Here is a 55,389-nt window from a genome sequence, read left to right as displayed (position 1 = left end):
ACAAGCAGATTCCCGAACAGATCGGCTCCGGCCCTTTCAAGTTCGTGCAGGGCGAATTCCAGCCCGGCGTGAAGGCGGTCTACGTCAAGAACGCCGATTACGTGCCGCGCAAGGAGCCGGCGAGCTGGACCGCCGGTGGCAAGGTGGTGAAGGTCGACCGCGTCGAATGGATCACCATGCCGGACGCGCAGACCGCTGTGAACGCGCTGCAATCGGGCGACATCGACTTCATGGAAGTGCCGCCGTGGGACCTGCTGCCGGTTCTTGAAGGCAATTCGGACCTCAGGGTCGAAGTGCTGAACAAGTTCGGCTACCAGACGCTCGGCCGCATGAACTTCCTCTATCCGCCCTTCGACAATCCGAAGATCCGTCGCGCGGCGCTGCTGGCGATGAACCAGAAGGACGTGCTCGACGCTCTTGTCGGCAATCCCAAATACTACAAGATCTGCGGCGCCTTCTTCATCTGCGACACGCCATTCGCGACCGACGTCGGCTCCGAATCGCTGGTCAAGGGCAACGGCATGGCGGAAGCCAAGAAGCAGCTCGCCGAATCCGGCTATGACGGCACGCCCGTCGTGGTCATGGTGCCCGGCGACGTCGTGACGCTGAAGGCGCAGCCGACGGTCGCGGTCCAGTTGCTCCGCGAGGCCGGCTTCAAAGTCGACGCGCAGGCGACCGACTGGCAGACGGTGGTGAGCCGCCGCGCCAGCCAGAAGCCTCCGAAGGAGGGCGGCTGGAACATGTTCTTCACCAACTGGGTCAGCGCCGACGTCTCCAACCCGATCGCCAATCTCTCGATCGGCGGCCAGGGCAAGAAGGGCTGGTTCGGCTGGGCGGAAGATCCCAAGATCGAGCAGCTCAAGGACGCCTTCGTCCACGCTGCCTCGCTCGACGATCAGAAGAAGATCGCGGCGGAGATCCAGAAGGAAGCCTATGACCAGGTGATCTACATCCCGCTCGGCCAGTATCTGGCGCCGAGCGCGTGGCGGAAGTCGCTCACCGGCGTGCTCGACGGCCCGGCCACGCCGATCTTCTGGAACATCGACAAGACGGAGTAAGGGAAAGGCGCCTCCTGCCCTTTCGTCTCGATCAGGACACGGCGCCGCTGCCACCAGCGGCGCCGTCGTCGTTTGCGGTCCCGGTTCGGCTGAAACGGCGGGAAATTTTTAACTCTTCCAATTTCTAGTTGTTGCTATTTGTTTCTATCCTGAAATAAATGTGCCGTCTTCGCGCATCACTTTCCGTCCCTCCATTTGGTTCACGTGCCAATCGATTTTGCATTCCAGGCGATGGCCGAACGGTCGGATCGCTCGCCGGCACCGTGGCGCCGGCCTTTCCTGCGCTGGCTCGACGCCGTCGAGACGGGCTGGGCCGTGCCGCTTCTTTTGGTCTGTTTCGTCGCGATCTGGACGCTCTATCTGGTCATCGCCTATGCCGGCGGCGGCCTGCATCCCGACACGCTCGAAGCCTGGACGCTGGGGCGAAATTTCGCGTGGGGCTATCACAAGCATCCGCCGCTGATGGGCTGGGTGGCCGCGGCCTGGACTTCCGTCTTTCCGCCGAGCGACTGGTCGCTGCAACTGATGGCGATGGCGAATGCGGGGCTTGCGCTGTTTTTCGTCGACCTCGTCTCGCGGCAGTTCGTGACCGGGCACAAGCGCATCCTGGTGCTGCTGCTGCTGATGCTGACACCGGCCTATCAATTCCACGCCCAGCGCTTCAACGCCAATTCGGTGCTGCTCGCGACTTGGCCGCTGGCGACCTGGTGTTTCCTGCGTGCGTTCGAGACCCGCACGGTGCTCTGGGCCGTTGCCGCAGGGTGCACGACGGCACTGGCGATGGTCGGCAAATACTATTCCATCTTCCTCGTCACGAGCTTTGCATTCGCAGCTCTGGCTCATCCAGCGCGACGCGCTTACTTCACCTCCGCCTCGCCCTGGATATCGATCGTCTCCGGGCTCGCTGTCCTGTCGCCGCACATCTACTGGCTCGCAACGACCGGCGCCTCGACTTTCACCTATGCGATGACCCACGCCAATCGCGATGCCGTGACTTCGCTCGCCGACAACGTGAATTTCCTGCTGGGGCTGGTGGCGGCCATGAGCGTGTCGGCGGTGCTCTGGGTGTTCATCGCGGGCAGGCGGCTGAGACAATTTCCGGCCGACTTCGCCGCGATGAGCCCGGGCTTGCGCCTTCTCTTCTACATCGCAATCGGCACGATCGTGCTGCCGGTGCTGACGTCGCTGGCGATGGGCACGGATCTGCCGTCACTGTGGGCGCTGCAGGGCCTGTTCCTGTTTGCCGTGCTCGTGGTCTGCGGCGCGCGTTACCCGATTGAACGGTTCTACACCGTCAACCTTACGCTCACGACGGCCGGTGTCGCGCTGGCAGCCGTCCTGGTCGCTGCGCCGATCCACGCCGTCTACCGCAACACGCATGGCTACGAAGAGGGCCGGAACTTGTACGCGCAGGCGGCGAACGAGTTGACCCGTCAATGTCGCGAATTGACCAGCGCGCCGCTCAGCGCCGTGAGTGGCGACGAATCGCTGGCCCTGGCGGTGGCGTTTTACAGCCCGGACCACCCGTACTACGCGGAGGCCTACGCGCATCAGCGCACTTGGGGTCTATCACGCAAGACCACCCGGCAACGCGGCTGGGCCGCGCTCTGTTTTCGTGACCAGGCCAATTGCGCCGCCGACATGGACTCGATCTCGGCGCGTACCGGGCCCTCCGTCAAGCGCGAGTTCACCGTGCAGGCCACGCTGTGGGGCAACCCCGGTGTCAGGCGGGACGTGGTCGTGCTGATGGTGCCGCCGATGGACGGTGGCACCCGGCCGCAAAGCGCCGCCGATGATTTCAGTGCCAGCAGGCGCGGGGCAGACTAGAGTGCGCGCTCAGCAGTGACTGTCGCGCACCTGCTCGAGTCCTTCGCTCGCGAAGGGCGGGGTGAAAACGGCCTGCTCGGTGCCCGACCCCGAACGCTCGGCTTTCGTTCGTTCAGAGGTGTCGTGGTCTTCGTTGCGTTCAAGTTCCATTGAGCCGACCTTTCGAATTGCTGCAGGACAACATCGAGCGCGCGGGGAAGTTCCGCGCGCCGTTGGCCGGTGAAACATCCGTCCCTTTTCCACTCCTTTGCTTGCAAACGCCGCGCGGCGCGCGGCTCAGGCGCCCTGGTCCTGACCGGCTGCGCTCCTGCGATGCGGCCTGAACAGCCGTCCCTTCTCGACGATCAGCACGATCGCGAGCGAAAACAGCGTCGACAGGAAGAAGCCGGTCGAGAACGGCAGCAGCGTGCCGTCAAAACTCTGGCCGATGACCATTCCGACGACGATGCCGATCAAGGTCGTGATCGAGCCGTAGAGCGAGGACGCGGTGCCGGCGATATGGCCCTGCGGCTCCATCGCGAGCGCCGTGAAGTTGGCGACCATCATGCCGAACGAGAACATCATCAGCGCCGACAGCGCCATGAACAGCCACAGCGGCAATGCATCGAGGCTCACCGCGAGCAGCATCACGCCCGCGACCGCCGCATAGAGCGTCAGGGCGCCGTGCGAGATCACGCGCATGCCGAGGCTGCCGACGAGCCGCGCGTTGAGGAAGGCGGCAATCGCGGTGCCGGCCGCAATCGCGGCGAAGGCGAGGGGGAAATAGTGGCCGAGGTGATAGATGCCGGTGAAGACCTGCTGGGCCGAGAAGACGAAGGCGAACAGCGCGCCGATGACGCTGCCCGCGGCGGTCGCGTAGCCGATGGTCTGGCGGTTGGTGACGGTCTGGCGGAACGCGGCGAGCACTTCGCTTGGTGCGAGCGACCTGCGCTCGGAGGCGGGCAGGGTTTCCGGCAGCCGCAGCACGCTCCAGGCCAGCGCCAGCAATCCGTAGAGCATCAGTACGACGAAGATGCCGCGCCACTCGGTCACCAGCAGCACCGCCTGTCCGAATGACGGCGCGATCACGGGCACGGCGATGAACACCATCATGGCGTGCGACATCACGCTCGCCATGCGGCGGCCGACATAGCAGTCGCGCACGATCGAGGTCGCGATCACGCGCGTCGCCGAGGTGCCGAGCCCTTGCAGCGCGCGGGCCAGCAGCAGCGTCTCGAAGGAGGGCGCGGCGACCGCCAGCACGCTCGCCACCGCATAGACGGCCATGCCGCCGAGCAGCACCGGCCGCCGGCCGAAACGGTCGGACAACGGCCCCGTGACGAACTGGCCGACGCCAAAGCCGATCAGGAAGGTCGACAGCACGAGCTGCAGATGGTTGGCGACGGGAATATGGAAGGCCGCCCCGATGTTGGGCAGCGCCGGCAGCATCATGTCCATCGCAAGCGGATTCAGCGCCATGATGGACGCGATCACGATGACGAATTCGGGAAAACCCATCGGACGGTGTCCCGAGGACACCCAACTGTCGGCATTGACGTCGGACAAGGAAGCTTACCTCTGATTTCAGAGGTGGTTGTATTGAGAATGCTGCGCTGCACAACCCATGTTTCGGGATGGGTGGTAGGCAGGTGGACAACAAATGGTGAGCAGGCGCCAGCCATCGCATCTGCCCAGGCAATCAGCGTTGCGCGCCCTCCACGAGGCTCCGCGCCATCTGTCCCGCTGCCTCCACGTAATCGAGGTCGCGGTGGATCAGCATCACGGTCGTCGCGCCGTCGAGCAGGATCACGATCTGGCGCGCCAGGGCCGCGGCGCCGGGGATGTCCTCGCTGCGCAATTCCGTCTCGAGCCAGGCCTCGAAACGCTTCTTGTGCGCCGCGCCGGCCTTCACCGCCGGGTGGGCAGGCGTGTTGGCGAGTTCGGCAATGGTGCGCAGGAAGCCGCAGCCGCGCCATCGCGGCGTATCCACTGATCTGCCGAGCTTGATGAAGAGGCCGCGAACCTTGTCCGCCGCGCTTCCGTCGGTTTCCGCGAACCAGCGCCTGTAGAGGTCCAGCGTCGGCTGGTCCCGGGCCGCGATGGTGGCGGCGACGAGCTCGTCCTTGCTGGTGAAGTGATAATAGAGCGTCTTCTTGGTGACGCCGGCCTTCTCGGCGACCGCATCCATGCTCACCGCCTTGATGCCCTGGCCATAGAACAGCCGGGTCGCTGCAACGACGATCTGCTCCCGCGTCTTGTCACCGTCCCTGGGCATGGCGGTCAAAGTATACTGTCTAGTGAGTATACACAACGGCGCCGTTGTGGCTGATTGCCGGCGCCGCCGCGGCGGCTTGTTCGATCTAGAAGGAGCCTCCCACATGTCCGAATTGATTCTGTCGGAAACCCGGGGCGCCATCGCGCTCGTCACCCTGAACCGCCCGAACAAGCTCAATGCGCTGAGCTACGCGCTGATCGATCGGCTGATGGCGATCCTCGACCGCATCGAGGACGACGCGGGAATTCGTGCCGTCGTGCTGACGGGGGCGGGCGAGCGCGCCTTCTCCGCAGGGGCCGACATCGCAGAATTCTCCGAGAGCATCAAGGACGGGCCGGATGCGGCGGTGAAGGCGTTCGTCCGGCGCGGGCAGGGGATGACCGCGCGCATGGAAGCGTTTCCAAAGCCGATCATCGCCGCCGTCAACGGCCTCGCTTTCGGTGGCGGCTGCGAGATCACCGAAGCGGTGCATCTCGCCGTCGCCAGCGACCGAGCGATGTTCGCCAAGCCCGAGATCAACATCGGCATCACGCCGACATTCGGCGGCACGCAGCGCCTGCCACGGCTCGCGGGCCGGAAGACCGCGCTGGAGTACCTGCTGACCGGCGATCCGTTTCCGCCGCAACGCGCCTACGAGATGGGATTGGTCAACCGCATCGTGCCGCATCACCTGCTTCTCGAGACCGCCTTCGAGATGGCAGACCGCATCACGCGGCATTCGCGCCTTGCGGTCGCCCGGGTCATCACGGCCGTCACGCGAGGCCTGAATACGTCGATCGCCGAGGGCCTCGCCATCGAGGGTGAGCAGTTTGCGCGCATGGCGGCGACATCCGACACCCGCGAAGCGCTCGACGCCTGGTTGGCCGCCCGTTCCGCGAGGTAGCGCCGCCAAACGGCGATCGCGCTGGCCGTCCGGCCTCGCCGTGGAAACCTGGGATTCACCATGCCCGCCTAAAGCTGGGCGTCCGGCGGAGCCTGTTCGCCGGGCAGGATGAATCGGAAACGCATCCTCTTCATTGTGGCGGCTCGCTGATGAGGCGCGGCGTCGGCTGCGCCAAGCCAAACCAGGACAGGCAAGGTCTCCGAAGGTGTCTGATGTCTCCGGTGCAGCACGATGGTTCGGACCGTCGGCCGATCTCGGCGCGCCGCGCGCGCCGCCGCACGCGACCTGGCTTGCCTGCCTGATCGCGCTGGTCGCGCTTCTTGTGCTCGGCAATCTCGCCAACGACACCACGCTCGATGTGAAATACGGCTGGGATGTCCGCGTGAATTGCGCGGCGGTCGATGCCCATGTCGACGGGCTCGATCCCTATTTCGTCCGGAACCTGAAGGGCACCAGGCTCTCCTACCCCTATCTGCCGGTGACGCTGGACGCCTTCCGTCCGCTCTGCGCGCGCGGTTTTCTCGTCGGTCACTACAGGAGCGTCTATCTCGTCCTCGCCGTGCTCTGCGGCCTGCTGCTGCCGGGCCTGCGCGGAACGCGCGCGAGCCCGCGCGACGTTGCGCTCAGGGTTCTCTGTGCGCTCGGTGCGTTCGTCGGCTTCGAATGGGTGGCAGCCTCCGGGAATTTTGCGGTTCTGAGCGGCATGCTCACCGCGGTCGCGCTGGCGCTGCTGCTTCGTCCCGGTGCGCCTGACGTGCGCGATGATCAGGGCTTCGTCGCGCGCCTCGCGGGTGCTGCACTGCTCGGTCTCGTCATGTCGTTCAAGCTGGTGTTCTGTCCCGTGCTTGCGGCGCTCTATTTCCTGCCGCTGCCGCGCCGCCGGAAATTCATTCTGATTGCGGTCGCGGGCTTCAGCTTTGCATTGCCGATTCTGATCTCGATGCTGTTTTATCCGGACCTGTTTTCGAGCTGGCTGCTTGCGATCAAGGGACAGATTCCCAACCAGCACTCGGTCTATCTCGAGGAAACCAACCCGTCGCTGCTCCTGCTGGCGCGGAGCGTGATGGACAAGGTCGGGCTCGCCGACAGCCAGCCGGTCGTGTTCGCGACCTATGGGCTTGCTGCCCTCGCACTCCTGCTGGCACCGTTTGCCGTGTCGCTATTGCGCGCGATCGGGAAGGCTGGAGACGAATCGTTCCTGACGCGGCTCGATCGCTGGCTGATGGATCATCCGCATGCGGCCATGCGCGTCACCGTGCTCGCAATGTACGCCTTCTATCTCTGCTCGCCGCGGCTCAAGGAGTACGCCTTCTTCGAGCTGGCGCTCTACGCCGCCGTCCTCATCGTCGACCTTCCGGCGGCAATGCTCGCGGCCATGCTGACCGTCGCCATCGCCATTCCAACGCTGGCCTCGATCACGGGGAATGCGTTCGTCGACAGCTTTGGCCAGATCGCGGTCGCGATTCTCTGCTTCTGGATCCTGCTGTTGGACTTTTGCGCAGTGCCGAAGCGGCTCGCGCAGGAGGGCTCGCGTCCATGACCGGTCGCGTCGCAGCCTCTTCCACTGAGGCGGGGGCAGGGCCGCACGCGGCCGAGGCGCGGGAAACGGTCTGGCTGACCCGCTTCATCGCGGCCGTGGCGCTTCTCGTCGCCGTGGGCCTTGCGATCGATCTCGGCGCCACTAAAAATTTCGGCTGGGACGCGCGCGTGAACTGTGCCGCGGTGGACGCCCATCTCGCGGGCCTCGATCCCTATTTCGTCAAGAACCTGAAGGACACAGACCTCTCCTATCCCTATCTGCCGGTCACGCTGGACGCCTTCCGGCCGCTCTGCGCCGGCGGGTTTCTCGTCGCGCACTACAGGAGCATCTATCTCGTCCTCGCCGTGCTCTGTGCGCTTCTGCTGCCCGGCCTCGGCAACGGCCGTCCGGGCCCGCATGACATCGCGCTCAGAGTGGCTTTCGCGTTCGGCGGTTTCCTCGGCTTCGAATGGATCATGGCGACCGGCAATTTTGCCGTGCTGAGTGGCCTGCTCACGGCGACAGCGCTGGCGCTGCTGTTGCGCTCGGCGCGGTCCGAAGGAGAGGGCGCGTTCCTGCCGTTGCTTGCAGGCGCAGCCGTGCTCGGCCTCATCACCTCGTTCAAGCTGGTGTTCTTCCCGGTCCTGGCCGCGCTTTATTTCCTGCCGCAGCCGCGGCATCGCAAGCTGATCCTGATCGCGGTGGCAGCCGCCATGTTCGTCCTGCCGATCCTGATCTCGGCGACGCTTTACGCAAGCCTGTTTCCGAGCTGGCTCAGCGCGATCTCGGGCCATATCCCCGATCAGCATGCGCCGGGGAACGAGGTCAATCCGTCGCTGCTGTTCCTGGCGCTCACGCTCGCCGACCATTTCGCGCTCGCCGGCAGCAAGCCGGTCGTCGCCGTGCTCTATGCGTTCGCCGCCGTCACATTCGTGCTCGCGCCGCTCGCCGTATCGGTGTGGCGCATGGTCCGCGCCGAGAACCCGTCCGCAAAGGGCTCCCCACTGGCGATGCTCGACCGCTGGCTGATCGATCATCCGGGCATGGCGAAGCGCATCACCGTGCTCGCGATATACGCGCTCTATCTCTGCGCGCCCCGGCTGAAGGAGTATGCCTTCTTCGAGCTGGCGCTCTATGCCGCCGTCCTCGTCGTCGACCTTCCCGCAGCCGCGCTCGCGGCCGTGCTGACGGTCGCCATCGTCGCACCGACGTTGGCCTCGATCTTCGGCAATGCCTTCATGGGCGGCTTCGGCCAGCTCGCAACTGCGCTCGTCTGCTTCTGGATCCTGCTGCCGCGGCGGTCGGAGCCGTCAGGTCTCGTGGTGCGGGCAGCCGGGGTCGAACCGGCACAGCGCTTGCGCACCGAGGGATTTTAAGTCCCTTGCGTCTACCAATTCCGCCATGCCCGCTTGATCCAACGAGATCAAACACTTAAGTCCCTGTCCGGCCGTCTGGAATTGGCGTATCGCATGGCCGGGTGGGTGGTTCTTCCTTAAGCGAGGTGGCCGCGCAAGGCAAAGCCTCAATCCGGACATCTGTTGTTGCTTTAGGCATTCTCAATCCAAGGGGACTATTCATCCGGCATGTCTGCTTCGCTCCCAAATCGCCTGCGCGCCTGCGTCGCGCTCGCCGCGCTGCTTGCGGCCGGCCTCGCGCTGTCCGGCTGCGCCGGCATGAGCGACACGGTCTCTCCGGCCTTCGCCGACCCCGGCAAATACGAACTGTACGACTGCAAGCAGCTCCAGACCGAACGCACCTCGCTCGCCAAGCGCACTGCGGAATTGCAGCGCCTGATGGACAAGGCGGAGACCGGCGCCGGCGGCACGGTCGTAGCCGAGCTCGCCTATCGCAACGACTACGTCGCCGCGCGCGGCCAGTCGCATTTTGCGGAGGAGGCCTGGCAACGCAGCAAGTGCCGGGAAACGCCGCCGGACGCCACGCCGACCCCGTCTGGTCCGCAGCGGCCCGTCATCAAGCCCGCTCCGAACCGCAATAGCGCGGTTCGCTGAGACGCGGCGGCGCGCGCCATCCTCAGGGACGCCAGCCGTAGATCCAGTCCTGCCGCGCCAGCATGCGCTCCGGCCCGAGCGCGCGGATCGCAAGATCGCGCGCGATCGCGAGCGGGCCGGTGAAATGATAGATCCGGCCCTGCTGCCGCGCGGTCCGTTGCACCTTCTGGACGCGGGCCTGGCGCGCCCGCCCGTAACTCTTCAGCGCCGCGGCGACGCCGGCCGCGCTCTCGGTGGTATCGCCAGTCAAATGCCGGGCGAGCACGGCGGCATCCTCGATCGCCATGCCGGCGCCCTGGGCCGCGAACGGCAGCATCGCGTGCACGGCGTCGCCGAGCAGCGCAATCGGGCCTTTGCTCCAGCCGCAGCCCTCGGGCACGCCGAACAGCGCCCATTTGCGCCAGCTATCGACCGCGCCGAGCATCATCCGCGCAGACGACGGCCAGCGTGACCCGGCGAAGGCATCCATCACCTCGAGCGGATCGCCGGGCGTGCTCCAGCCCGGCCTGTTCCACGTTCCCGGCAGCACGGCGACCACGTTGATCTGACGTCCGCCGGCGATCGGATAGGCGACGAGGTGGGCATTCGGGCCCATCCAAAGCTGAACCCGGCGCGCGCTGTACTCCCTGGGGAGCTGCGTCGCCTCGAAGGTGCCGCGCCAGGCGATCAGCCCGGAGAAGCGCGGCTGGACCTCGGGAAACAGCTGCTTGCGCACCGTCGACCAGACGCCGTCGGCCCCGATCAGCGCGCTCGCCAGATCGCTGCGGCGGATCGTGCCGCTGCGATGGACGATGGTCAGTCCTTTGGCGTGGGGCGCCACGTCCTCGAAGGTCGCGCCCAGCTTCAGCTCGATATCCGGATGCTCGGAGACCGCTCCGGCGAGGGCCGATTGCAGATCGGCACGGTGCACCACCCAATAGGGGGCGCCGGCGCGCGCCGAGGCAACTTCGCCAAGCGGCATACGCAGCAATTCGCCGCCGGCGCGCGCGCTCATGACGCAGACCGCCTCCGGGGTCACGGCGCGCGGCTTCAGGCGATCCTCAAGGCCGAGTTCGACCAGCACGCGGCTCGCATTGGGTGAGAGCTGCAGGCCGGCGCCGACTTCTTCGAGCCGCTCGGTCTTTTCCAGCACGACAACGCGGAAGCCCCTGGCCGCGAGCGCAAGCGCTGCGGTCAATCCTCCGATTCCGGCTCCGGCAATGACAATTGTTCGGGAAAGGGCCACCCTGACCGATGAGACCGGTCAGGCCACCCTGTCCTTCAGGACGCATTCCGGCGGGCGGGCCTCGCCGGCCTTCAGGTCGGTCGCGAGGCGGTACAGCGTCGAGCAATACGGGCAGATGATCTCGTTGTCGTTGCCGAGGTCGAGGAAGACGTGCGGATGATCGAACGGAGGGTTGGCGCCCACGCACATGAACTCTTGCGAGCCGATCTCGATGACGGGGACGCCGGCATCGTTATGGAAGTGCGGGACGACATGGTCGGACATCGTAGTTCATCCTGGAGTGGCAACGGTCGCGGACACAATCACTGGTGACGCAGCGTCTTTGAACGCGGCGGACCATACTGGGGGGTGCAGATGATTGCTAGTCCAGCGGAACCGAATGTTCGCAACTACCCCATGCTCATTTGCTCATGCAAATTCGACACAATCTTGTCGCCCCGGAGAAGCCCTTCTTTCGTCGGGGACGTTGTGTCGCAAATCTGGCATACTATTTCTGTGGACGGGCACAATTCCGACGAAAGACGAACGATCAGGCGAGCGATCAGGCTGTGCGCATGAGGTGGCTACGAATCGGCACTGCTTTGACCGGCATCGCGGCGTGCGGCTTCGTGCTCGCGCAGGTGGCGCCGCATGCCCGCGAGGCCGGCGCGATTCTGGCCGCCCAGGACGATCCGGCCGTGCTGTCCGAACTCAAGCTCAACGAGCTTCTGCGGCAGAACGACCGCCTGGTGCAGGACAACATCGAAGCCGCGCTCGCAGCCGGCGACGCCGATCTTGCCAATAGCTTCGTCGAGCTGGCGCGGGACCGCAACATCGCGCTCTCCGACGACGTCCTGAACCGGGTGAGCGACGCGGTCAGGGACGAGAGTTCCACCACGCATTTCGCAAAACGGTTTGCAACCGGCCTCGTCACCGGCAGCGCCGAGGATGTCGCGAGCCTGTCGGGGACGGTGGCCGGCGATCTCCTCGTGATCGGCGACATCAGGGACGTCGTGCGCGAGGGCAAGCATCTCGCCATGGGCGAGGAGACCGATCGTCTCGTGCTCGGGCTCGCCGCCGCGGGCCTTGCCGTGACGGCCGCGACCTACGTGTCTGTCGGCGGAGTGGCGCCGGTGCGCGCCGGGCTGACGCTGGTCAAGGATGCCCGCAAGGTGGGGCGGCTCGGCGAAGGGCTCGCCGCATGGGCCGGCCGGTCCGCGCGCGAAGTCGTCGACACGCCGATGCTCCAGAACGCTGTCGCTTCCGGCTCGGTGCTGCGGCCGGGCGAGACCGTGAGCGCGATCAAGGCCGCGTTCCGCGCCGAGAAGGCCGGGGCGCTGGTCCGGCTTGGCAAGGACGTCACGCGCGTTGCCGAAAAGACCGGCGCGCGCGGCGCCATGGACAGCTTGCGCATCGCCGAAGGCCCGAAGGATGTGGCGCGCGCGGCGCGCCTTGCGGAAGCGCAAGGCGGCAAGACGCGCGCGATCATGAAGCTGCTCGGCCGCGGCGCACTGCTGCTCGCCGGCGGCGCGTTCGATCTCGCACTCTGGCTGTTCGGCGCGGCAATGACGTTGTTTGGGCTGTTGTCCTCGATCAAGGCGACGACGGAGCGTCTGACCCAGGCCTGGTGCGATCGCAGGCGGACGCGGAGGTTGCGCCAGGCGCAGGCCGCCGCTGAGACAGCTCTAGCGAGCACGGCCCTCAAGGCCTAAGATCAACTTTATCCCCCACAAGACGCGGAATATGCGATGCCGAGCTTCCACAACGGCGCAGTCGAAATTGCCTATCTCGACGAAGGCGAGGGCGATCCGATCTTCCTGCTGCACGGCTTTGCCTCGAGCAAGAACGTGAATTGGGTCTATCCGACCTGGGTCTCCGAGCTGCGCAAGAACGGCCGCCGCGTGATCGCGCTCGACAATCGCGGCCATGGCGAAAGCGCAAAGCTCTACGAACCCGCGCAATATTCGATACCGGCCATGGCCGGCGACGTGCTCGCGCTGATGGACCATCTCGCCATCCCGCAGGCCGACATCATGGGCTACTCGATGGGCGGGCGGATGACGGCCTGGCTCGGGCTCAACGAGCCGCAGCGGCTGCGTTCGGCGATCCTCGGCGGCATCGGCATCGGCGGCCTGATCGAGGGCACCGGGCCCGGCGAGAACGTGGCCAAGGCGCTGGAGGCGGCCTCGCTTGACGACGTCACCGACCCTGTGGGGCGTACCTTCCGCGCCTTCGCCGATCAGACCCGCTCCGACCGGCGGGCGCTCGCTGCCTGCCTGCGCGGCACTCGCGAGCTCATGACCAGGGACGAAGCCGCGCGGATCGATGTGCCCGTGCTGATCGCGGTCGGCAGCAATGACGAGGTCGCGGGCTCGGCCAGCGCGCTCGGCGCGATCATCGCCGGCGCGGAAGTGCTCGACATTCCGAACCGCGATCACATGCGCGCGGTCGGCGACAAGGTCTACAAGACCGGCGTGCTCGATTTCCTCTCACGCCGCGGCTGAGGTGTCGTCCGCCGGCTCGTCGTCGCCGAAATGGCGCGACAGCGCCATCAGCACCACGAAGGTCGCAAGCCACACCATCCGCGCGCCGTAGCGGTCGTGCGGGCCCGAGATCACGCCGCAGATGAACGCGTTGCCGAGCAGGGCCAGCGTCACGGTCGCGCCCAGCAACGTCAGGTCGTCGAGCCGGCGGTTCGCCAGTGCGTGCGCGAGCAGGCCGAGCAGCGCCAGCATCGAGAGCAGCGCGACCGGCACGTGCAGCCAGTTGACGTATTCGAAGTCGACGCCCCAATGCTGCTGGCGCGCGGCGCGCATCGGCGCAATCTGCGCCGGGATGTAGCGCTCGATGATGCCGTAGGTGTGGGGAATCCAGCCATTGGTGCCTTCGCCGGTCGCCACGTGCAGCATTTGCTGGCCCAGCGCTCTCAGGGCTGCGCCGGCCTGCCAGGCCGGATAGTCGGCGAGCGAATGCACGACGATGTAGCTCATCTCGTCGTTCATCCCTTCGAACCGGCCGAGCGTGTTGAACATGCTCTTGCCCCACAGGAACTCGTCGGCGGTCGCCGGCAGCTCATTGCGATAGGGACAGAGCCTGAAGCTTTCATGCGGGCAGTGGTCGCCCAGATAGCGCGCGACGATGCCGTCCTGCATCATGCGGCCGAAGGCGACGCCATAGCCGCCGGGCGTCCAGGCCCAATTGCCCGACAGCGCATGGTTGACCGACACCAGCATCAGGCCGCCCGCGACGAGCGTGAGGCTTGCCTGCGCCAGTCCCGCGAGCGGAAGGCGGCGCCCAAGCAACGGCCGCGCCAGCCAGCCGATGGCGCAGAGCCCGAGCAGCACGCCGAGCGTGGCGCTGTGGGTCGCGGCGGCAAAGGCGGTGAATCCGAACAGGAAAAGTCTTTCCAGGCCCGAAATCCGGCTTCTTCCGACGATCAGAAGGAACAGCGACAGCACCGACAGCCCGGCGAAGATGTCGGTGAGCAGCATGCTGGCAAGCCAGGGCAGGGCGGTCGACAGAATCAGGAGCAGGCTGATCGCGACGAAACGGAACGTCTGCATCAGGCCGAGCACGCGCAGCGTCAGCTGCAACAGCCACAGCGCCGCCAGCGACTGGGCGGCGAGGTTGATCCAGAAGCCAAAGCTCTCGCCGGAGTGCAGATAGAGTCCGAACACGGTGGAGCGGCTGGGGACGAGATAGCCCTCGTACCAGCGCGCGAGATAGCCGCCAGTATCCCATTGGAGCAGGGGATAGCCGTTCCAGAACGCCGGCGCGATCATGAGGAGGGGCAGCGCCACCGCGGCCAGCCGGAGCCAAAACGACCCCGCGGCGCGGGCGCGCAATATGTCGGTGGTGATGCTCAAGGACTCTCCCCGGTCGGACGGACCATGCCCGCAATAACCGTTGAGGCGGAATTCACCAATAGTTTGACGCGGCCCGGCTTGAATTTGGCGAAACTCTGACCACTTTGAGCCAACCTTGCCGCCTGGGGCGTCAGAATAAAGTATTGTGATTCAATACTTTGGTAGGCTTTTGCAGGTCAAGGCACTGTTCACTCTCAGGCAAGCCCGTCAGGACTTTGTCGCCTAAGCTGTGCTATAGACCCGTCAACACGAGCCAATTCGAAAGAGCAGATCCCATGGCAGTGCATCAGGTCAATCCGGGAGGAAAGCTCGCATCCCTCGATCCGATCTGGGATCGGATCCGGAGCGAAGCCGAGGACATCGTGCATCGCGAGCCGGAGCTTGCGACCTTCATCTATTCGACCGTGCTGCATCACAGTCGCCTCGAGGATTCGGTGGTGCACCGTCTCGCCGACCGGCTCGATCATTCCGCGCTCTCGGGCGATCTCGTGCGCCAGACCTACGACGAAGCGCTGCGCGACGATCCCGATCTCGGCAATGCGTTTCGCGCCGACCTCGTTGCCGTCTACGACCGCGATCCCGCGACCGCGCGCTTCATCGATCCCTTGCTCTACTTCAAGGGCTTCCACGCGATCCAGACCCATCGCCTCGCGCACTGGCTCTGGCTGAAGGGCCGCAAGGATTTCGCGTTCTATCTCCAGAGCCGCGCCTCGGCGGTGTTCCAGACCGACATCAATCCCGCCGCGCGCATCGGCCGCGGCATCTTCCTCGACCACGCCACCGGCTTCGTCTGCGGCGAGACCGCTGTCATCGAGGACGACGTCTCGATCCTGCACGGCGTCACGCTCGGTGGCACCGGCAAGGAGAACGAGGACCGTCATCCAAAAATCCGTCACGGCGTCATGATCGGCGCGGGCGCAAAAATCCTCGGCAACATCGAGGTCGGGCATTGCGCGCGCATCGCCGCGGGCTCGGTCGTGGTGAAGCCGGTGCCGCACAACGTCACGGTCGCCGGCGTTCCCGCCAAGATCGTCGGCGAGGCCGGCTGCGCCGAGCCGTCGCGCACCATGGATCAGATGATCAACGCGATGGGACTCTGATGTCGCGCGGGGCGGATTTTTTCCGCCCCGATCGTCCCCAAAATTCTCGGGAATTCATGCTGGCGGTTCGTCGCGTCTCGTCCTAAAACCCGCCAACCCAGATTTCGATTGGAGACTTGCCGTGGACGTCAAAGAAGTGAGGAAGCTCGACGCGTATCTGAAGCGCGTATTCGGCAATCCCAAGATTCGCGTCGTGCCGCGTCCGAAGAAGGACGACTCCGCCGAGGTCTATATCGGCGAGGAGTTCATCGGCGTGCTCTTCGTCGATGACGAGGACGATGATCGCTCGTTCCAGTTCCAGATGGCGATCCTCGAGGACGATCTCGTCGACCAGGAATAGAGCCGCTGCGGCTCCTCGGAGTCACGCATCCATCGCGGCGAGCATGTCGGGGATCGTGACGAATTTCTCCCGCGGCTTGCCGAGCAGCGCTCCCCGGCGTTTCTCGGCCGCGTCGATCGCGGTCCAATCCGGATAGCTCACGATGCGTGTGACGCGGCCGGCGAGGCGAGCAAGCAGTGCATCGGGAGTGTCCGGGCGCGGACGTCGATCGGCAAGATCGGCCAGGACGGCCTCTGCGGTCGCGATCCCGCAGCCGCGATTGGTGCCGATCGTGCCATTCGGTCCGCGCTTGCTCCATCCACAGACATAGAGGCCGTCAATCACCGTACGGCCGATCGCGACGCGTCCGTCGACGTTGGCATGAACGCCGCGATGCGCGTCATAGGGAACACCGGCGACAGGGGCCGTCTTGCGGCCAACGCTGCTGAACACGAGGCCGCATGCGATGTCCTCGGCGGTTTCCGACCGATGCCTGAACGAGATCGTCTCCACCCGGCCTCGTCCCTTGATTGCGACGGGCGATAGACCAAACCGAAAAACACAGCGCCGCGGCTTCGTCGTGGCCGGCTGCGAAAACGCGCGCAGCAGCGACAGCTTTTCGACCAGCTCCGGGTCATCGGGGCGTTGCGGCTCGAAGTCGTCGGGCGTGACATCGCGCCCGTCGACCGACGTGTCGGCTTCGCCCAGTTCTAGAAAGTCGCGCAATTCCTTCGCGGTGAATTTGGCCTGTGCCGGCCCGCCGCGGCCGACGACGTAGATCCTGCGAATTCTGCTTTCCGCCAGAATCTCGAGCGCATGGCGCGCAATGTCGGTCTGGCGCAGCTCGTCGGCCGTCTTGGCGAGAATGCGCGCAACGTCGAGAGCGACGTTGCCGTGACCGATCACGATCGCTGCCTCATGACCAAGATCGAACCGCAGGTCGGCAAATGCAGGATGCCCGTTGTACCAGGCGACGAAGTCGCCTGCAGTGTGGCTTCCCGGCAGTGCTTCGCCCGGAATACCCAGGGGCCGGCTCAGTTCGGCGCCGGTCGCGAGGACAACGGCGTCATAGGCGTTGCGCAATTCGTCGACCGTGAGATCGTCTCCGACCGTGACGCCGCCGATGAAGCGAAATCCGGGCATGGCGGCGATGCGGTCGAAGGCCGTCGCGACCTGCTTGAGTTTTGGATGGTCGGGGGCAACGCCGAACCGCACCAGCCCATAGGGCACGGGAAGCCGTTCGAACATACCGACGGTCAGCGGTGCGCCCGACCGCAACAATGCTTCGGCCGTATAGAAGCCGCTTGGTCCGCTGCCGATGACGGCGACGTGGTGTTGAGCGGGGCCCGTCATCGGCCCAGTGCGACCTTGCGTTCGTCGGCGCCCGGCAGAGGTGGCAGGCGCGCGCTGATGACGGGAGTTTCAGTCGCGCGCTTGCGGTTGACGTCGATCCAGAACTTCTTGTCGGCCGCCAGGCGATAGTCGGGCTCGATCGCGCCGACAGGGCAGGCCGGCGCACAGCCGCCGCAGTCGATGCAATTCTCCGGATCGATATAGGTCATGGTGTCGTCGACGTGGAAGCACTCCACGGGGCAGACGGTGACGCATTCGGTGTATCGACAGCCGCGGCAATTGTCGGTGACCACATATGTCATCGTCAGGCTCCGCTCACCTGGACAAGGATGTCGGAGAATGTCGGGGCCCGGCCGAGGTCGGCGAAGGCAGGCGGCGTCAGCACGTGAACTGTCGCGCCTTTGCGATTGGAGCGCTGCCAGTAGCCGGACGGTGCCACCACGACCCCCGGCATGATGTCCGGTGAAACGGTCGCAAAGGCCTCGAACGAGCCGCGATCATTGAAGACGCGAATGGGTGCGCCCGCGACGATCCCGCGCTGTGCCGCGTCGCCCGGATTGAGGAGCACCGCCTGTTCCTCGCCGGCCTGGGCGGTCTGGGCGGGCAGGTTGCCGTAATTCGAGTTCAGGAAGGCATGGCTTTTCGGGGAGATCAGGCTGAGCGGATATCGTGTCGCCAGCGCTGGCGCCGTGCGCGCGTTCTCGTTCGGCGGAATGTAGCGGGGAAGGGGATCGACTGGTGCGGCGTCCTGGTCGCCGTTGTAGCCCTGTCGGAACAGCGGCACCACGAAGTTTCCGCCGCCGGCAATCGTCGACTTGAATTCGCACTTGCCCGAGGCTGTCGGAAAATTACCCTCGCGATGCGGCGCCCAGTCGGCGGGTGCGGGCATGTTGAGGCGCACGTAGCCCTTGGTTATGACGTCGCCCAGCGTGATGCCCTGCAAGACCGGGTTGCTCCAGTCGAGCGAGCTTTCGATGATCTCGTCGTCGCTCCGGAAGAAGGCCGGATCGGTGATACCCATCGCACGCGCGAGCCGGCGGAAGAGCTCGGTGTTGGAGACGGCTTCGCCAAGCGGCTCAATCGCCTTATTGTTGTAGGACAAATAGAGGTGTCCCCAGGAGAACATGATGTCCTTCTGCTCGAGCTGTGTGGTCGCAGGCAGAACGATGTCGGCATATCTGGCGGTGTCCGTCAGGAAGTGCTCGCTGACGACAGTGAAGAGATCCTCCCGCGCGAGACCCGTTTCGAGCTTGCCCTGTTCGGTCACCATCGCCATCGGATTGGCGTTGTAGACGAACAGCGCCTTGATCGGCGGGTCGAAGCCGAGTTCTCCCGTCAGCGCCGGTCCGAGGCGCCACGAATTGAGGACGCGCATCTTCTCCGGCTGCAGCTCGGGACGCATCAGCACGTCCCATCTGACGGGGAACGCCCAGATCGGAAGCTGGAGCAGGCCGCCACCGACATGCTTCCAAGCGCCGATCAGTCCGGGAAGACAGGCGATCGCGCGCACGGTCTGGCCGCCGCCGGCGTGCCGTTCCACGGCCACGCCGATCCGCACGACGGCCGGCGGCGTCGTGGCATATTCCCTGGCCAGCTTGATGATGTCGTCGACGGGAATGCCGGTTTCCTGCGAGGCGAATTCGGGTGTATAGCCTGATGCTCGCTCCGCCAGCTCGTCGTAGCCGACCGTGTATTTGTCGATGTAGTCACGATCGACCAGGTTCTCCCTGATGATGACATGGATCATCGCGAGCGCGAGCGCAGCGTCAGTGCCGGGCCGGATCGGAATATGCCAGTCGGCGAGTCGCGCGGTGCGGGTCCGGACGGGATCGATGACCACGAGCTTGGCGCCGGCCTTCTTCGCCTGCTCGATGAACGGCCAATGGTGCGAGTTCGTGCTCAGCGTATTGCAGGCCCAGAGGATGATGTATTTCGAATGCACGAAGCTCTCGGGATCGACGCCCGGCGTGTGTCCGATCGTCATCATGTAGGCCGTGCATGAGGCGGAGTCGCAGAACGTGCGCTCGAGAACCGTCGCGCCGAGCTTGTTGAAGAGGGGATCGCCGACGTTCAGCCCGTTGATGATGCCCTGCGTGCCCAGATAGCTGTAGGGTAGGATCGCCTGCGCGCCGTGCTCGGCGATAACAGATGTCCAGCGCGAGGCGATGGTCTCGACGGCCTCGTCCCAGGAAATCCGTTGAAACTGGCCGGAGCCTTTGGGGCCAACCCGCTTCAAGGGATGGAGGATGCGCTTGTCGCTGTAGACGCGCTCCTCGTAATTGTTGACCTTCACGCACAGCCGTCCACGCGTGAACGGATGATCGGGATTGCCGCGGACGGCAATGGCCTTGCCATCTTCGACCGTGGTCAGGATGGAGCAGGTGTCCGGGCAATCGTGGGGGCAGGCGCCAACTACCGTGGTCCGGGCCATGGGTCTCTCCGCTTCCTGATTCAAGACAGCGAAGGATGCGGCGGTCAGGCTCGGCCTGGCTTTTCAAAATGTGCGGTGTTGTTTTCCCGGACTGCTCTCGGCTGATGGACGCACGGCCGGATCTCTGGCATGCTAATGCTGGACCCGGCAATACCTTTTTACCCACATCGCGCTATCTGGCGGAGATTGACGATGGGTATGCTTGGCAACTCTGTCGATAAATATGTTACCGGCAGAATGCTCCAGACGTCGAACGACCGGCGATGGTCGCATCTCCTCGCCGAGCGATGGAGCCATGAGCCGGGTGATCTGCCGCCGCAATTGCCGCGCGACACCGAGATCGCAATCCTGCTGCGTGGCAGCTCGGTCGTCGATCGGGAAGGCGCAGGAATGCGGCAGCGCACCTTTGGCAGGAAGGGCACAGTGTGGCTTTGCCCGGCCGGCATCCGCGAAGACTTCATCCGCGTCGAGAACCAGATGCAGGAATGCCTGCATCTCTTTCTTCCCGGCAAGCCGTTCGACGACACCATGCTCAGGGATCTCGACATCGACCCCTCGGGAGTCTCGATCCGCTACGAGACCATCGATCAGGACATGTTCATCGAGCACGTCGCGGACCGGATCCTGAAGGAGCTTGCGCAGGAAACCTCGACCGGCCGGCTTTTGATCGAAAGCCTCGGGCGCGCGTTATCGGCTCATCTGGTCCACGCCTACTCGGCGACAGCAGTCAGGTTGAAGCAGTCCATTGCCGGTCAGAGGCCGCTCGACGCCAAGCGGCTGTCGCGCGTGACGGAATTCATCGACGCATCGGTCGAGCGCGATTTCTCGGTCAAGGATCTGGCATCGGTGGCGTGCATGAGCCCGGCGCATTTCTCCCGCAGCTTCAAGGCGGCCACGGGTGCGGCACCACACGAATATGTCAGCCGCCAGCGTCTCGACCTCGCCAAGCGGTTGCTGTCCACCAGCGATCGCCCGCTGGTCGACATCGCCTATGCTGCCGGATTCTCATCGCAAGCGAATTTCAACCGCGCCTTCCGAAAGGCCGTGGGCACGACGCCAAGCCTTTACCGCGCGCAGAAGCTCCGCGACTGACGCGGCGGGTTGTTGATCTAGCTACTTGCGCGGTTTTCCCTGGAGCGAGACCATAAATGACCGATCAGTGATAGGGTTATGGCGGCCACAATTATTGGGAGCCAAATCGCCGTGGTTATGATGAACAACGAAGTGATGAGCAGACGTCCAAAGACCGATTCGCTGACTGGATGCTTAAGACGAGCGAAATAGGCGTAGGCGATGAAAATGGTGGCTGGCACCATCCACGCGGCGACAAGCACCAGCAACAGGTCAATGAGTTGGCTGGCATAATGGTGCATGAGCGCACCTCCTGACAACGTCGGAGCGAATTGCTGTCACCGCTGCGAGAGCTGCGATAATCGTCGAGGAGAATTGGTCTTTGTTCGTGTTGGCGGGCATCTGGACGCTCGGCGCCCGCTGTCCCGGCCGGTGCCCAAACTCATAGGAATCTGCAGCCTTCGATTCGCCTGAGCTGGGGCTCTCAACGCGCACCGTTTGAAATGGCTCGGGCAAGGGCTCGTCCAATGCAATCATAACCATCAGAGGTGTTGTGTAGTCCGTCCCACGTTACGAGCGTGCTCTGCACGACGCCGGCATTGATCGAGTTCCGCATCAGCGTGAAACGAGAGAACAGCCCGACCCGTTCCTGCTTCGCGACATCGGCGATGATGTTCTCCATCGTTGAGTAGCCTGCTGAAGCGAGCACCTGGGGTGCATATTGCAGGTCCATCAACACGACGTCGGCAGATCCTGCCTTGAGCGCTCTCACTCCTTCGAGAACGTGACTCTTGAGTCCTTGGTCCGGCCGGCCACCCCATGCGACGTCATTGGTGCCCAGCTGCCATATGACGAGATCAGGAGCGTACGCGAAAACGTCGCGTTCGAAACGTGCGATGTTATTCGGAATCGTATCGCCGACTCGGCCGCTATTGATGACCTTGATCGTGGCGTTCGATCTAAGTCTCAAGAGCTCGCGGCGCATCACCTCGGGATATGTGGCCGCCGATCTAAGCATCCACAGTCCCACCGTCGAGGATGATCCGATTGCTACAATCTTGAGCGGCTCACCAGATTTGAAACGGGCCGCGGTGCGGGGCAATTGTGCACCCAGCGAGACGTCCCGATTTGCCGCCAGGCATCTCTCTGCAGAAGGCATCTCCTCTTGCGCGTGAGAGGGCGCTCCGCCAGACGATCCGACAAGCATCGCCGCGCCGATCGACGCTATTCGAGCGGCCCTAGACAGGATAGCGGAATGGGTACAGAAGGCAAAATAGGTCAATACGGGTTCCCCCAACGCTGGTCGATTATCTCTTGACAGGCGTTCGCTAGGTCTTTGCTATTACAGATGGATTCACGCGTGCGCGATGAGTAGCATGAGAAATTCGCGGACAGAAGTTGTCTCGGGTGACATTATGCCCGGAGCGCCCGTGGCGAAGCGCCTGGTGTTTCATGTTGGCGGCTACGATCCAATCACGCCATCTGCCAGCCCGCAACGACGCTTTGTGCGCGAAATTGAAAGGTTCCAGCGCACCTGGTCAGTGGAAGCGATCGTTGACGATTTGCGCGACAGCGCGGATCAGAGCCGGTGGAATGTGACGACCACTGGCCCCAATTGGCAGGTCGAAACCGACTATCATTTGGTTCGATGGGACGACGTTATCGACCGCTTTAGCCGTCGAAGCATCGCTTCACGAATTCCTCTCGGCCTCCTTGCCTTTCTCGAATTTGTTTCGGCCGGCACCCTTTGGCGTTACTTGCAGTCCAACTGGCGCTACGCATTTTTCTTTCTCTATCCATTCGTCATGTTCGGAGTGCTCACCGCGGCCGCCGTCTTGATTGGCGTGTTGGCATTCAGAATCACCTCGTCAATCCCGGTTGCCATCGGTGGAGGTCTTTTCGGCTTCGCAGCCGTATTGGCGGGCCCGTGGCGCTGGCTGAACCTGGGCAACCTGTTCGACGATTGGATTTTCTCTCGCGAGTATATTCGACGCGGGAATTCGGAAATCGAGCAGAGGCTGGACAGGTTGGCCGCCGAGCTCGTGAATGCGGCGAACAACTCCGCCGCAGACGAAATTTTGGTCATTGGGCACAGTCTTGGCGCCGTACTTGCGGTTGATCTGCTTGACCGTGCCTTGAAGCTGGACCCTGCGCTCGGTCGGGACAAAATTCCCGTCACGTTCTTGAGCGTCGGATCATCCATACTCAAGATCGGCTTGCACCCGAAGGCAATACGCTTTCGCACGACGGTGGAACGCGTCGCCAAGTCGCGCGCGATCTTCTGGGGCGACTATCAGGCCCTCGTCGACCCGTTGAACTTTTACAAGAGCCGGCCGATGGGCGATATGGGCCTGTCGATAGAGAATGAGGCGACCGTCAGGGTCGTGAAACTTAGTCGAATGCTTGACCACGAGATCTATCAACGCATCCGCTTCAATTTCTTCCGCTTGCACTGCCAGTTCGTGAGTGGAAACGATCGGCGAACATCGTACGATTACTTTATGCTCACATGCGGACCTGTTTCGGCCAAATCGCAGACGCTCGCCCCAGATGGCGCCCTTTCGATGATCGGGGACGACGGTGCGTGTATTGTCGGCGCGCGGCCGGCTGAAAACACGCTGCTGACCAGTCCGGGCGCGGCAGCCTGATTCAAATGACGCCAGCTATTTCCAAGATCATATTCGTTGGGTTGGCGGTCGCCTGGTACCTTATACGTTACAAGTACGCGCGGCGCTCCCGCCGCGAAAAGGTTGTGTCGAGCGCCCGCGGCCCCCTGGAAACCGCGCTACTGCTCATATCTCTTTCGGGGCTTGGACTTGTGCCGCTCCTCTACGTAGCGACAGGAATACCTCGTTTCGCAGCTTACAGCTTCCACCCCGCGTTGGCTTGGCTGGGGTCTTTCTTTGCGATCGCGGCTTTGGGCATGTTTTATCTGACACACCGTGCACTCGGCCGGAATTGGTCGGTAAGTCTCGATGTGCGGGAGAACCATCGACTCGTGACGGAAGGGATTTACCGCAGGGTTCGGCACCCGATGTACTCGGCATTTTGGCTCTGGGCTGTTGCCCAGGCGTTGCTGCTGCCAAACTGGATCGCCGGGTTCGCGGGCCTTGTCGGTTTTGGGATTCTGTTCTTCGGCCGCATCGGAAGGGAAGAGCGGCTGATGTTGGAAACCTTTGGCGACAGCTATCGGGCGTACATGGCACGGACGGGCCGGATCTTCCCGTCGATACGCTGAAGCGGGGTTCCGACATCGGGTCCTGAGGAACCGGCCAGACCAAAATTCGTGCCATTTTCGCAACATCCGAAGGAAAACGGCTGCCGGGGCTGCAGGTTCCTGCGTCTATTTGTTGCTACCGCTGCGAGCGTCAGGTTACCTGTTGTTGGGTGAATTCCATCTGATCCCGATTCATACGTGGGGAGAGACTTTGATGTTGAAGTTCGTGATCCTGGGCGTCGCTACTCTAGCTTTCGTGGGAACGGCGGCTGCCGCCGACCTCCCGCGGCCGCAGCCTCAGCCGGTGGCTGCACCGGTCGGCAAATATCCCATGGGTAAATATCCCGTCGGCAAGAGCCCGGTCGGCAAATACCCGGTTGCGGCCCCGGTAGTGACCAAGGGTTGATCCGATTATCCATTCGGGCGCGGGGCGGCGTCCGTTTGGGATAGTTGGACTGACTATGACGTCCTGTCTTTGATCCACGGGGATTCGAAGATGCTTGGGGTGGCTCGGAAATATCCAAGTCTGCAACGTTGTGCCGGGGCCGCGATACTCGCGGCCTCGGTGAGCTTGGCGGCCGGGAGCAGTAGCGCACAACAGCTCGCGGCGCACTCCGACCAGCAACAGGACGCTCTGCCCAGATCGGCGGCGAAGCATGCCGGGAGCATGGCTGCTGTTGCGCCCAGTGCCACGCCGGCCAGATCCGATGCAAAGCCGGCTCAAAGAACCGCGGCCAGAGGTCCCTACTACGTCGATTTTCGGGCCCGCACGGCAGCAACCTACGGTCATGCGTTCGTCTGGTACGGAAAGACGAGCGAAAAGTCGGTCGAGGTCGCGGGTTTGGCCCCGGCTGGTGACACGCTGCCGTATCTCTTGGGACACATCATGTTTGTTCCCTCTGAGACAGGGGCGAGCTATGGCGATCTTGACGAGCAATATTTGACGGCGAGCTATCGTGTCTATTTGAGCGAGGCTGACGCCAAGAAGGTCTTTGCTTATATCAAGCATCTGCAGGAGACCTCGCCGTTGTGGAATGCGGCAACCACTAACTGCACCGCTTTTATCGGCCGTATAGCGACTTTTATGGGCCTGAAGGCCCCGTTCCATCTGTTAAAGCCTGAGGCCTACGTAAACGAGCTCAGAGAGCTGAATGGTGGACGAAAAACGGTGCAGCTCGAGCCCGATCGAGGCTAGATCCCTCAGTATTGAGTTCATCCAGTTTTCCTTGCCGTCTGGGCAGGTGCGTGGACTTCGAGTTCAAGCGAGTGCCGTCCTTCAACGAAGCGTGGCTCAATGCGGCTGGCATTCGTGTGCTGCCTCACCTGATTAAAGAACAGGCCGTGAGATCGTGTACATGTTCGTGGCGCACCGCGGCGAGGCAACTCTAGGCTGGTGTTAGGAACCGTTCGAAGAACGAGTCCCGCTCGGCGCAGTTGAGGAAGGTCCGCCAAGACGGTCCGTGCGCTTCGGGAAGGCCGTCACGGCGCGATGCACGGTCTCCAGCACTTGTGAGACAAAGGTCACCGACAGGCAATTCTTGATTCTGCTTCGAGACTGAGCATCGACATCAATCGATCAATGGGCCTCGCGTACGCTGCAGATGATAGACGCACTCCGGGATCCGTCTGTAGTGCATTAAAATTTCGCACAACGGATGCGCCGGATCGAACTTGTGCCATCGGTGCACTGATGGCTGCCCGTGGTTGGCCCGCGATCATGATCGCGGCGCGGCCGACCTTCGCGCGCGTCACGGCGCGTGAGCTGCGTGCTCAAGCCGACAAAGCGCTCTTCGCGAAGTGATGATGCGTCCTGGTTAGCGTCCTCTGCATTTGGGACGATGGATCAGACCTTTCTTTTGAGCTAAGCCATCCAAGCCGCCTGGAACGGCGCGGGCGGCCGCTCCATTGCGGCAAATGAAGTGCATGCAAGCTATTGCGCCGGTTCGGGGACACCAATGCGGGTCTATATCGTTGTTGCAGGCCTAGTTCTTTCGGTCATCGGAAAGGGAAGCGCCACGGTTGTCGATAAGGGAAACGATCTGAAGAGATCTTGCCAGCTACTTGTTCAGAACTCGTTTCGCGATCAGGACGAAGCCCGGTCCGCCGGCGCATGTGAGGGAATGATCGAGACTGCGATGATCTTTTCACCCAATCTGCCGGCTAACGTCCGTGCATGTCCCCCGGCGCAAGGTAGCCCTTTGCAGAGTGCCAAGGTCCTCCTGCGGTACGTTGATGGCAATCCGGATCGAGTGAGCGAACCGGGGATTACCCTTGCTCTCGAGGCACTCAGAGATGCTTGGCCTTGCCATGGGGACGACGCCGGTGGGCCGAGATCAAAAAAGCGTGCGCCGACAAAATCAATAAAGCCTACACCGCCTGCGAGCAGTGGGAACAGTGAGTGATAAACCGCGCTGAGTGGGCGAGGTGACCATTCGCATGGCGACGGCGAGCACGAAAGTTTGAGGGAGGCGCAATCGAGGGCAAGTTCGTAGCGCATGATTCGAGCCCCCAGTTTGGGGGGAGGGTGAATCACAGGAGTTCGGCCAAATGCAACGCTCTTGGCCCGGCCCCGGTGCGGCGCTAACGGGCAGAAGCGGACATAAACCTGCCGACACATCCCGCTGAATCCCTCGAAAATGCCCCGTTGGAGAAGTGTCAGGTCTTCCGCTTTCCCTTCGAACTCGGGCCAGTCTTGGCGATTTCAGATCAAGACGGGCAGGCCAACCCCCTTAGGCCGGAACAGCTACAGCGCAATTTGCTGGCGATCGCCAGCTTGCCGCGTGCGTTGATTTCCTGTCGTGGGTCAAGCTCTAAGCGCTTTGCTGGATCGCGTGCGCTTCGATCGGCTCGTGCCGTCCCCGCAGCGCGATGGTCTCACCCTTGCCGACGACGAGATCGGCCGGGATCGTCAGGTGACGTAGCAGGTCGGCCGAGACGACGAGATGCTGACTGGCCTGCTTGCAATATTCGCACAGTCGCGCCGTGACGTTCATGGTGTCGCCAAAAAGGGCGAGTTGACGCTTCGCGCTGCCGCATTCGCTCACGATCACCGGGCCGCAATGCAGCGCGGCGCGGAATTGCGGCACGACGGCGAACGCGCGCTGATAATCGGCCGCGAGGCCGGCCATCGTACGGTCGATTGCAGCGAAGCACCGCAAGCACCGCGCATTGCGCGCACCGTCAGCATCGAGCGGCCAGGTCACGATCACCTCATCGCCGACATAAGCATGCACCGCCCCGCCATGCGCCGTGATCGACGTCTCGATGTCAAAGAAGAAGCGCGTGATCAGGTCGTGCACCTTGAGCTCGCCCATAGCTTCGGCAAGCTGCGTCGAATCGGCAAGATCGAGGAACATGACGATCAGCTGCTCGCGCTTCGGACGATGATAGGTGCCGAGAGCGATGTTGGCGAGCATCGGTGTCCCGATCATGCGGCTGGCCTCGGCGAAGGCGCCGATCACGAACGAGATGATGAGCCCGATCACGATGATCCACGGTAGGGTGCCTGTGAACCATTCCAGTTTGAACCAGCGCAGCCCATAGGGCTCGGCGTACAATGCGAACTGCAGGGCGACGCCGACGATGACGATGACGATCGTCATAAGCAGCGAGCGAACGATCAGTTCACCGAGCAATGGTAGCCGCCGGAGCGCACGGCCGAGCAACGAACCGGCGTTCGGGCCAAGCATATTCTGCACGGTCCACCCGGCGAGCGCGATTCCGACGCCATGCACGCCACTGCGAAGGTAGTTCGCAAGCTCACGCTCGTCGGTATCGTTGCTGAAGAAGCGATAGCCGATCCCGGCAGCAAATCCGATGGCTGCGACAAGGGTGGCGGGCACGAGACGCCGGCGGCGCATTGAGTCTGCCATGAGGTCACCTCCGCGACACCTGGGATGACGCTCTCCCCGGCGCTGTCAACACCTTAGTCGAGAACACTCGGTTTTTTCTTGAAGTCTGTTTCTGGCCCCTGAGCTGATCTCCGCTCGACGGTCCGGAAAGCCCGCTTCGGACCATGTCCGACGGCTGAGGTCGGCCTTTGACCCAAGTCAGATATATAGTCAGACGTAACGGTCCTTGTCGCTACTCGTTTTCTCTGCTTCAATTTCTCACAGTTCCATTCCGAAAATGCCCGGCCCGTCAGGGTCTCTCTCGCAGTTCGACCTCTCTGATGAGGGCTCGACGATGGATAGACGCACATTCCTAAAAGGAGCGGCCGCGAGTGGCCTAGGTTCACTTGGTGAAGCGATGCAATCGGTCGCCGGCGCTCTCGCGGCGACGCCATTTGCTAGGGTGCGACCGGGCGACGCCGCTTGGCCGTCCCAAGCCCGTTGGAATGGTCTCTTCAATGCTGTCGGCGGCCGGCTAGTCAAGCTCGACGACCCTCTAGCGTCATGCCGCGTGGCACCCGACAGCATCGCATGCCAATCTTTCTTCAAGGAAATGCGTAACCCCTATTTCATCAGCGAAAACCCAACGCTTACGGAGACTTCTGGCTGGGTAGATGCATGGACGTCGAAACCAAGCGCCTACGCCATCAAGGTGCAGTCGACAGCCGACGTGGTTGCGGCGGTCAACTTCGCGCGGGAAAACAATCTGCGGCTCGTTATCAAGGGTGGCGGTCATAGCTATCAGGGTACATCGGACGCGTCGGACTCACTGCTGATCTGGACGCGCGAAATGAGTGGCATCACGCTGCACGATGCTTTCGTTCCGGTTGGCTGCGACGCCACGCATGCTCCACAACCGGCGGTCACCGTAGAGACCGGGGCGCGTTGGCTTGCCGTCTATGATGCGGTAACGACACGAGGCGGGCGGTATGTACAGGGCGGTGGCTGCACGACCGTAGGTGTCGCAGGGTTCATTCATGGTGGCGGGTTTGGCAGCTTCTCCAAGAAGTATGGGTTGGGCGCGGCCGGTCTGCTGCAAGCCGAAATCGTGACGGCGGATGGCGGAGTGCTCGTGCTGAATGCCTGCAACCACCCCGACTTGTTCTGGGCGGTGAAGGGCGGCGGCGGTGGCGCCTTTGGCGTGCTCACTAAGCTTACATTGCGAACACGCGACCTTCCAACCACGTTTGGGCTCGTATTGGGCACAATAAGGGCCGCGTCCGACACCGCTTTTCGCGGCCTCATTGCCCATACGCTATCGTTCTACGCGGACAAGTTGTTTAATCCGCATTGGGGGGAGCAGATCGTCTTCGGCAAGGACAATACCGTCCGGATCATGATGGTATTTCAGGGGCTCGACCGAGCCAGCACTGAAGGTATGTGGGCGCCCTTTACCTCGGCACTGAGGTCAATGGAGGGTGTCTCGATGGAGAGCCCTTTGTCGATCTTTTCTACGCCGGCGCAACACTTCTGGGACGCCGAATACCTACGCAAACTTCCTGGCTTGACCATGCAGGACGATCGGCCCGGTGCGCCTCTCGAAAACATTTTTTATGCCGGAGACAGCGGGCAGGTCGGCTTCTTCATCCACGGCTACAAGTCGGCCTGGCTACCCAAATCGCTGCTGCAGGAAGGCGAACGACAAAAACTCGCCGAGGCGGTCTTCTCTGCAACTCGACACTGGCCGGTTCAATTTCACTTCAACAAGGGATTGGCGGGAGCCGCAACAGAAGAGCTCGATGCCGCGCGCGACACGGCCATGAACCCCCAAGTGCTAGATGCGTTTGCGCTCGTTATTATTGCTGGCCACTCGCCGCCGGCGTTTCCTAACATCCCGGGTCATGAACCGGATCTGACGTTGGCACGCGCCAACGCAGAGGCCATCGGGCACGCATACGACGCTCTTTTGACGATCGCGCCTGGCGCGGGCTCTTATGTCTCGGAGTCCGATTTTTTCGATCCGAATTGGAAAGCTGGATATTGGGGGCCAAATTTCGATCGTTTGGCCGCCGTCAAGAAGCGCTACGACCCCGAGGGGCTGTTCTTCACCCATCACGGTGTCGGGAGTGATGGCTGGAGCGTCGACGGATTCACACGCCTTCGGACGTAGTTGACAGGGGCGACTGCCGTTCATTAACCCGGTCGCCGCCGCAGATTCAACGATTCTCCCTTGGCTCGTTAAACTATTGTTTCGGCCGCTCAGACTCTCCTACACGCTCTGCTATCGCCAAGAGCAGCATCGTCAGCGCAAACCCTATCATGATCGCAATGAGCCATCCCAGCTTGGTGCTATCCGCACTGTGTTCGATGTCCAGGAACCATTCCAGTACGTTCACTGCCGCGATGGCTACGATGGATGCAAGTAGCCTTTGCTTCAGGCCCGAGAAACCTACGTTTGCCAGGCCAGTTGGCCAGGCAGGGCGCCGCTGCACGTCGATTGGCGCCTGGAAGTTCTCGTAGCTCGAGCAAATCACGATCACAATCAAATTGGCAGTGAGGGCGACGTCAACCAGCTTCAGGCTTCCAACGATGATTTCGGACGGATCGGCGATCCGGGCGCGTGCGAAAAAATCGAACAGTTTGAGCACGAAGTTGTAGAGCAGTCCCGCGAGGGTCAGTATCAGGCCAAGCAGAAATGGAGCAATCAACCAGCGGGAATTGGCAATGATTGCTTCGAGCGTCAGGCGCAAGCGATCCATGACAAACTCCCTGCGGCTGTTTGATCCCCGAGCGGAGCTTTGGGCTGCGCCGACCAGAACTGACGTGTCACGCCCATCACAACGTAGCTGACAGAAGAATTGCGGCCGTGAGGGTGGCGAGGCCGGCAATTGTACTCACAATTAAGGTTGTTCCAACTCTCACGGACGCAACATTGTAACGTACAGCAAACAGAACGCCGAACGCCCCGGAGGGGACCGCCATCAACATGACCGCGATACGCGCTTGCGCGCTATCGAGCAATGAAATGGCCAGCAGCGCTGTCAGCAACGGCTGCAGCACGTTTTTGACCATGGCTGCCACTCCCACATCCATTGTGAGTCGAATCGGCTGCGCGGACAACACGAGCCCGGTGAGAAACAAAGCAGTTCCCGAGGCGCCTTGGCCGACCAGGGCGAGCGTGCTGTCGAGTAGCGACGGCGGCGACAAGCCGAGAAGCGACCACACGAGCCCGAGCAGCGGCGCAATCACGATCGGCTTGACCAGCGCAGCTTTGACGATCGCCATGACATGACGGCGCTTATCGGCCCCGGACTCCAACAGCAGAAGGGTAAGCGGTGTGACCACGATTGCCGCCACGGCCACCGCGACGGCCACCGAGATCGATGCCGATTTGTTGAACAAAGCGGCGACGATCGGAAGACCAGCGGATCCCACGTTAGGACCGGATGCAGTTAGTGCAATAAGTGCGCTCTCGCGCCGGTCGTCGCCGAACAGACGGGTTTGCAGAAAGTAGGTCACGCCATACGCGAGCAGCATTGCCGCGAGCACCACCAGTGCAAGCCGAGCCTGGTCGATCATGGCCTGGCGCGGTGCCTGTGCCATCGCCGTGAACAGCGCCGCCGGCAGCGCGAAATCCATGACCAATGCATTGAGCGAACCGATGTTGCGGTTGTCGAACTCCCTTGTTCGACCAGCCGCATACCCAAGCGCCATGACAAGGAATACGGGCGCCAGCGAAGCGAGGATGCTCATGGTTTCGGTCATGGCTTGCTCCAGTCTGCGGCGTGTGCGTTGGAAAGACTGACCCGAACCAAGCCGCCATGACCGGTAAAAGCGCTCGCGAGCAAGGTATGGACAATCCCAAGCCCGGTGCCGATGAGCAGCGAGACGGGTACGCTCAAAATGGCATTTCTCAAGCTCAGCGATGTCAGGGCATCGACCGTGAATGCCCCGGGCGAGAGACTGAGATAAGCGAATGTCGAAGCGAATCCGTAAAACGCCGCAGGCACGACGCGAAGTAACGGTACGCACGAGGCAATCACAATCAGGAACGAGGCGATGCCGGCAATGGCCGCGATCAATAGTGTTGCGTTCGCCGAAGACCAGCGGGCGGCAACGATGACGGCAACCAGCCACGCCATGATGCAACCGAATGCGAGCGCGGATGACGAGCGTAGCGCCGCCTGCTTTGTCGCTCCGGAGTGGTCGTAACTCGCCCAGCCGATAAAGGCGGCCCACACGAACAGGGCAGGAAGATGTGAAAATGCCAGGACGGAAGCCGCGGCAACGAGCGCCGCGGCAAGGGCTGCTGCTGTCAGGGATGGCAGGTTCATTTGATCACCTTTTGCGTAGACGTGGCTGCCTTCAGTTTACGGTCCCTGATCGAATGCTCAGGCGATAAGGAGCCTCTTCGAGGTCTCCACCATCAAGCGGCGACGCTGGTCGACTTCGTGTTCTCGCTGACCGGCATGCCGGGGTAGAAGCTCGCAAGCCAATAGACGATGGCGTGACGCGCGGCCGCCGAGTTTCCGAGCTGGCAATGCTGTTCAGCGCCTTCGCGCGCCGTGAATATCCGCGTCGTCACGGACCGGGCGCAGACGAGCTCGCGCATGGTCCGATGGACCCAGCCGACATCGAACAGATGATCCTGCTCGCCCTCGGTCAGCAGGATGTCCTGCTTGACGTTGTGCAGGATTCCGTCGAGCGAGTGCTTCGCAATGGCCGTCAGGAAATCGAATGGCGTTTTGGTGCCGGTGATGTGCATCCCCTGGACAACACACCATTCGAAGACGGAGCTCGGCAGGCGCTCCTCGGCCACGATCTGCTCGGTCCCCTTGCGGTCGCCGGCCTTGAACCGCGAGATCAGGTCCTGCGCCTTGCCGGGCCGCATTTGCTTCAGCGTCATGTCGAGACCCGAATAGGAGGTGGGCATCGAGATGATGTGCTTGATGCGGGGCTCGAACGCTGCCGCCCGGATGGACATGTAACCTCCGCAGGAGGCGCCCAGCCAGTCCACGGCGTCGAGCCCGAAGTAATCGATCGCCGCCTTGGCCGGCTTCTCCCACGCATGGTCCAGATAGATTCCCTGCCGCAGGGCACCGCCCTGGCCGGGTCCATCGAAGGCGATGACGGTCATTCCAAGCTCGGTCAGCGGCAGAAGGAAGTTGTAGAACTCCTCGACGAATGAATCGTATCCGCCGGTGAAGATGAGCGTGCTGCGTTCCTTGCCTTTTGCCTGGAGCCTGAAGCCCGGCAGATGACCCCCGGGATACGGGATTGCGACGCGCTCGTAGCCGGCGACACCTTTCGTGCCGAGAGCCCAGTTACGCGCGAAGTCGTCGTAGAGGCCGTTGCGCACGTCGCCCGCGGGCAAGTAGAACTCCGCGCCGTGATAATAGGAGGCGGCGTCAAGGTAGCGCTTTTCGGCTTCCGCTTTCTTGGCAACCTCAAGCCAAACCGCATGCCAGGAATCGTAGTCCTTAATGCGCGGTGCGATCGCGCCGAGTTCCTTGAGGCGAGCCGGCGACGTGCCGTCAAGCAGCGGCCGGTTGAAGGTGTAGTTCATCCCGGGGTCGGGCAACATATGGATGAAAGGCATCGTGTTCTCCGTTGGGTGGGTTCAGTCGCGACCGAACGATTGACCCGAACTGGTGTTGACGCCATATCAATCTGGGCACCATTCTGTTGCCGAAAGCGCAACGCCCTGCGGGAGGTCCAGAGCCATGGATTTCACGGCCCTTCGCTATTTCAGCGCGACCGCCCAGGCCCGCTCGATCCGCGCGGCATCGGACCGGCTTCACGTCTCGCCGTCGGCCATCAGCCGACAGATTGCAAAACTTGAGCACGAGCTTCGAGCGCCGATCTTCGACCGGCGCGCTCAGGGCATGAAACTGACGGCGGCTGGAGAAATCCTGTTGTCGAAGATCGACGGCGTGATGCGCGAGTTCTCGCGCGTCAAGTCGCATATCGCGGCATTGCAGGATCTCCAGGCCGGAAATGTGGATGTCTATTGCTTCCAAACCGCGATCGAGAGCTTCGTGGCGCCGGTCCTCAATCGCTTTCACGTCCAGTATCCGGATGTAACCTTCCATGTCAGGATGAGCAGCACCGACGAGGCAATCGAGGCACTGATCGCGGGCGTTGCGGAGATCGGCCTCATCCTGAATGCTCCACCCCGCGACAACATCACGAGACTGGAAGTCTTCCGCGACAGAATGGTCGCTGCCTTGTCGCCCACGCATCCTCTAGCCGGGCGAAAGATACTGTCGCTGCATGAGCTCGGCGGCTTCCCGTTCGCCCTGACCGAGCCATCCTTTGGCCTTCGCCAGCAGCTTGATCGTGTTTTCGCAAAGCATCGATTTGAACCAAACGCATTTTGCGTCACCAACTCGCTGGCTCTCATCAAGGAAGTCGCTGGCATCGGCAACAACTGCACCCTGCTGCCGCGATTCGCGATCGAGCAGGAGTTGGCGGCCGGCTCGCTCAGATCCGCGGGCGTGAGTGAATTTGCTTCGGATCCGCTGGTCTTCTGCATTTGCTCTCTCAGCGACCGCTCGCTGTCACCCGCAGCGAAGGTCTTCATGGACATTGTGGTCGACTATTGCCGCCGCTACCGCCATTGAGGTAACGTCGATGGGCCGGGCGTCGGCCTGGTCTGAATTTCTGGAAATTTGCATCAGTTGGCAGTGTCTCTTCCTCGAACTGAGGAGAGCTATCATGCTCCGTCGCCGGAAATTCCTTCAGCTCGGTGCGGCCAGCATCGCCGCATCCGCAAGCCGCGTGGTCGCCGCACCGGCCTCCTATCCGAACAGGGCCGTGTATCTGATCGTCGGCTTTTCGCCGGGCGGCAACACCGATATCGTCGCGCGTCTCATCGGACATTGGCTGTCGCTACAATTCGACCAGCCGTTCATTGTCGAGAACCATACCGGTGCCGCGACGAACATAGCGACCGAACAGGTCGTGCGCGCCGCACCTGACGGGTACACACTGCTGGTCGCTTCGGCCGCGAATGCAATCAACGCAACCCTCTACCGAAATCTGAAATTCAATTTCATCCGTGACACCGTCCCCATCGGGATGGTGGCCAGCACGCCGCTCGTGATGTGTGTCAATCCCGCCTTTCCCGCACGGTCGGTCATCGAGTTCGTCGCAAAGGCAAGGGCTGATCCGGGCGGATTGAACTTTGCGTCGAGCGGAGCGGGCAGCCCGCCACATGTCGCGGCGGAGCTCTTCAGGATGATGACCGACATCAAGATGCTGCACATCTCCTATCGTGGCGACGCTGAGGCCATCACCGATCTGGTCGGCGGGCGTGTGCACGTCTACTTCGCCACCCTGCCTGGGGCGATCGGATTCATCAGGACCGGGGCTTTGCGCGCGTTGGCAGTCAGCGCCGCAGAGAGATCCCTGTCGCTGCCAGAGGTTCCCGCCATGGCCGAATTTCTGCCCGGCTACGAAGCAACGATCTGGAACGGTCTCAATGCGCCGAAGAGCACCCCAGATCCGGTCATCTTGGCGCTCAACCAGGCGATCAACGCCGGCCTCGGCGATCCGAGATTGAGGACGCGGCTCGCCGAGCTTGGTGCAAAGGCCTTCCCGGGCTCGCCCGAGGATTATGCCCGTTTCATCGCAAACGAGACCGAGAAATGGGGCAAGATTGTCAATTCAATAGGTGCACATTTGGACTAGTCGCCGCTCGAACTCGATCGCTATCGGGGAAAAGCGGACGTAGCCCGCGTCGCGTCAGCCGACAGTTTATAGGTACACGGCTTAGTCTAGTCCGGGGCGCCAGGCTTGAGGGGGGCCACGATGACATCTTGCCCCTGTTTTGCCCGACGCGTCGAGTCTTTTTCGAAAAATACGAAATGCGCCACCGGCGCCCGGCTACTTTGCATGGGGTTGTTTTCGATATTTTTGACTGGAGGCCCCACGCCCCCCGCAAACCGATCTCACGGCAGGGCAGACCTGCCGCTCACCCCTTCGGCCCGCGGAGCTGCACCGTCAGCCGGTCCATCGCCGAGGCCACCTCGCGCCATTGCGACAGCCAGCTCCGCGGAAAGCGGAAGGTGAGGTCGGCGCCGTCGACGCGGCGCTCGGACAGGCACATGCCCGGGGTGGCCGCATCGCGCGTGCAGCGCGCGGTCAGGATTGGGTTCGCGCCGGAAATCAGATCCTCGGTGCCATAGGGCGTATCGCCGCGGAACGTTCGCATCGTCAGCCCGTCTTCCGGCATCGTCGCGGCCTGGTCGAGATAGCGCGGATAGATCGTAGCGACGCGCTGCTCGGGCGCCAGCGCATCGTGATGCGCCGCGATCGACAGGAAGATGCGGTCGATCGGCTGCATGGGTTCCTCGACCGTGTCGGCGGTGACGTGCTTCGGCGCACCCGGCGGCTCGAGCGAGGGATAGAGGAAATCGAGGTCGATGCGTTCCTGCGGTCCGGAATGCCGCTGAATCTTCATGCGTATCGCGGCCGTCGGCACGTTGAACAGCGTGCCGCCGACGCTCATCGGCAGTTTGTCGGGCGCGTTCGCGCCACCAACGCCCCAGGTCGGCCACAGGAGATAGGCGACCAGCGCGACCGCACTGACAGCAACCATGCCGCTGAGCACGATGGGGACGAGATGCGCCCGCGTGCGCGTCGCACGGGTCCGAGGGGAGGCTGCCGAAAACACCGTCATGAACTTGCGCGCGTGAGCCGGGAAGTCGGCCGATGGCCGACGAATCAGCCGCGACTATGCCACGCGGCGGCGGTTTCGCGGAGCATTCCCGGCTGCGGGCAGGCATGAGGCGGCCCTGCGTGTGCCGGCCGGCGCTGTTAACCTTCCCTTAAGGATAATGTAGCGTTAAAGCGCGCTTTTTGTCACACGAAGGGACCGGCGTTGCGTAAGTGCGGAACTGTTCCGATGACACCTGAGACCTTGAATACCTTCTTCTCGATCTGCATCGGATTTGCGCTCGCGGGTGCGCTCGTCAGCGGATACCAGGCGATTGCGCAGCGGCCCGCGGGTTTCGGCCTGTTGCAGGAGGGCGTGGCGCCGAGGACCTTTGCGGCGGTGCCATTCCTGGTGTTCGCCGCTCCCTTCATCATCATGCGCAACACGCTGCGCGGAATGCAGGTGGAAAGCCGACGCTTCGAATTCGTGATGATGGCGACCGTCATCGCCGGCTTCTGGAGCATGATGAGCGGCACCTTCTTCCTGATGACGTTGCGCGCCGCGGGCGTCCTGGCCTGATAGCTGCGTTCCAGGCCGCCGGCAGCGCGGCCCTTTGCGCCAAGCCCGCCGTTTCGCTATGCCTTGGGGAAGCGTGACAGGAGACCCCCATGGCGATCTACGAGCTCGACGGGCAGGCGCCCGATCTTCCGGCCGACGGCAATTACTTCATTGCGGAGACCGCGACCGTGATCGGCCGCGTGCGCCTGAAGCCCGGCGCGAGCGTCTGGTTCGGCGCGGTGATGCGCGGCGACAATGAGTGGATCGAGATCGGCGAGGGCTCCAACGTGCAGGACGGCTCGACCTGCCACACCGATCTCGGCTTTCCGCTTCACATCGGCAAGAACTGCACCGTCGGTCACAACGTCATCCTGCACGGCTGCACGATCGAGGACGGCGCGCTTGTCGGCATGGGTTCGATCGTGATGAACGGCGCGAAGATTGGCCGCAACAGCATCGTCGGCGCCGGCTCCGTCATCACCGAGGGCAAGGAATTTCCCGAACGCTCCCTGATCATTGGCTCGCCCGCGCGCGTGATCCGCACGCTCGATGACACCCAGGTCCAGAGGATGGGGAGTGCGGCGAAGTTCTACGTCGCCAACGGCCCGCGCTTTAACAAGGGCCTGAAGCGGATCGGTTGAGGTCAACTGCCTTCTGACTCGCGAGTTTCAGTCGCGCTCGCAATCTTCTCGTGGCCCGCGGCCCACAGCGCATGCTCATCGCTGCCATCCTGATACGGATTGGATTCCGCCGGAATGTTTTCGCGTGCGGCGCGCTCGCCTTCTGCGAAGGGATCGCAATCTGTCATCGTGATTTCGCCTTTCTGGCCTTGGGACGCGCGGCCGGTTTGCTCTCTTGACTGTCGAGCCTGGCGCTCTTGCGCAGGGCGTCCCTGAGGTCGACGGGAATGCCGTGCTTCTTCAACAGATCGGCAAAGGCTTCATCCGCGAGTTCTTGAAACGTCGCCATCCGGTCGCGCCCCAGTTGCTTCAGCTTGTCGAACGTATCCTCGTCGAACGCGATCAGTTTGCGCATGATCGTGGCCGCCTCCTTGGTTCAAGCGGACGCGACGGGATTTGTTCCGGAACGCGTGCTCGCTGGCGCGGTTGACCGGCAAAGGAGAATTTCCGATGGCCCAGTCGTCTGCAAGCTCCTCTGCAACCGTTTCAGTCAAAGCTTTGATCGTGATCTGCGCCATCGCCGCGCTGCCGGCTGCGTCGCTTGCGCAAGCCACCGGTGGCGCCACGGGATCGACAACCGGCGCCACAGGATCGACCGCCGGCACCACGGCAGGATCGACAAACGGTGTGGCCAATGCGCCGGCGCCACCGCCTGGCACCAACAGTCTCGGCACGGCCCAATCCTCCGGTCCGAATGCGGCGCCGGGCGTCACCACCGGCACGGGGGGCGGCGTGGACGCCGCCGTCGCTGCGGAGAACAAGCTGCTCGACAGGAAGATGAAGAGCATTTGCCGCGGTTGCTGATGCTCGCGCGGAAGTGAGCCAGCATGCCTGTCCGAAATTCCCAAAGGACATTAGCTTTGGCATTGCTTTGAAGTGTGGACGGTTTCCACACAGAGGGTTGAGTGATGTTACGCAAGATGATCATGGCTGCCTTGGCCGTTGCGGCGGTCGGACTGTTGGCGCCTCAGGCGGCGCAGGCACGGGGTGGCTTCGGGGGCTTCCATGGCGGTGGCTTCCACGGAGGCGGATTTCACGGTGGCGGCTGGCACGGCCACTGGCACGGCGGCGGCTTCTGGCCCGGCGTCGCGATCGGCGCGGGTCTCGCCGGCGCAGGGTATGGCTATTACGGGTATGGCTACCCCTATTATGGCGATCCCTATTATTACGATTCCGGGTACGGCGATGCCAACGGCGGCTATGGCGGCTGCTACGTCGCGCGGCAACGCGTCATGACGCCCAGGGGATGGCGGATCCGCCGCGTCGATGTCTGCGAATAGGGCAGGACGGCCGCCTGGTGATCTAAAAAACAAGGCCGTTGACGCAGTATACCGTCAACGACCTTGCCAGCCCCGGATATTGAAATTGGCTCACGCCATCCGGTACCGGCGAGCATGGCGTGGAATCATACGGGTGAATGTGATCCAGTTCACAACCGGCAAAATATAAGTCGGCGTCGTTCGTCGCCGAATCAGCTGCGCGACTTGTGGTGCCGGGCGCTCGCATGCGCTCGCCGCGCCGGTTTCCTGCGGGTAACCGACGGGGTTTCGGCCTCGGTGGCCCGAACGCTGGCGAAGGATTGCCGCAAGCCGTCGATGGATTCGTTGAGGGTGGCAACCTGCTCCGACAGGCGCTTGGTATCGGACTGCTGCATCGCCAGAAGCCGCTTCACTGTTTGGAGCTGATCCTGCACGACCTGTAGCTGGTCGATCGACTCCTGCTGGGTGGCCTCCAGCCCCTTGGTCTTCTCGACAAGCTGCTCGGAAGCCTGCGCGGTGCGAGCCTGGAGCAGTCGCGACGTCACAACGCGGTCCGCCTCCGGCGCATGGCCGGTATAGGCCCGCCAGATCGCCATCGAGGTGACGCCGGCGATCAGCAATAGAAGGGCTGCGGCGGTCAGCGCGATTGGCTGGGCGCCGATGCGAAGGAGGGGATTGGTCGGTTTATCCTCTGCGAGATCGATCATCGCTGACAAAACCCAAATTGAAACTTGGTGAGTGGCGAAGACCGGCAGCCTCAGAGGGTGCCGGGAGGTCCCGAAAACGTTACAGTTCGGCAAGGAATGGGACGAAAAGGAGGCCGCGAGCCAAAAAACGCAATTTTTCCAGTCCCGAAAGGGAAGGTCAGGACCGGGCTCGCCCAAAAAAGAGCTCCCCGTCCATGCCGTATCCAGCGTGGACGAGGAGCAGGTCTTGTTGCGAGGGGCCAGCTCTGTGCTGTGCCCGTCACGTGAAGTTCGTCACGTCAACCGCTAGGGCCGCGCGGCCTTCATCGACGGCTGGATCGTCATGCGGTACGCAATGAATGCCTGACCGTCGAACTTCTCCAGAACCTCGTTGCAGGCCGGGCAGCGATACTCGCCCTGGCTCGCCGGCGGCGTCGCCAGCTCAAGCCGGCGGAAGCCGGCACCACACGCGGAACACGTGACATCGCCTTTTTTCATACAAACCCCGTAGAAACACTGGTGCGACTTCTTAACACAGGTTAGGGCGAAACTTGGGTCGCTTGGTTGTCGCGTGTCAAAAAATATTCATGTTCGCGGGACCGGCGGCCGAGCATCACGACTGGAAACCGCAAAAGCGTGCGGCGATCGGGTTCGCCATGGGGAAACCAGCTTCGCCGTTGAACCGCAAAGAGAGCGGATCAGTGCCGGCCAGACCGTGCTTCGAATCTTAACGCACACCCGAAAGCCCATGCGAAGGTGCAAGGTGCGTGCCTTGCATTCGACAAGCCTATCGACGGTGTTTGGCTCAGTGACCACCTTGGTCTCGTGGTGGACCTAGAGGTGGGCATCAGTGCATCGTGAGGGGATTCGTGCATAGACGACGTTCGGCGAGACGGAGAACCTATTTCTTTTGACCAAGGCTCAGGGCTGAAAGCTTGCTAGAAGACCCGAGTAGGCCTTTGCCCGCGGCGACGCGTACGGCCCGAGCCGCGAGGTCTTCAGCCCCAGCCGCACCAATCCTTCTGCAAGCGTCACCGCCGCGGCGACGCCGTCGATCACGGGAAGACCGTGCGTGTCGGCAAGTTCGGCGGCGAGATCGGCCATGCCGGCGCAGCCGAGCACGATGGCCTCGGTGCGATTCTCGCGGATCGCGGCCGTGATCTCCGACGAGATCTTGCCAATCGCATCGGCATTGCGCTCCTCGAGCGCGAGCACCGGCACCTCGGCGGCGCGGACGCTGGCGCAGCGCGCGGCGAGACCGTACTTCGTCAGATTATGCTCGATCGGCACGATGGAGACACTGAGCGTCGTCACCACGGCAAAGCGCGCGGCGATCAGGCTCGCCATGTGGAAGCCTGCTTCGCCGATGCCGATCACGGGCGCTTGCGCGACCGCGCGCGCGGCATCGAGGCCGGTGTCGTCGAAACAGGCGATGATATGGGCGTCCGCGCCGTCGCGGTCGGCCTCGCGGATGCAACCGAGCATGCCGGGCACCGCGAAGGCCTCGTCGTAAAAGCCCTCGATCGAGACCGGGCCCATCGTGGGCTGCCGCGCATCGATCACGGTGTCGGGCAGTGCGACCGCGCGCGCGGCGGCGGCAATCTTCGCCGTCATCGTCGCGGTGGTATTGGGATTGACGACGTGAAGTCGCATCAGTTCAGACCAGACCCTTGCCGGCGTCCGAGCCTTTGGCCGCCTGCCGCTTGTTCAGCATGTGGATGGTGCCGAGCGCAAGGGTGATCACGGCAAAGGACACAGCCGAGATCACCGTCCCGAGCGCATAGATGTCCGGCTTCGTCACGGTCGTGGTGAGGCCCTGGAGATCGAGCGGCAGCGTATTCACCGGTCCGATCGCCTGGCTGGAGCGGGCGAGCTCGTCCCAGGACAGCGTGAAGCCGAACAGGCCGATACCGATCACCGAGGGCAGGATGATCGGCAGCACGACATGGCGGAAGGTCTGCCACGGCGTCGCGCCGAGATCGCGGGCGGCTTCCTCCAGGCGCGGATCGAAGCGATTGAAGATCGCGAACATGATGAGCAGGCCGAACGGGAGCGTCCAGGTCAGATGCGCGCCGAGGCCCGAGGTCAAGAGCCCCATCGAGGTCTCGAAGTTCTCGTTCCAATGCGCCTTGATCAGATCGTCGATGATGCGGAATTCAAGCGAAATACCGAGCGATGTAATGATCGAGGGAACGATAAGGCTGGCGATCGCCGAATAGAACAGGATGCTCTGCGCCCTGAACTTCCTGCGAAAGGCCATGCCGGCGGCGACCGACAGCACGACGGTCACGGCCATCACCACGAGGCCGAGCAGCAGCGAGCGGCGGAAGGCGGCGCCGAGGTCGACGATGCCCGTGCCTTCGAACAGTTTTGCCAGCCAGTAGGTCGACACCCCGTTCATCGGGAAGGTGAGGCCGCCCTGCGGTCCCTGGAACGACAGGATGTAGATCGCGATCATCGGCCCGTAGAGAAACAGCACATAGGCCGCGAAGAAGATCGCGAGAACATAGAAGCTGCGCGGGCGTCCCTCCGTCATCGCCTACAGCTCCTTCCGGATGTCGATGATGCGCGACATCATGGTGATGATCAGGAAGGTGATGGCGAGCAGGATGACCGCGTTCGCTGCCGCTGCCGGGAATTGCAGCGCGTTCAACCGCGTCTCGATGATCTTGCCGGCGGCGGCGATCTGCTGCCCGCCCATCACGCCAATGGTGGTGAAATCGCCCATCACGATGGTGATGACGAAGATCGAGCCGATCACGATGCCGGGTTTGGCCAGGGGAATGACGACGTTGACGAGCGTCTGGAAGCCGGTCGCGCCGGCGTCATAGGCGGCCTCGATCAGCGATTTGTCGATGCGCACCATCGAATTGAAGATCGGCACCACCATGAAGAAGGTGAAGAGGTGCACGAGCGCCAGCACCACGGAGAATTCGGAATAGAGCAGCCATTCGACCGGCTGGTTGACCAGCCCGCTCTTGACCAGTCCAGAATTGACGAGACCGTTGCGACCGAGCAGCGGGATCCAGGCGATCATGCGGATGACGTTGGAGGTCCAGAACGGGATCGTGCAGAGCAGCGACAGCCCCATCTGCCAGGTCTTGGACTTCACATGGAAGGCGAGGAAGTAGGCGACCCAGAAGCCGATGAAGAGCGTGATCGCCCAGACCATGAAGCAAAGTTTCAGCGTCTTCAGATAGGTCTTGCCGATGGTGCAGAGATCGGGGAGCTGCGCGATGCAGCCTTCGAAGGTGTCGGTATAGCCGCGGCCCGAGAAGGCCGGCAGCAGCTGGTATTCGTTGTAGTCCCAGAAGGAGACGATGACGACGAAGACCAGCGGGATCAGAAAGAAGGCGAGAAACACCAGCATCATCGGCCCGGCCTGGAGCCAGGAGATGAAGGAGGGCGACAGGCGCGCCGCTTTCGCGCGCGCCGTGTCCGATCCCCGGGCAAGGCCCGGGGATGCCTGATGCAGGATGTTTTCCGAGGTATCCATCACGCGGCGATGAACTCGTTCCACTTGCGGACCATGTAGTCGTTCTCGTCCATCACCGCGTTCCAGCAGGCGACCGCGCCCATGCGGTCCTCGTAGGAGCCGCCGTCACGCACCGCGCCGGCCTTTTCCAAGAGCGAGCCGTCGGGCGCCTTGATGTCCTTCTCGGCCGGCTTGCCTTCCATCCAGTACGCCCATTCGTAGGGCTCCATGTGGGCCTTCGCGGTCGAAAGCACGGCCGAGTAGTAGCCCTGGCGGTTGAGATAGGCGCCGGCATAGCCGGACAGGAACCAGTTGACGAACTCATAGGCCCAGTCGAGCTTGGCACCGGAGACGCCCTTGGAGACGCAGAAGCCCGAGGCCCAGGAGCGGTAGCCTTCCTTCAGCGGCTGGAAGGTGCAGGCGACGCCCATCGAGCGCACCTTCGTCACTGCCGGCGACCACATCGACTGGATCACAGTCTCACCGGACGCCATCAGGTTGACGCTCTCATTGAAGTCCTTCCAGAAGGCGCGGAACTGGCCGGCCTTCTTAGCCTCGGTCATCACCTTCATGGTGAGATCGATCTCTTCCTTGGTCATGTTGCCCTTGTCGGCATATTTGTATTTGCCGGTGGCTTCCACGACCATCGCGGCGTCCATGATGCCGATCGAGGGGATGTTGAGGATCGAGGCCTTGCCCTTGAACTCGGGATTGAGCAGCTCGGACCAGGAGCTGATCGGCCGCTTGATCAAGTCGGGGCGGATGCCGAGCGTGTCGGCGTTGTAGACGGTCGGGATCAGCGTGACGAATTCGGTCGCGGTCTTGGAGAAGGTCTTGGAGTCCTTGCCTTCGAGATAGAGCACCTTCCAGGGCGCGGTGCCCTGATTGCCGATCTTCTTGCCGCCGGGCGTCTCGCCTCTGGTGAAGACAGGCGTGATGTTGTCGAATTCCTTGATCTTCTTGGCGTCGAGGGCAAGGATGTTGCCCGACGGCACGAGTTTCTTCAGCGAGAAATATTCAGTGTCCAGCACGTCGAAGGAGTTCGGCTGGGTCATCACGCGCTTGGTGACGTCGTCGGTGGTCGCGGTGATGTATTCGATCTTGATCCCGGTGTCCTTCAGGCACTGCTTGGAGATGTCGTCGCCCTCGTTCACGGCGGTGCCGAGATAGCGCAGCACCTTCGTTTCCGCCGACTTCACATAGGGAAAGCCCGTGATCGCGCCGGAGCCTGCGGCAAGGCCGGCGAGACCCGCAGTGCCCTTGAGTAGCGTGCGGCGGCTGACGCCGGTCGTCCTGGTGGTCTCGGTCATATCAGTCACTCCTCTGTTGCGCATTGTCACGAACGATCAGTGCTATTGCAGGCGTTGCGCCTTGGCGGGATCCCAAGTGGCCAGCACGCGATCGCCCGGACGGAACGGGTGGACGTCGAAGGTGGCTTCGGGAACGTGGGAGAACAGGGCGGTGCCATCGTCGAGCGTGAGCGAGACGGCGACATAGGAGCCCTGGTACTCGGTCTGGGTCAGCAGCGCCGGCGCGCCGAACGCGCCGGCGGCGAACGGCACGATGCCAAGCTGATCGGCGCGCACGGCGATGAGCCGGCCGGCGTCGCTGAGCACGTTATGACCGCCGATGAAGCGCGCCACGAATTCGGTGCGGGGATGGTGGAAGATGTCGCGCGCCGTGCCCTGCTGCTCGATGCGGCCGTGGTTCATCACCACGATGTGGTCGGCGAGCGCCATCGCCTCTTCCTGGCCGTGGGTGACCTGGATGAAGCTGATGCCGAGCTCGCGCTGCAGCCGCTTCAATTCGCCGCGCATCTTCACCCGCAGGAACGGATCGAGCGCGGAGAGCGGCTCGTCGAGCAGCAGGATCTGCGGCTCGGTGATGAGGGCGCGAGCGAGCGCGACGCGCTGCTGCTGGCCGCCGGAGAGCTGCGCCGGGAGCCGGGCCGCATAGGGGCTCATCGCCACGAGCTCCAGCAGTTCGCCGGCGCGCCTGTGCCGGCCCGCGCGGTCGACGCCGCGCATCTTCAGCGCAAAGGCGACGTTGTCGATCACGGTCAGATGCGGAAACAGCGCGTAGGACTGGAACATCATCGCCGTGCCGCGCTTGGCAGGCTCGAGGTCCGTGACGTTCTGTGCGCCCAGGATGATGTCGCCTGCGCTGACTGCCTCATGGCCTGCGACCATGCGCAAGGTCGAGGTCTTGCCGCAGCCGGAAGGACCGAGCAGGCAGCAATAGGTGCCGGCCGGGATTTTCAGATTGACGTCGTCGACCGCGAGCGTCGTATCGTAGCGCTTGGTGACGGCGACCAGTTCGAGGGCTGCGGGAGTGGCCATGGCGTGTCCGAAGGAAGGGAGGTGCTGCGCCTCTCTCCGCAAGGTCCGTGCCAAGCGGCCGTCTCAGGTCGGATTTCGGAACTGTGCAGCAAACTCAGATCGTTAGATCGAATCCGGTGCACCTCGGCGGCTCGCTGCCTGTGCAATCACCTGCACACAAAACGGGCGAAGATTGTATAAAGTTTCGCCTGTGATTGGATACGGCTCGTCGACTAACATTCGTGGCCGATATTCGCAGATCGAGCCCGCACATCCATGGCCGCCAAATCCCAGCCGAAATCCGACGCGCCAGACGCGAGCGATCGTGTCAGCCGCATCCGGGAGGGTGTGACCGCGGCGATCCTCGAGCATCGCTTGCTGCCGGGGACAAAGCTCGGCGAGGACGAGATCGGCGATATCTATGGCGCAAGCCGCACGCTGGTCCGCACCGCGCTGCAGCAGCTCGCGCATGAGGGGATCGTCAACATCGAGAAGCATCGCGGCGCTTTCGTCGCGCGCCCCAGTCCCGCCGATGCGCGTGAAGTGTTCGAGGCGCGCCGGCTGATCGAGCCCATGATCGTCGACCATGCCATCGATGCGGTGTCACCAGACTGGCTCGATCGGCTCGGGCGGCATCTCACCGAGGAGCGCGAGGCCGAGCGGCGCTGTGACGCGCGGGCCTCGGTCCGGCTCTCCGGCGAGTTTCATCGCCTCATCGCCGAAATGTCCGGCCACAGCATCTATCTCGGCTTCCTGAAGGAGCTGATCGCGCGTTCCTCACTGATCATACTGCTCTACCGCCGCCACGACACGCCGGCCTGCGGCACCAATCATCACGCCGAGATCGTCACCGCGATCCGCAAGGGCGACAAGGTGGCCGCGCGCGGACAGATGCTGTCGCATCTCAGGGAGATCGAGGCCGAGCTGTTCCTGAAGGACCCCGCCGCTGACGAGCTACGGCTCGCGGACGTGCTGGGGGCGTGAACGATGCGCCCTTGTGCGGTGACGTTGCTGGTGACGTTGTCTCTTTGATCCAATTGAGCGAAATCGCTGCGATCTCAAGTCAAAGCAGATGGCAGGGCTGCGCAGAGTCGCGATGGTTGTAGGTTGACGGGAACTAAACGTAGGCGTCAACTTGGCTCTGCGTAGACCTTCACCTCTGCGGAGACCGGGCATGTTGGCTTTGAGGATGCCGGCCGGAGTCGCCGCATTGCTTGCCGCCGTTGCGATGTTTTCAGGCAGCCTGTCGTCGGTATGGGCCCAGCAGGACTCCGCGGTCCTGTTCCGCAACGTCAGGATCTTCGACGGAAAGAGCAGCGCGGTCTCCGCGCCGTCCAACGTGCTCGTCAGCAACAAGACCATCGCGAAGATTTCGACCGCTGACATCACGGCCACAGCTCAAGTCATCGACGGCGGCGGGCGTGTGTTGATGCCCGGGCTGATCGACGCGCATTGGCACGCGATGCTGGTGCGTCCGACGCCGGCGGCGGTGCTCGCAGGCGATGTCGGCTACAACAATCTGCTCGCCGCCGCCGAGGCGACCGCAACACTGATGCGCGGCTTCACCACCGTGCGCGACATGGGCGGGCCGAGCTTTGGCCTGAAGCGGGCCATCGACGACGACCTCGTCGCGGGTCCGCGCATCTATCCGTCCGGCGCCATGATCACCATCACCGGCGGCCATGGTGACTTCCGGCAACTCTCCGATCTGCCGCGAACGATCGGTGGGATGCTGAGCCGCATGGAGCAAATCGGCGGCAGCATGGTCGCCGACAGTCCCGACGAGGTCCGCGTGCGAGCGCGCGAGCAGCTCATGCAGGGCGCTTCGCAGGTCAAGCTCACTGCGGGGGGCGGGGTGGCCTCGCCCTTCAGCCCGCTCGACGTCTCCACCTTCACCGAGCCCGAGCTGCGCGCGGCGGTCGAAGCCGCCGAGAATTGGGGCACCTATGTCGCGACGCACGCGTACACGCCGGTCGCGATCCAGCGCTCGATCGCCGCCGGCGTCAAATGCATCGAGCACGGGCACCTCATGGACGAGGCAAGCGCCCGCCTGATGGCAGAGAAGGGGATCTGGCTGAGCACGCAGCCGTTCCTGGATCTCGCCGGTGCAGCCGCGCTCGGACCTGCGGAACAAGACAAGATGCGGCAGGTGGTTGCCGGCACCGACAGGGTCTACACGCTGGCCAGGAAGTACAAGATCAAGACTGCGTTCGGCACCGACGTTCTGTTCTCGAAAGCACTGGCGGAACAGCAAGGTGCCATGCTTGCCGCGCTCACGCATTGGTACACGCCGGCCGAAGCGTTAGCGATGGCGACATCGACCAACGCGGAACTATTGAGCTTGTCGGGTCCGCGTAATCCCTATCCCGGTAAGCTCGGCGTGGTCGAGGAAGGCGCGTTCGCCGATCTCCTGCTCGTCGACGGCAATCCGCTCGACAACATCAGGCTGGTCGAAGATCCCGCGAAGAACTTCGTTGTGATCATGAAGGACGGGAAGATCTACAAAAACAGTCTTGCGCACTGACAAAACGTGCATCACTCGCATCTCGCACGCCCCGCGAAGGTGTGATGCGCTGAAATTGGACCAGATCTAGTCCCGTTTGTCCGCGACCGGCTCTTTGCGCCGTGAATTGGCTGCAATATCAGGGGGTGTGACGGGCCTCGAAGGGCTTGTCACAATCTCTGGCCTGTCATCGGACGCGTGACTTCTCAGTGTCTCCAGGACCAGGAAGAATTTTTCCGCTAGCATGAGTCAAGCTCGCTGACGAATTCATCTCCGTTGAAGTGACCGGATTGCTGACAATTCAATCACTTGCGACGCTGAGCCGCAAATGAATTCACTTGGCGAGATGGATTTTCGAGAGTTTTCCTGATCCTGCTTTCCTCGCGCCTTGCGACCGGTATATGTTGTCGAACTGTCATAGAATCGTCATGTCACCGGAAATGTTAAAACGCGACGCAACGTCGGCCCGCAAGACTCCGAACGGGCCGGATGGGAGTCCTGTCTCGCAGGACAACAAGAGGGCGGAGCAATCCGCCGCCGCCTCCAGTCAACTCGCGGAGCCCGGTGCTGCGCCGACGCTGACCGAAGACGTTGCGCATCATGAAGTGCCGTCTCGCAGCGAGCCGGCCACGCCGGAGCGGCCTCTGCCGAACGGTGCCGCGCAATCTGCGGGTGAAATCGAGCTCAAGCTGCTCGTCGATGCCGATCGCATGGCGCATTTCAATGCCGCGCCGATCATCGCGGGCAATGCGCGCAACAAGGGCGCGCGCAAACATCTGAAGTCCGTCTACTACGATACGCCGGAGCGCACGCTTCGACGTGGCGGGTTGAGCTTGCGCGTTCGACAAACTGGCGCGCGCTTCGTGCAGACGGTGAAGACCGACGCCGCGGACGATCCCCTTCGCCGCGGCGAGTGGGAGGCAAGCGTCCCGTCGATGGCGCCCGATCTTGGGTTGGCGATGCCTTTCATCCCGGCCAAGCTTCGCGATGGTCTCGAAGCGCAATCGCTCGAAGCCGTCTTCACGACCGATATCCATCGCCACGCGCGCATCATCGACCTGCCGTCCGGGACGGTCGAGGTCGCCTTTGATCAGGGGCTGTTGAAGGCGGGCGATCGATCGATGCCGGTGAGCGAGATCGAGCTGGAGCTCAAGAGCGGCAGCCCGAGCACGATCTATGAGATTGCGCTGCGGCTTGCCGAGCATGGCGCAGTGAAGCCGTCGATCCGCAGCAAATCGGCGCGCGGCTTCGATCTTGCTGCCGGCACGCCGCCATCGGCAAAGCGACCGCAAAAATTTCGCCTCGATTCGGCAGTTGCCCTCGACGAGGCCTTCGCGGCGATCCTGCGATCCTGCTTCCATCATCTCGTTCAGTCGCTGCCGGCTGCCGAGGACGGTCGCAACCCCGAGGGCGTTCATCAGCTTCGCGTCTCGCTGCGCCGTCTTCGATCGGCGCTGGACCTGATGCGATCGGTGGGTTCGCTCAGCAACCTCGATGCGCTGCGATCCGAGGTAAAATGGCTGGCGCAGAATATGTCCGCTGCGCGCGACTGGGATGTGTTCCAGCTGCAGACGTTGCCGACGATTGCGAAGGCCTGTCCCATGGTTGCCGGCTTCGATGCGCTGGAACAGGTCGCCGCCAGGCGCCAGTCGGACGGCTATCGTACGGCACATCAGGCGCTCGGTGACCGCCGATGCGCGAACTTCGTGATCAGCCTCGGTGGCTGGATCGAGGCGCGCGGCTGGCGCAACGACATCGCCGCCGAAGATCTCGGCCGCCTTGCCGAGCCCGCCGTCAACTTTGCGGAGCGCATCCTGTCGGAGCAGTACGCGAAGGTGCTCAAGCGCGGTCGGCGCTTCAAGTCGCGCGATGCGGAACAGCTCCACCGCTTGCGGCTGGCGACGAAGAGGCTGCGCTATCTCAGCGAGTTCCTGCTACCGCTATTCGAAGATCGCAAGTCGACGCGACGCTTCTCGCGCAGATTGGCTGCTTTGCAGGAGGAACTCGGCGCCTTCAACGACATGGCGGTCACGGCAACGCTGCTCAACGGCGTTGGTGCCGAGACGCCCGACAGCGCCACCGCCGCGGCCGCGATCGCCGGCTGGCAGGCGCGCGCGGCGGTGGGCGTCGCTCCGTCCTTGCGCGGCACGTGGCAGGATTTCACTGCGGCGCGCGTGCCTTGGTCGCGGCAAGCCCGGCAGGTGTGATCGCTCGCCTCAAAAAAGTTGCGGCCAGCCATTGGGGGAGGAAAGTCCGCCCATTGAATATGCTGATGAATTTCACTCATTGGCTGCTTTTCCCCGTCCAGTCCCCATGGCCGGCAGATTGTCCACACGATCCCATTCCTCGCGGGCGACGACGTGGGAATAGCGGGACGCGCTGCGCGGATCGCGCCAATTGCCAGTCTCGACCAGCCCCTGCACGTCGGCCCCGCCGTAGCGGCGCATCCACGTCGCCCACGTATGTCGGAAGGTGTGGAAGCCAACGAACGACAGGCGATGCTCTGGAGCCTTCCAGCCGACCGGCCGACGCTTCGGGCAGGGCAGGGAGCAGGCTGCAAGCTTTGCGCGCGTGAGCATGTGCTTGAAGTGGCCGCCATCGTTAAACTTGAACAGGCGTTCTCCCGTGTGGCTCTCGAGATGCGCTGCCAGCGGCGCCACGATGTCCTCCCGCAGTTTCAGCATACGGGGGTCTGAGTTCTTCGACGTGCGCAGCCAGGCGGCGCGCTCCTCCGGCTTGGTGTCGGCCGCCAGCGCCTTCAGGCCCTCGCTCTTGCGGATGCCGGTATAAAGGAGCAGCCGCAGGTATAGGCCAAACTCCGGATCAATCTTGTCAGCCTCGCCGATGATGGCAAAGGCGTCGGCCGGCCACATGAAGTCTTTCTTCTGGCGGCCCTTCGCCCCCTTCGGGCGGCGGAAGGTCGGACACTTGTCGCCGAGGGCATGACGCAGGATCGTGATCGTCGGGGCATAAACCGCACGGTTGCGGTAGTCTGGGGCTCCCGTTGGCAGGATCTCCACGGCGGCGTCATCAATGGCTTTCTGGGTCATCTCCCGCAGTGGCGTCTTGCCGAAATGCTTCACGAGCGGCGCGACGTAGCGCCGGCTGCGGCCGTCCCTGAGATAGGCGATCGACGCGCTCAAGAAGGTTGGCTCCCCTGGATCAGGCTTAGCTTCGGGCGCTGGGTATTGGCCGTGGTCCTCGATGCACTCTTCGATGCGCTTGAGCTGCTTGAGAGCGACGGATCGTTTAGGAGATCCGCTGCTAACTTCCACTCGGCATCCGAGGTATGTTCCGCGGATTTCATAATTCGGCGTTTTACCGGCGCGGGGCGGCCTGAGACTGAGCGGCACTTCAACCCCTCCCTAAGTGCGCTTTCGATGCGGGCAATGTCGGATTGGTGAAAAATCTTATCCCGTCCGACCGGAGTATAGTAGGGCTCACCGTGCTTGTCCCGAGGATGCTTGCGCAGCCATTCGAGCAGCCAACGCGACGTCTTGCGCAGCTGCGCCGCGACCTCGTTTAACGTTAGCGCTCGCGGCGTGGGCGACATCGATCAGCGCACCGCCTTCTCGCGCTCGGCGTCCATCCGCTGCCGCAGGGCTCTGATGATTTCGCTCCGCTGCGAGGAGCCCATCCGCGCCACTTCGGCGCGCAGCCAATCTTTGACGTCGCTCGGCAGATCGATCGTCATCGCCACTTGTTTTTCGCTCATGGGCACGCGACTCCTTTGTTGACTGATGTGCTGTGAGTATAAATACCCGCGCAATGCTGTTCCAGTTTCGTTCCTGTTGGGTACATTGAAGGTATGAGGGATTTCGGATTGCCGAAATGAGTTACCCCCGCAAATCCCCACACGGATTTCATGCGTTCGTCATGCGTTCTCACACAATAAGCCCGCCGGAATGACCGGCGGGCTCTGGGCTGGGAAACGTCGGATCAGGTGGCCTTCTGCTTCTCCTCAGCCGTTCCAAGAGCCACGGCTGCTTGAAGGACGGAAACGGCCTCATCGATGTTGCTGCCCATATCCAGCGCGCAGCTGAAGAGCGTTTGCACGAACCGCTCTTGATCACCCTTGTTGGCCGGCTGCAGCCGCTTCATGTGCTCCGCGGTCTCCCATGCTCGTCGCAGCAACCAGTTCCACTCATCGTTGATAAGGTCGATACCATTGGCCCGAGGCTGATTTGCAATGGCTAGCATCGCATCGGCCGCGGCGATGTAGGAGTCATAGATAGCCACCAGATCCCCGACATCTTCCGGCTTGCGCCGTTTTTTCAGTTCGAACTTGAGATAGGGCAAGGTCGCCGTTTTTCTCACGTGGGCTGCGCTGATCAGGCCCAGACCATGGCGCTTGGGAGCTGGCATTTTCTTGGTCGCGATAGTTCTTCCGGCAGATTTTCGCATGGCACCCTCCTAAGCACAGATCGCCAGGAGCGCCGCGGTGATATTGCGGCTGGCAAACCACCACCAGCTATGACCGACGTCATTTTCGTCCTCAACGAGATCCCCCCTAAAGCCGAGGCCTGCCTCGATCTTTTGCGCGTGCTCCAACAGCGCGATCACGCCTGCCAGGGTCGTGGGCATAACGTCAGCGAGCGCGCATTCCGCATCTTGCTCAGCGGTGCCGACTCGCGCCATTGCCTGTTGGAACGCGATCCATTCCGGGGCGTCGCCTTCCACGATCTGGGACTCCGTCGATCGGCGCTGCTCCTCCGGAATCGCGTCCTCCAGATGATCTTGCTGGTCGACTATCTCGTCGTAGGCGGCTATGGCCCGCTTGTGCTCATCGATCGCCGCGAAGGTCGGGTCTAGGTCGGCGGCATGAAGTGCTGACGCGGGGGCCGGAATAGCCGCAACGGCGGCGGCCGATCCAACAGCAGAGAGGACGTTTCGGCGGGTGTGAACGGCCTCACTATAAATTCTTATAGTGGCGGGTATGGTAGTATTAGCCTTTGGCATGGGTCGCTCCATGGTGAGGGTCAGGCCCGCCGTGAGTGCTTCCAACACTCCGGCGGGCCGCTTGCATTTGTGTGCAAGTGGGTGCATATTAAACTCATCAAATTGTCTGTCAACTGCACACAATTGCACCCATGGTCAAAACATCAGCCATCTCGGTTCGCGTTTCTGATGAAGTTAAGGCCGCCGCTGAGAAGGCCGCAGCCGATGATTGCCGCTCAGTTGCCAGCTACGTGGAAAAGCTGCTGGCGGATCACCTTCGAAAGCAAGGCTATCTCAAGAAGTGAGTTAGGCGATGCCAACCGATATCTCGCCGCCGACCAGACGGCTGCCCACACTATTCCGGGCCAGGAACGTTTGCGCCCTGCTCATAATGCGCTTTGCAAAGTGGTCGGTGCACCGGATAGCACCCTGGCTGTGAGGGCCGATTGCCGCCGTGCCGGGCCGCACCCATGCGTTTTTCTGCGCTGGCCATACCCCCACAGACGAACAACACAAGGGCGGCATCAGCGAGCCTCCCCGGCTAAGCTTCTGAAGCGCTGCCAGCGAAGCGAGATAACCATTGCGGAAACTGCCGACATGCCACAATTTGCGCATGCATGGCGACTCGGGGGGAAATGGTCGCTGCGATCACGGCCTATATGGCCAGTCGCAAGCGAATTGTGGGCTTCGACACGGCTCCTACGTGGGCGCCGGGATTCAGCCCGCACGAAGTCGTCATGAAGTATCCCCTGGAGGTTGGCGGCGAACTCCGCGGCCAGCTCTGGGTAGTGGGGTTCCCACGGGCCAGGGAGCTGAAATTTCGGCTCCAGATCCTCATGCCCGTGCCCGTCTGTCGGCTGGACTATACTGACGAGACGCACATTAATTCGATAGACGGCGCCAAGCAGGGATTAGTGTCGCCAGCCGTAGTGGGCCCACACTATCATTCATGGCCCGTTAACCAACGTTTCTTCCGCGGAGCGACGAAGCCACCAAAGCTTCACGACGCCCTGCCATACACGGAGGCCGGTCGAACGTTTGATGCAATTTTGCGTTGGTTTTGCACGGACACGAATATAGATTCCTTACCGGGCGGCCACGCTATGGGCCTTCCGGAACCAGGGTTGCTGCTATGAGCAATGCTCCAGACCTTTTCACGTTGGCGCAAAGTGGGTTGTCTGAACTCGCTTCGGTCAAGCGCGTCGAGGATGGCATCGTTGTGACGACCCATTGCATGTACCCCTCGAACGGTTTGGTCCGCGTAACCGTTCGCGGCGGCGACCAAACGATCGTCGCTTCTGACGAAGGGGGTGCGCTCGGCGAAGCCCTGGCAGCAGGCATCGAAGTCAAGGACTACGATCGGGCGCTATCGCACCTCGTTAATGAGCACGGCCTGACCATCAGGGAGAGCGTGATCTATACGCCGCAGATGCCGATTATGTCTGCGCCCTTGGCAATTTTGCTTGTGGCGAACACCTCACAAGAGGTCGCTCGCTGGATGTTTGACCATGTAAAAATCAAGCGGACACGCGACTTCAAAGCGCTGCTCGCTGATTTCCTAACGAACCGCTTTGACAAGCGCGTGGCTCATAATGAGTTTGTCCTGGGGCACAGCAACAAGCGACATAAGTTCGCCAACGTCATCGATTTGGGGCACGAGCGAAAGCTGATAGTCGATCCGGTATCCAACGACGCCTCCTCGATCAATGCACGTGTTGTTGCAAACCTCGACGTTAAGGCGAATGAGAACCCGAACATCATTCAGCGCATCGTCTACGACGACGAGGATGATTGGTCGCCGGCAGACTTGAACTTGCTCCAGGTCGGGGCGATCGCCGTGCCATTCTCGCGGTCCCGAGAAGTTATCGAAAGGCTTGCCGCCGCCTGAGCGGCGCCGCTCGGCGCGGCCAGCAGGTGCTGACCTATGCCGGCACGAAGCCGAGCGTGTCGTTCATGCCACGAGCATGGCATCTGCGCTTTCCCACGCCCGTAGGTTGCGTTAGGCTAGCCGTTCCGGGTTTAGGCGGGGATGTCCCGGGTTCTGTTGAATTTCTGAAGAGGTCGGCGTTGCCCACCTTGAGCCGGTAGGCTCGGGGTGCTGATTCCACAAAGGAGAGCAACGCCATGACGAGAGATATCACACCGGCTGGTTCGCCGGCGACTGGGGCTGTGGACGAAGCGTTTGCAGAAGTGCGGGCGAGCTTTGATCGGTTCTGCCTTGCGGCGGGGATCGAGGCGCTCGGCACGATGATGGAGGCGGATGTCACGGCGGCCTGCGGGCCGCGCCACGGTCGCGATGCGGCGCGGCGGGCGCACCGTTGGGGCCGAACGCGGGGACGGATCGGCTTCCACGGCGGCAAGATCGAGGTCGA

57 protein-coding genes, 1 tRNA gene and 1 pseudogene (1 of these 59 only partly in view) are annotated in these 55,389 nt (G+C 62.8%); 28 read left to right on the top strand and 31 right to left on the bottom strand.

The annotated features are described in order from the left end of the window. On the top strand, positions 1-1,058 hold the 3' portion of the coding sequence (locus K289_RS0116045; protein ID WP_027552457.1) for an ABC transporter substrate-binding protein. The gene continues 550 nt to the left of window position 1, outside the view; 1,058 of the gene's 1,608 nt are visible here — the last part of the coding sequence; its start codon lies off the left edge, out of view; the stop codon is at positions 1,056-1,058. A 231-nt stretch (positions 1,059-1,289) separates the two neighbouring features. Then, positions 1,290-2,885, top strand: a complete 1,596-nt coding sequence (locus K289_RS0116040) for a glycosyltransferase family 39 protein (RefSeq protein WP_084788624.1) — start codon at positions 1,290-1,292, stop codon at positions 2,883-2,885. Between the two features lie 9 nt (positions 2,886-2,894). On the opposite strand, the gene K289_RS51590 is transcribed toward K289_RS0116040, so the two are convergent. From K289_RS51590 to K289_RS0116025, 3 genes are all read right to left on the bottom strand, one after another. After that, a complete protein-coding gene (locus K289_RS51590) occupies positions 2,895-3,035 on the bottom strand; it encodes a hypothetical protein (protein WP_198024719.1) in 141 nt (46 codons plus the stop codon). Positions 3,036-3,161: 126 nt separating this feature from the next. Next, a complete protein-coding gene (locus tag K289_RS0116030; RefSeq protein ID WP_027552455.1) occupies positions 3,162-4,430 on the bottom strand; it encodes a multidrug effflux MFS transporter in 1,269 nt (422 codons plus the stop codon). 133 nt (positions 4,431-4,563) lie between these two features. Beyond that, complete coding sequence (locus tag K289_RS0116025; protein WP_027552454.1) at positions 4,564-5,139, bottom strand: TetR/AcrR family transcriptional regulator; 576 nt, start codon at positions 5,137-5,139, stop codon at positions 4,564-4,566. A gap of 103 nt (positions 5,140-5,242) precedes the next feature. On the opposite strand from K289_RS0116025, the gene K289_RS0116020 reads away from it, so the two are divergent. Both K289_RS0116020 and K289_RS0116015 read left to right on the top strand, forming a co-directional pair. After that, entirely contained in the window at positions 5,243-6,022 is a 780-nt protein-coding gene (locus K289_RS0116020) for a crotonase/enoyl-CoA hydratase family protein (RefSeq protein WP_027552453.1), read from the top strand. Between the two features lie 205 nt (positions 6,023-6,227). After that, positions 6,228-7,562: a hypothetical protein gene (locus tag K289_RS0116015; protein ID WP_027552452.1), complete on the top strand. Its 1,335-nt coding sequence runs from the start codon at positions 6,228-6,230 to the stop codon at positions 7,560-7,562. Positions 7,563-8,673: 1,111 nt separating this feature from the next. On the opposite strand, the gene K289_RS51585 is transcribed toward K289_RS0116015, so the two are convergent. Together K289_RS51585 and K289_RS0116000 are read right to left on the bottom strand one after the other, a co-directional pair. Next, positions 8,674-8,904 (bottom strand): hypothetical protein, encoded by a 231-nt coding sequence (locus tag K289_RS51585; RefSeq protein WP_198024718.1) that lies wholly within the window; start codon positions 8,902-8,904, stop codon positions 8,674-8,676. Then, positions 8,862-8,950: transfer RNA gene (locus tag K289_RS0116000), tRNA-Leu, on the bottom strand. The genes K289_RS51585 and K289_RS0116000 overlap by 43 nt, the downstream gene beginning before the upstream one ends. 174 nt (positions 8,951-9,124) lie before the next feature. On the opposite strand from K289_RS0116000, the gene K289_RS0115995 reads away from it, so the two are divergent. Next, on the top strand, positions 9,125-9,550 hold the full coding sequence (locus tag K289_RS0115995; RefSeq protein ID WP_027552450.1) for a hypothetical protein: 426 nt from the start codon (positions 9,125-9,127) through the stop codon (positions 9,548-9,550). A gap of 22 nt (positions 9,551-9,572) precedes the next feature. On the opposite strand, the gene K289_RS0115990 is transcribed toward K289_RS0115995, so the two are convergent. Together K289_RS0115990 and K289_RS0115985 are read right to left on the bottom strand one after the other, a co-directional pair. Further along, positions 9,573-10,775 carry an FAD-dependent monooxygenase gene (locus K289_RS0115990; protein ID WP_027552449.1) on the bottom strand — a complete coding sequence of 401 codons (1,203 nt, stop codon included), beginning with the start codon at positions 10,773-10,775 and terminating at the stop codon, positions 9,573-9,575. An 18-nt stretch (positions 10,776-10,793) separates the two neighbouring features. After that, a complete protein-coding gene (locus K289_RS0115985; RefSeq protein ID WP_027552448.1) occupies positions 10,794-11,039 on the bottom strand; it encodes a zinc-finger domain-containing protein in 246 nt (81 codons plus the stop codon). Positions 11,040-11,329: 290 nt separating this feature from the next. Between K289_RS0115985 and K289_RS0115980 the strand changes: the two genes are divergently transcribed. Next, the gene (locus K289_RS0115980; protein WP_027552447.1) at positions 11,330-12,466 is read left to right on the top strand and encodes a hypothetical protein; all 1,137 of its coding nucleotides are present in this window, start codon (positions 11,330-11,332) and stop codon (positions 12,464-12,466) included. Positions 12,467-12,502: 36 nt separating this feature from the next. Then, a complete protein-coding gene (locus K289_RS0115975) occupies positions 12,503-13,258 on the top strand; it encodes an alpha/beta fold hydrolase (protein WP_027552446.1) in 756 nt (251 codons plus the stop codon). On the opposite strand, the gene K289_RS0115970 is transcribed toward K289_RS0115975, so the two are convergent. Next, positions 13,244-14,620, bottom strand: a complete 1,377-nt coding sequence (locus K289_RS0115970; RefSeq protein ID WP_027552445.1) for a hypothetical protein — start codon at positions 14,618-14,620, stop codon at positions 13,244-13,246. The two genes, K289_RS0115975 and K289_RS0115970, sit on opposite strands and share 15 nt — an antisense overlap. A 275-nt stretch (positions 14,621-14,895) precedes the next feature. Between K289_RS0115970 and cysE the strand changes: the two genes are divergently transcribed. Both cysE and K289_RS0115960 read left to right on the top strand, forming a co-directional pair. Beyond that, positions 14,896-15,720 (top strand): serine O-acetyltransferase, encoded by an 825-nt coding sequence (gene cysE, locus K289_RS0115965; RefSeq protein ID WP_027552444.1) that lies wholly within the window; start codon positions 14,896-14,898, stop codon positions 15,718-15,720. 121 nt (positions 15,721-15,841) lie between these two features. After that, complete coding sequence (locus K289_RS0115960) at positions 15,842-16,060, top strand: DUF3126 family protein (protein ID WP_007602550.1); 219 nt, start codon at positions 15,842-15,844, stop codon at positions 16,058-16,060. Between the two features lie 21 nt (positions 16,061-16,081). Here K289_RS0115960 and K289_RS0115955 read toward each other — a convergent pair whose 3' ends face one another. From K289_RS0115955 to K289_RS0115945, 3 genes are read right to left on the bottom strand one after another with little or no spacing between them, the layout of a single operon-like run. After that, positions 16,082-17,392 carry an FAD-dependent oxidoreductase gene (locus K289_RS0115955; RefSeq protein ID WP_027552443.1) on the bottom strand — a complete coding sequence of 437 codons (1,311 nt, stop codon included), beginning with the start codon at positions 17,390-17,392 and terminating at the stop codon, positions 16,082-16,084. Further along, positions 17,389-17,694 (bottom strand): ferredoxin family protein, encoded by a 306-nt coding sequence (locus tag K289_RS0115950; protein WP_027552442.1) that lies wholly within the window; start codon positions 17,692-17,694, stop codon positions 17,389-17,391. The genes K289_RS0115955 and K289_RS0115950 overlap by 4 nt, the downstream gene beginning before the upstream one ends. A gap of 2 nt (positions 17,695-17,696) precedes the next feature. Beyond that, on the bottom strand, positions 17,697-19,823 hold the full coding sequence (locus K289_RS0115945; protein ID WP_027552441.1) for a molybdopterin-dependent oxidoreductase: 2,127 nt from the start codon (positions 19,821-19,823) through the stop codon (positions 17,697-17,699). A gap of 192 nt (positions 19,824-20,015) precedes the next feature. Here K289_RS0115945 and K289_RS0115940 point away from each other — a divergent pair, with 192 nt between their 5' ends. Continuing rightward, positions 20,016-20,915, top strand: a complete 900-nt coding sequence (locus K289_RS0115940; protein WP_245283937.1) for an AraC family transcriptional regulator — start codon at positions 20,016-20,018, stop codon at positions 20,913-20,915. A 17-nt stretch (positions 20,916-20,932) separates the two neighbouring features. On the opposite strand, the gene K289_RS0115935 is transcribed toward K289_RS0115940, so the two are convergent. Both K289_RS0115935 and K289_RS0115930 read right to left on the bottom strand, forming a co-directional pair. Continuing rightward, a complete protein-coding gene (locus K289_RS0115935) occupies positions 20,933-21,196 on the bottom strand; it encodes a hypothetical protein (RefSeq protein ID WP_027552439.1) in 264 nt (87 codons plus the stop codon). 182 nt (positions 21,197-21,378) lie between these two features. Then, a complete protein-coding gene (locus K289_RS0115930; RefSeq protein ID WP_245283936.1) occupies positions 21,379-22,176 on the bottom strand; it encodes an SGNH/GDSL hydrolase family protein in 798 nt (265 codons plus the stop codon). A 148-nt stretch (positions 22,177-22,324) separates the two neighbouring features. On the opposite strand from K289_RS0115930, the gene K289_RS0115925 reads away from it, so the two are divergent. From K289_RS0115925 to K289_RS53075, 5 genes are all read left to right on the top strand, one after another. After that, positions 22,325-23,542, top strand: coding sequence for a hypothetical protein (locus K289_RS0115925; protein WP_156918003.1), 1,218 nt, complete (start codon positions 22,325-22,327; stop codon positions 23,540-23,542). Positions 23,543-23,547: 5 nt separating this feature from the next. Continuing rightward, the gene (locus tag K289_RS0115920; RefSeq protein WP_027552436.1) at positions 23,548-24,132 is read left to right on the top strand and encodes a protein-S-isoprenylcysteine O-methyltransferase; all 585 of its coding nucleotides are present in this window, start codon (positions 23,548-23,550) and stop codon (positions 24,130-24,132) included. 193 nt (positions 24,133-24,325) lie between these two features. Next, positions 24,326-24,517, top strand: a complete 192-nt coding sequence (locus K289_RS0115915; protein ID WP_027552435.1) for a hypothetical protein — start codon at positions 24,326-24,328, stop codon at positions 24,515-24,517. 90 nt (positions 24,518-24,607) lie between these two features. Beyond that, positions 24,608-25,306, top strand: a complete 699-nt coding sequence (locus K289_RS0115910) for a hypothetical protein (RefSeq protein ID WP_027552434.1) — start codon at positions 24,608-24,610, stop codon at positions 25,304-25,306. Between the two features lie 760 nt (positions 25,307-26,066). Then, positions 26,067-26,513, top strand: a complete 447-nt coding sequence (locus K289_RS53075; RefSeq protein ID WP_371260821.1) for a Rap1a/Tai family immunity protein — start codon at positions 26,067-26,069, stop codon at positions 26,511-26,513. A 408-nt stretch (positions 26,514-26,921) separates the two neighbouring features. On the opposite strand, the gene K289_RS0115900 is transcribed toward K289_RS53075, so the two are convergent. Continuing rightward, a complete protein-coding gene (locus K289_RS0115900) occupies positions 26,922-27,983 on the bottom strand; it encodes an adenylate/guanylate cyclase domain-containing protein (RefSeq protein WP_027552433.1) in 1,062 nt (353 codons plus the stop codon). 529 nt (positions 27,984-28,512) lie between these two features. Between K289_RS0115900 and K289_RS0115895 the strand changes: the two genes are divergently transcribed. Further along, positions 28,513-30,111 (top strand): FAD-binding oxidoreductase, encoded by a 1,599-nt coding sequence (locus tag K289_RS0115895; RefSeq protein WP_245283935.1) that lies wholly within the window; start codon positions 28,513-28,515, stop codon positions 30,109-30,111. Between the two features lie 73 nt (positions 30,112-30,184). On the opposite strand, the gene K289_RS44490 is transcribed toward K289_RS0115895, so the two are convergent. From K289_RS44490 to K289_RS0115875, 4 genes are all read right to left on the bottom strand, one after another. Beyond that, positions 30,185-30,700 (bottom strand): YqhA family protein, encoded by a 516-nt coding sequence (locus K289_RS44490; RefSeq protein ID WP_035684868.1) that lies wholly within the window; start codon positions 30,698-30,700, stop codon positions 30,185-30,187. Positions 30,701-30,776: 76 nt separating this feature from the next. Next, a complete protein-coding gene (locus K289_RS0115885; protein WP_027552431.1) occupies positions 30,777-31,706 on the bottom strand; it encodes an AEC family transporter in 930 nt (309 codons plus the stop codon). Further along, complete coding sequence (locus K289_RS0115880) at positions 31,703-32,275, bottom strand: DUF1097 domain-containing protein (protein ID WP_027552430.1); 573 nt, start codon at positions 32,273-32,275, stop codon at positions 31,703-31,705. The genes K289_RS0115885 and K289_RS0115880 overlap by 4 nt, the downstream gene beginning before the upstream one ends. Before the next feature lie 92 nt (positions 32,276-32,367). Continuing rightward, the gene (locus K289_RS0115875; RefSeq protein ID WP_156918002.1) at positions 32,368-33,540 is read right to left on the bottom strand and encodes a S9 family peptidase; all 1,173 of its coding nucleotides are present in this window, start codon (positions 33,538-33,540) and stop codon (positions 32,368-32,370) included. A gap of 124 nt (positions 33,541-33,664) precedes the next feature. Here K289_RS0115875 and K289_RS0115870 point away from each other — a divergent pair, with 124 nt between their 5' ends. Then, complete coding sequence (locus K289_RS0115870; protein WP_027552428.1) at positions 33,665-34,564, top strand: LysR family transcriptional regulator; 900 nt, start codon at positions 33,665-33,667, stop codon at positions 34,562-34,564. Further along, positions 34,449-35,633 (top strand): tripartite tricarboxylate transporter substrate binding protein, encoded by a 1,185-nt coding sequence (locus K289_RS0115865; protein WP_156918001.1) that lies wholly within the window; start codon positions 34,449-34,451, stop codon positions 35,631-35,633. The genes K289_RS0115870 and K289_RS0115865 overlap by 116 nt, the downstream gene beginning before the upstream one ends. A gap of 283 nt (positions 35,634-35,916) precedes the next feature. Here K289_RS0115865 and K289_RS0115860 read toward each other — a convergent pair whose 3' ends face one another. Further along, positions 35,917-36,624: a hypothetical protein gene (locus K289_RS0115860; protein ID WP_027552426.1), complete on the bottom strand. Its 708-nt coding sequence runs from the start codon at positions 36,622-36,624 to the stop codon at positions 35,917-35,919. Between the two features lie 225 nt (positions 36,625-36,849). On the opposite strand from K289_RS0115860, the gene K289_RS0115855 reads away from it, so the two are divergent. Together K289_RS0115855 and K289_RS0115850 are read left to right on the top strand one after the other, a co-directional pair. After that, positions 36,850-37,179, top strand: a complete 330-nt coding sequence (locus tag K289_RS0115855) for a hypothetical protein (RefSeq protein WP_027552425.1) — start codon at positions 36,850-36,852, stop codon at positions 37,177-37,179. 89 nt (positions 37,180-37,268) lie between these two features. Continuing rightward, positions 37,269-37,799, top strand: a complete 531-nt coding sequence (locus K289_RS0115850) for a gamma carbonic anhydrase family protein (protein ID WP_027552424.1) — start codon at positions 37,269-37,271, stop codon at positions 37,797-37,799. A gap of 163 nt (positions 37,800-37,962) precedes the next feature. Here the strand turns inward: K289_RS0115850 and K289_RS44485 are convergent, their stop codons facing one another. Further along, positions 37,963-38,193: a hypothetical protein gene (locus K289_RS44485; RefSeq protein ID WP_035684865.1), complete on the bottom strand. Its 231-nt coding sequence runs from the start codon at positions 38,191-38,193 to the stop codon at positions 37,963-37,965. Positions 38,194-38,288: 95 nt separating this feature from the next. On the opposite strand from K289_RS44485, the gene K289_RS0115835 reads away from it, so the two are divergent. Together K289_RS0115835 and K289_RS0115830 are read left to right on the top strand one after the other, a co-directional pair. Then, the gene (locus K289_RS0115835; protein WP_027552423.1) at positions 38,289-38,642 is read left to right on the top strand and encodes a hypothetical protein; all 354 of its coding nucleotides are present in this window, start codon (positions 38,289-38,291) and stop codon (positions 38,640-38,642) included. A gap of 104 nt (positions 38,643-38,746) precedes the next feature. Beyond that, positions 38,747-39,118, top strand: a complete 372-nt coding sequence (locus K289_RS0115830; RefSeq protein ID WP_027552422.1) for a hypothetical protein — start codon at positions 38,747-38,749, stop codon at positions 39,116-39,118. 191 nt (positions 39,119-39,309) lie between these two features. Here K289_RS0115830 and K289_RS0115825 read toward each other — a convergent pair whose 3' ends face one another. From K289_RS0115825 to K289_RS0115790, 7 genes are all read right to left on the bottom strand, one after another. Next, positions 39,310-39,804 carry a hypothetical protein gene (locus K289_RS0115825; protein WP_027552421.1) on the bottom strand — a complete coding sequence of 165 codons (495 nt, stop codon included), beginning with the start codon at positions 39,802-39,804 and terminating at the stop codon, positions 39,310-39,312. 285 nt (positions 39,805-40,089) lie between these two features. Then, on the bottom strand, positions 40,090-40,281 hold the full coding sequence (locus K289_RS0115815) for a hypothetical protein (protein ID WP_027552419.1): 192 nt from the start codon (positions 40,279-40,281) through the stop codon (positions 40,090-40,092). A gap of 423 nt (positions 40,282-40,704) precedes the next feature. After that, entirely contained in the window at positions 40,705-41,436 is a 732-nt protein-coding gene (locus K289_RS0115810) for an aspartate/glutamate racemase family protein (protein ID WP_027552418.1), read from the bottom strand. Positions 41,437-41,440: 4 nt separating this feature from the next. Beyond that, positions 41,441-42,319: an ABC transporter permease gene (locus K289_RS0115805; RefSeq protein ID WP_027552417.1), complete on the bottom strand. Its 879-nt coding sequence runs from the start codon at positions 42,317-42,319 to the stop codon at positions 41,441-41,443. Between the two features lie 3 nt (positions 42,320-42,322). After that, a complete protein-coding gene (locus K289_RS0115800) occupies positions 42,323-43,279 on the bottom strand; it encodes an ABC transporter permease (RefSeq protein ID WP_027552416.1) in 957 nt (318 codons plus the stop codon). Continuing rightward, on the bottom strand, positions 43,279-44,568 hold the full coding sequence (locus K289_RS0115795; protein ID WP_027552415.1) for a PotD/PotF family extracellular solute-binding protein: 1,290 nt from the start codon (positions 44,566-44,568) through the stop codon (positions 43,279-43,281). The genes K289_RS0115800 and K289_RS0115795 overlap by 1 nt, the downstream gene beginning before the upstream one ends. 42 nt (positions 44,569-44,610) lie before the next feature. Then, positions 44,611-45,597: an ABC transporter ATP-binding protein gene (locus K289_RS0115790; protein ID WP_027552414.1), complete on the bottom strand. Its 987-nt coding sequence runs from the start codon at positions 45,595-45,597 to the stop codon at positions 44,611-44,613. Positions 45,598-45,852: 255 nt separating this feature from the next. Here K289_RS0115790 and K289_RS0115785 point away from each other — a divergent pair, with 255 nt between their 5' ends. From K289_RS0115785 to K289_RS0115775, 3 genes are all read left to right on the top strand, one after another. Next, positions 45,853-46,560 (top strand): GntR family transcriptional regulator, encoded by a 708-nt coding sequence (locus K289_RS0115785; protein WP_027552413.1) that lies wholly within the window; start codon positions 45,853-45,855, stop codon positions 46,558-46,560. Between the two features lie 244 nt (positions 46,561-46,804). After that, entirely contained in the window at positions 46,805-48,100 is a 1,296-nt protein-coding gene (locus K289_RS0115780) for an amidohydrolase family protein (RefSeq protein WP_245283940.1), read from the top strand. Positions 48,101-48,519: 419 nt separating this feature from the next. Continuing rightward, positions 48,520-50,286, top strand: a complete 1,767-nt coding sequence (locus K289_RS0115775) for a CYTH and CHAD domain-containing protein (protein WP_027552411.1) — start codon at positions 48,520-48,522, stop codon at positions 50,284-50,286. Positions 50,287-50,358: 72 nt separating this feature from the next. Here the strand turns inward: K289_RS0115775 and K289_RS44480 are convergent, their stop codons facing one another. The 4 genes from K289_RS44480 to K289_RS0115755 form a co-directional block, all read right to left on the bottom strand. Continuing rightward, positions 50,359-51,222, bottom strand: a complete 864-nt coding sequence (locus K289_RS44480; protein WP_051310599.1) for a tyrosine-type recombinase/integrase — start codon at positions 51,220-51,222, stop codon at positions 50,359-50,361. A 413-nt stretch (positions 51,223-51,635) separates the two neighbouring features. After that, positions 51,636-51,794 (bottom strand): Arc domain-containing protein, encoded by a 159-nt coding sequence (locus tag K289_RS50470; RefSeq protein ID WP_198024717.1) that lies wholly within the window; start codon positions 51,792-51,794, stop codon positions 51,636-51,638. A gap of 224 nt (positions 51,795-52,018) precedes the next feature. After that, positions 52,019-52,483, bottom strand: a complete 465-nt coding sequence (locus tag K289_RS0115760; RefSeq protein ID WP_027552410.1) for a hypothetical protein — start codon at positions 52,481-52,483, stop codon at positions 52,019-52,021. Between the two features lie 9 nt (positions 52,484-52,492). After that, complete coding sequence (locus K289_RS0115755; RefSeq protein ID WP_156917999.1) at positions 52,493-53,038, bottom strand: hypothetical protein; 546 nt, start codon at positions 53,036-53,038, stop codon at positions 52,493-52,495. 131 nt (positions 53,039-53,169) lie between these two features. Here K289_RS0115755 and K289_RS51580 point away from each other — a divergent pair, with 131 nt between their 5' ends. The 3 genes and pseudogenes from K289_RS51580 to K289_RS44470 form a co-directional block, all read left to right on the top strand. After that, positions 53,170-53,322, top strand: coding sequence for a hypothetical protein (locus K289_RS51580; RefSeq protein WP_198024716.1), 153 nt, complete (start codon positions 53,170-53,172; stop codon positions 53,320-53,322). An 827-nt stretch (positions 53,323-54,149) separates the two neighbouring features. Beyond that, positions 54,150-54,905 (top strand): hypothetical protein, encoded by a 756-nt coding sequence (locus K289_RS0115740; RefSeq protein ID WP_027552407.1) that lies wholly within the window; start codon positions 54,150-54,152, stop codon positions 54,903-54,905. A gap of 236 nt (positions 54,906-55,141) precedes the next feature. Then, positions 55,142-55,389 (top strand): annotated as a pseudogene (locus tag K289_RS44470) (IS256 family transposase); the annotation flags it as partial.

It is taken from the genome of Bradyrhizobium sp. Cp5.3, from assembly GCF_000426265.1.
Classification (GTDB): domain Bacteria; phylum Pseudomonadota; class Alphaproteobacteria; order Rhizobiales; family Xanthobacteraceae; genus Bradyrhizobium; species Bradyrhizobium neotropicale.
This window is presented reverse-complemented; position numbering and strand designations above follow the sequence as displayed.

What these genes read in the sequence shown, in the direction of transcription:
- K289_RS0116040 (WP_084788624.1), top strand. Translation starts at nt 1,290, where the DNA reads ATGGCCGAACGGTCGGATCGCTCGCCGGCACCGTGGCGCCGGCCTTTC.
- K289_RS51590 (WP_198024719.1), bottom strand. Translation starts at nt 3,035, where the DNA reads ATGGAACTTGAACGCAACGAAGACCACGACACCTCTGAACGAACGAAA.
- K289_RS0116025 (WP_027552454.1), bottom strand. Translation starts at nt 5,139, where the DNA reads ATGCCCAGGGACGGTGACAAGACGCGGGAGCAGATCGTCGTTGCAGCG.
- K289_RS0116020 (WP_027552453.1), top strand. Translation starts at nt 5,243, where the DNA reads ATGTCCGAATTGATTCTGTCGGAAACCCGGGGCGCCATCGCGCTCGTC.
- K289_RS0115995 (WP_027552450.1), top strand. Translation starts at nt 9,125, where the DNA reads ATGTCTGCTTCGCTCCCAAATCGCCTGCGCGCCTGCGTCGCGCTCGCC.
- K289_RS0115985 (WP_027552448.1), bottom strand. Translation starts at nt 11,039, where the DNA reads ATGTCCGACCATGTCGTCCCGCACTTCCATAACGATGCCGGCGTCCCC.
- K289_RS0115980 (WP_027552447.1), top strand. Translation starts at nt 11,330, where the DNA reads ATGAGGTGGCTACGAATCGGCACTGCTTTGACCGGCATCGCGGCGTGC.
- K289_RS0115975 (WP_027552446.1), top strand. Translation starts at nt 12,503, where the DNA reads ATGCCGAGCTTCCACAACGGCGCAGTCGAAATTGCCTATCTCGACGAA.
- cysE (WP_027552444.1), top strand. Translation starts at nt 14,896, where the DNA reads ATGGCAGTGCATCAGGTCAATCCGGGAGGAAAGCTCGCATCCCTCGAT.
- K289_RS0115955 (WP_027552443.1), bottom strand. Translation starts at nt 17,392, where the DNA reads ATGACGGGCCCCGCTCAACACCACGTCGCCGTCATCGGCAGCGGACCA.
- K289_RS0115950 (WP_027552442.1), bottom strand. Translation starts at nt 17,694, where the DNA reads ATGACATATGTGGTCACCGACAATTGCCGCGGCTGTCGATACACCGAA.
- K289_RS0115945 (WP_027552441.1), bottom strand. Translation starts at nt 19,823, where the DNA reads ATGGCCCGGACCACGGTAGTTGGCGCCTGCCCCCACGATTGCCCGGAC.
- K289_RS0115940 (WP_245283937.1), top strand. Translation starts at nt 20,016, where the DNA reads ATGGGTATGCTTGGCAACTCTGTCGATAAATATGTTACCGGCAGAATG.
- K289_RS0115935 (WP_027552439.1), bottom strand. Translation starts at nt 21,196, where the DNA reads ATGCACCATTATGCCAGCCAACTCATTGACCTGTTGCTGGTGCTTGTC.
- K289_RS0115920 (WP_027552436.1), top strand. Translation starts at nt 23,548, where the DNA reads ATGACGCCAGCTATTTCCAAGATCATATTCGTTGGGTTGGCGGTCGCC.
- K289_RS0115915 (WP_027552435.1), top strand. Translation starts at nt 24,326, where the DNA reads ATGTTGAAGTTCGTGATCCTGGGCGTCGCTACTCTAGCTTTCGTGGGA.
- K289_RS0115910 (WP_027552434.1), top strand. Translation starts at nt 24,608, where the DNA reads ATGCTTGGGGTGGCTCGGAAATATCCAAGTCTGCAACGTTGTGCCGGG.
- K289_RS53075 (WP_371260821.1), top strand. Translation starts at nt 26,067, where the DNA reads ATGCGGGTCTATATCGTTGTTGCAGGCCTAGTTCTTTCGGTCATCGGA.
- K289_RS0115900 (WP_027552433.1), bottom strand. Translation starts at nt 27,983, where the DNA reads ATGGCAGACTCAATGCGCCGCCGGCGTCTCGTGCCCGCCACCCTTGTC.
- K289_RS44490 (WP_035684868.1), bottom strand. Translation starts at nt 30,700, where the DNA reads ATGGATCGCTTGCGCCTGACGCTCGAAGCAATCATTGCCAATTCCCGC.
- K289_RS0115885 (WP_027552431.1), bottom strand. Translation starts at nt 31,706, where the DNA reads ATGACCGAAACCATGAGCATCCTCGCTTCGCTGGCGCCCGTATTCCTT.
- K289_RS0115880 (WP_027552430.1), bottom strand. Translation starts at nt 32,275, where the DNA reads ATGAACCTGCCATCCCTGACAGCAGCAGCCCTTGCCGCGGCGCTCGTT.
- K289_RS0115875 (WP_156918002.1), bottom strand. Translation starts at nt 33,540, where the DNA reads ATGCCTTTCATCCATATGTTGCCCGACCCCGGGATGAACTACACCTTC.
- K289_RS0115870 (WP_027552428.1), top strand. Translation starts at nt 33,665, where the DNA reads ATGGATTTCACGGCCCTTCGCTATTTCAGCGCGACCGCCCAGGCCCGC.
- K289_RS0115860 (WP_027552426.1), bottom strand. Translation starts at nt 36,624, where the DNA reads ATGACGGTGTTTTCGGCAGCCTCCCCTCGGACCCGTGCGACGCGCACG.
- K289_RS0115855 (WP_027552425.1), top strand. Translation starts at nt 36,850, where the DNA reads ATGACACCTGAGACCTTGAATACCTTCTTCTCGATCTGCATCGGATTT.
- K289_RS0115850 (WP_027552424.1), top strand. Translation starts at nt 37,269, where the DNA reads ATGGCGATCTACGAGCTCGACGGGCAGGCGCCCGATCTTCCGGCCGAC.
- K289_RS44485 (WP_035684865.1), bottom strand. Translation starts at nt 38,193, where the DNA reads ATGCGCAAACTGATCGCGTTCGACGAGGATACGTTCGACAAGCTGAAG.
- K289_RS0115835 (WP_027552423.1), top strand. Translation starts at nt 38,289, where the DNA reads ATGGCCCAGTCGTCTGCAAGCTCCTCTGCAACCGTTTCAGTCAAAGCT.
- K289_RS0115830 (WP_027552422.1), top strand. Translation starts at nt 38,747, where the DNA reads ATGTTACGCAAGATGATCATGGCTGCCTTGGCCGTTGCGGCGGTCGGA.
- K289_RS0115825 (WP_027552421.1), bottom strand. Translation starts at nt 39,804, where the DNA reads ATGATCGATCTCGCAGAGGATAAACCGACCAATCCCCTCCTTCGCATC.
- K289_RS0115815 (WP_027552419.1), bottom strand. Translation starts at nt 40,281, where the DNA reads ATGAAAAAAGGCGATGTCACGTGTTCCGCGTGTGGTGCCGGCTTCCGC.
- K289_RS0115810 (WP_027552418.1), bottom strand. Translation starts at nt 41,436, where the DNA reads ATGCGACTTCACGTCGTCAATCCCAATACCACCGCGACGATGACGGCG.
- K289_RS0115805 (WP_027552417.1), bottom strand. Translation starts at nt 42,319, where the DNA reads ATGACGGAGGGACGCCCGCGCAGCTTCTATGTTCTCGCGATCTTCTTC.
- K289_RS0115800 (WP_027552416.1), bottom strand. Translation starts at nt 43,279, where the DNA reads ATGGATACCTCGGAAAACATCCTGCATCAGGCATCCCCGGGCCTTGCC.
- K289_RS0115795 (WP_027552415.1), bottom strand. Translation starts at nt 44,568, where the DNA reads ATGACCGAGACCACCAGGACGACCGGCGTCAGCCGCCGCACGCTACTC.
- K289_RS0115790 (WP_027552414.1), bottom strand. Translation starts at nt 45,597, where the DNA reads ATGGCCACTCCCGCAGCCCTCGAACTGGTCGCCGTCACCAAGCGCTAC.
- K289_RS0115785 (WP_027552413.1), top strand. Translation starts at nt 45,853, where the DNA reads ATGGCCGCCAAATCCCAGCCGAAATCCGACGCGCCAGACGCGAGCGAT.
- K289_RS0115780 (WP_245283940.1), top strand. Translation starts at nt 46,805, where the DNA reads ATGTTTTCAGGCAGCCTGTCGTCGGTATGGGCCCAGCAGGACTCCGCG.
- K289_RS0115775 (WP_027552411.1), top strand. Translation starts at nt 48,520, where the DNA reads ATGTTAAAACGCGACGCAACGTCGGCCCGCAAGACTCCGAACGGGCCG.
- K289_RS50470 (WP_198024717.1), bottom strand. Translation starts at nt 51,794, where the DNA reads ATGAGCGAAAAACAAGTGGCGATGACGATCGATCTGCCGAGCGACGTC.
- K289_RS0115760 (WP_027552410.1), bottom strand. Translation starts at nt 52,483, where the DNA reads ATGCGAAAATCTGCCGGAAGAACTATCGCGACCAAGAAAATGCCAGCT.
- K289_RS0115755 (WP_156917999.1), bottom strand. Translation starts at nt 53,038, where the DNA reads ATGCCAAAGGCTAATACTACCATACCCGCCACTATAAGAATTTATAGT.
- K289_RS51580 (WP_198024716.1), top strand. Translation starts at nt 53,170, where the DNA reads ATGGTCAAAACATCAGCCATCTCGGTTCGCGTTTCTGATGAAGTTAAG.
- K289_RS0115740 (WP_027552407.1), top strand. Translation starts at nt 54,150, where the DNA reads ATGAGCAATGCTCCAGACCTTTTCACGTTGGCGCAAAGTGGGTTGTCT.